A 57671-nucleotide genomic window follows, 5' to 3' on the forward strand; every position below is an offset into this window, starting at 1 on the left:
CCTTGAGAGTCCTGAAGGAACGTTGAAGACTACGACGTTGATAGGTCGGGTGTGTAAGCGCAGCGATGCGTTGAGCTAACCGATACTAATGAACCGTGAGGCTTAACCTTACAACGCCGAAGATGTTTTGGCGATGAGAGAAGATTTTCAGCTGATACAGATTAACAGAATTTGCCTGGCGGCTTTAGCGCGGTGGTCCCACCTGACCCCATGCCGAACTCAGAAGTGAAACGCCGTAGCGCCGATGGTAGTGTGGGGTCTCCCCATGTGAGAGTAGGGAACTGCCAGGCATCAATCAGGAAGAACCCCGTACCGAAAGGTGCGGGGTTTTTTGCTTTGCGCGCGAGGAAACATGCCGTGGGGCGTTTAAGCCCGATCGGCCCAGCGACATCGATAAGCCCGGTAACCACAAACCGCCGTAAACTAATCCCCATCCCTCTGTATATACGGTAAACTATCCCGGTTTTTGCATCAGGATAGCGTCTATGAACCACTCCCTTAAGCCCTGGAATACCTTTGGTATTCAGCGGAATGCTAATGAAATTGTACGTGCCGAAAATGCCCAACAACTGCTGGATGCATGGCAAAACGCAACAGAAAACGGTGAACCTGTACTGATTCTGGGCGAAGGAAGTAATGTCCTGTTTCTTGAGGATTTTGCGGGAACCGCGATCGTTAACCGCATCATGGGAATTGACGTTAAAGAGAGTGCCGAGAGCTGGCATCTGCACGTCGGTGCCGGGGAAAACTGGCACCAGCTGGTGCAGTACACCCTCGAAAAAGGGATGCCCGGCCTGGAAAATCTTGCCCTGATACCGGGCTGTGCCGGGTCCTCACCTATTCAGAATATCGGCGCCTATGGCATTGAACTTAAACATGTTTGTGAATATGTCGACTGCATCGAGCTGGCGACAGGCGAGGCTAAACGTCTGAGCGCCGAACAGTGCCGTTTTGGCTATCGTGACAGCATTTTCAAACATGAATATCAGGATCGCTACGTCATTGTGGCCGTCGGTCTGCGCCTCGCGAAAGCCTGGAAACCTGTCCTTACCTACGGTGATTTAACCCGTCTTGACCCGGCAACGGTGACGGCAAAACAGGTATTCGACTCCGTGTGCCACATGCGCATGACCAAACTTCCTGATCCGAAAGTGAACGGAAATGCGGGTAGTTTCTTCAAAAACCCGGTGATTTGCGGCGAAACGGCAAAAGCCTTCCTCGCGGGCTGGCCGACGGCGCCGCATTATCCGCAGGCCGATGGCAGCGTGAAGCTGGCGGCAGGCTGGCTTATCGATCAATGCGAGCTAAAGGGCACCTCTCTGGGCGGCGCAGCCGTTCATCGCCAGCAGGCGCTGGTGCTGATTAACCAGGGCAATGCGACCGGCAGCGATGTCGTGCAGCTGGCTCACCTTGTACGCCAGCGCGTGGGCGAGAAGTTCAACGTCTGGCTCGAACCGGAAGTCCGCTTCATTGGTCGCGCCGGAGAAGTGAATGCCGTGGAGGCTATTGCGTGAAGGATAATACTATCCCGTTAACCCTGATTGGCATTCTTGCCGACGGCGAGTTCCATTCCGGTGAACAGCTCGGCGAGCAGCTGGGCATGAGCCGCGCGGCTATCAATAAGCACATTCAAACCCTGCGCGACTGGGGCGTTGATGTCTTTACGGTGCCGGGCAAGGGTTACAGCCTGCCGGAGCCGATTCAGCTACTCAATGAAGACCTGATCCGCAGCCAGATTGAGCAGGGGAAGGTTGCCGTTCTGCCGGTGATCGATTCGACTAACCAGTACCTGCTGGATCGCCTCGGCGAGCTGAAGTCGGGCGATGCCTGCGTGGCTGAATACCAGCAGGCCGGGCGCGGCCGTCGCGGGCGCAAGTGGTTCTCTCCCTTTGGCGCTAACCTGTATCTCTCGATGTACTGGCGTCTTGAGCAAGGCCCGGCTGCCGCCATCGGGCTAAGCCTGGTTATTGGGATTGTGATGGCAGAAGTGCTGCACGACCTGGGGGCCGATAAAGTCCGCGTGAAATGGCCGAACGACCTGTATCTCCAGGATCGCAAACTTGCCGGCATTCTGGTGGAACTTACCGGTAAAACCGGCGATGCGGCGCAGATCGTGATTGGCGCGGGCGTGAACATGGTGATGCGTAACGTGCAGGCGGACGTGGTTAACCAGGCATGGACCAATTTGCAGGAAGCGGGGATCACCATCGATCGTAACACCCTTGCCGTTCGGATGATCAAAGAGCTACGCAGCTCCCTGACCCTGTTTGAACAGGAGGGGCTGGCGCCGTTCCTCTCCCGCTGGGAAAAGCTGGATAACTTTATCAACCGTCCGGTTAAACTGCTGATTGGCGAGAAGGAGATCTTCGGTATTTCTCGCGGGATCGACGCGCAGGGCGCTTTACTGCTGGAGCAGGACGGCGTTATCAAGCCGTGGGTGGGCGGTGAAATATCGCTACGCAGCGCGGAATAAAATCAGGGAGCCATCGGCTCCCTTTTTTCTACCTACCCAGCGAAGCGCCAGGCCGCCGCAGGTGCGCGACGACGATAGATTAATCCCTCTCCCCAAAGGGAGAGGGAATCGCGCTTACTGCGGGTATGGCACCCAATCCCCGCCGTTCAGGCGCACGTACGGTTTATTCTGGTACTGGATCACCACCGCGTTGGCGTTCTCCGATACCTCTGCCGTCTGCGGCAGACCGCTGGTGAGCTGGTTCCAGTTCACGCTATCTTCCACAAACAGCTTGCCGTCGACCGCGCGGGCAACCAGTTCGGAAATCGCCAGATAGCTGCTTGGCTGGGTGATTTCAATAGGTGCGCCCTGGTGCGGTGCCTTCATGCCGAAGAACTTAATCCCCGCAGGCACGTTGGTAATTGACGGGCTTGGGATATCGCGCAGGCCAGACACCTGCATTCTGTCGCCCTTCAGCGCGCCGCCGTGTTCAGGCACAACCACCACCATCACTTTACGGCCCGATTTTTCCAGTTCGGTGAAGAACGCGTCCAGCTCGTCGAACAGCTTCTGCGCGCGAACCTTGTAATCCGCCGTTTTGCTGACGCCCGGGAAGTGGTTACCGTCGTGCAGCGGCAGGGTGTTGTAGAACGTCGCGCTGCGGCTGTTTTCGCCCTCTTTACTGACCGTTTGCAGCCAGCGCTGGAGCACGGCGGTGTCGTCATAAACCGGCGAACCGTCAAAGCCCAGCAACGACACCGGCAGGCCGGTCTGATCCATCAGCGGCGCCTGCATTCCCCCCTCCTGACGCACTTCTTTAAGGAAGTTACCGAACTGGCCGTTGTGGCCCATCATCAGGTGCTGGGTAAAGCCGAGTTTGGACAGGTTATCAAACAGATAGCACTGGTTGCCCGCTGGCTGATACAGGTTTTTATGCGACGGCTGGCCGCAGCTTGCGCGCAGCAGGCGGATAGCCGCCGGGCCGCTGTAGGAGGTTGCCGAGTTGAAATCTTTAAACTGGATATCGAAGTGCGACCACAGCGGATGGGACATTAGCCCGGCTGCGTCCACGTCGGCCCAGGAGAGCGAACAGATGTTGATCACCAGCAGCTCGAACGGCTGTGCATCCGCAGGCAGCGCGTCCGGGAATTTGGTCTGACGCTTGTCTTCTGCGGTATAGAAGCTGGAAAGCCAGGCGTTCAGGTTGGTGGACGTCGGCGGCGCGGTCTGGGTTGGAATATCGCCTACGACCGGGTTATCTCCCGCGGTGGTCACGGTGGTTGCCGCCGAGCCGCCGGTGGTGGTAACCGTCGTCGTTGGTTGCCCCGCTGGCCACAGCGAGAAGCTCGGGCCTGCCAGCGTCAGCACGTTAAGCCAGACCAGAATCGCCACCACGAATACCGTCACGCGGATCCACTGCGACAGGAACAGCCAGGCGATCAGCAGCACAAACACCGCGCCGATCATCTGCCAGTTAATGAAGCGCTCGGTCAGATCGAGAATGTAGTCAGAGCTAAAGCCCGCCACCTGCGAGCCCTGGCTCATGATGCTTTCCGGGCCGGGCAGCCAGGTGTCGTGCCAGAACAGGCCAAAACCAATCGGGATGGCAATCCAGTGGCGCAGGCGGTGCAGCCTGAGGTTCGGGATTGGCATCAGCAGGAAGGCCATAAACACCAGGTTCAGCAGCGGATGGAAGTTCAGGTAGCCCGCCCACAGCAGGCCAAACTTCACCAGAAAATAGAAGTTCCAGCCGGAAAGGCCGCGCCAGTACTGCCACAGCGGCGACGGCGCCGAAGAGGTATAGGTAGAATTAGTCATGTTTTCGGTTTGCCTTGGCGTGTGAAGCGCGAGTCAGTGTTCCGGCTGGTTTAACGTAGCGAGGTTTAATAAACAGTATTCTGGCGGTATCGCGAATGCGGCGCAGCGAATGGCGCGCATAGTAGCCGAGCGGGAAGAAAATAAGCGCACAGAGTACGACCAGTTGAATGATGTCGCTGATATTCATGATGGCGCGCGCTCCTCAGTCTCACGCAGCAGGCGAAGTGGTTCGGGAACGCGACGCCAGACGTGTCCGTCATGCTTAGCATTGAGAATCGGTTTAACGTCGGCGGTTATCGGCAGCGGTTTGACCCACTGTTCCGGCGCCAGAGTTCTCATTTGCACCAGTTCAGCGCTAATCAGATTGTCCTCAAACCAAATCATACGGTTAGAGAAAATATCCCCTGTTGGCAGCGGGAAAATATGGTTCAGGGCGGTGTCGAGATCGTTGACCCGACAGAACGATAAAAACAGTACCAGGCGGTTATCGCCGATGGTCATGATATCCCCGGTGCGGTTCGGACGGCACAGGGTCAGCGCCTGCTCGACGCGGATACCCGGCACCGGGCGCAGCGCCACCATCACCCCTTTGCCGTCTGCCGGCAGCAGGGTGTTGCTCATCATGTTGCCCACGGCGTCGCAGAAGGTGTCCCACTTCTGATAGCCGCGCAGCTTCATTGGCTGGGTCATGGAGAGCAGCGTGGAGATATCCTCCGGGACGTGGCGGCTGAACTGCTGGCCCTGAATGCTTTCGATGAGCGTCAGGCAGCGGGACAGCGGGGCGTTCCACGGCACCACCATGTTGGCACCGCAGCCCAGCAGCAGACGTTCGTCCGTTGCGCGCAGGCTGGTGTTGTTTTCGCGCACCACGATTTTCAGCGCGCTGCCGCGCTGGCGGCGCAGGGTGTGAATCTGTCTGGCGAGGGCTTCGATTTGGTTATTTTGCATCAGCGAAAACACAATCGTTGCGGCCTGAGTTGTTCGCGCTTCATTAAAGACGGCTTCGTTGGTATCAAACAGCGACCAGTTTTCAGAGAGGGCGGGGGCACCTTCCAGTACCGCAATATGGCTGAGAATGCGCTTTTCATCGTTACGCGGCTGCACCACGGCTTCTTCTTGCTGCGCGAGATGCCATTCCCCGTCGATATGTTTAAGGGTCAGCTGCTGTCGCGCGCTCACCCCTTTTTCATTAAACCAAAAGGCAATATCGTAGAGATAGCTGTCAGTTTGATCGTGGATACTTGCCAGACCGAAAAGAGAACGATATTCAGTCATTAAAAGGGAGAACAACTTATCATTATTAGTACAAGGGTTAATAACCAGAACGGTACAATTTTGATTTTTTGCCCATTTATTGATTTTTTGCAGCCAATGCAGGAGTTTCTCATTTGATATATTTTGCAGGGCGTTATTTGAGCATTTAAGAATCACTAAATAGTTATCAGGATCAATAGTGCACTGAATATCGCGGGGCAAAAAGTATAGACCATCTGCTTCGGTCGTCATGGAAAATAATCGCACGGACTGTGGACCACCTTCCTCGGCAAGTCTGATGATTTTTTTCGGTTCCTGGCCCATGGTCACGACAGCAACGCGAGCATCCTTTGTCTGCGCGGCAATCGTCTGATTTACCAGGGTAACGGCGTCTTTGTCGCGATCCGTGTTAATCCACCAGACTCCCCCGACTGGCATGTGGCGCAATTCGTCCCATAATGACTGGATGCCAATTGAAAATATGGAGTCCACGGTGTCCCTCTTTTCATCTAATTTATCTGTATCTCAGTTTACTAGCGAAAGCGTAGAAATAAACCTAACATTGAAATTAAAGAACATCAGATTTAGCATGTAAACGAAAATTCTCAAGGCAGGATGCCTCGCTACATCTGGTCGTATGATTTTAGTCAAATGGATGAGATAAAAATGCATAATAATGAACCCGGAACCCCCGTCGACTCGAGTCTGGGATACACATTCCAAAACGATTTCCTGGCATTAACTCAGGCATTTTCATTGCCTGAAATAGATTACACCGATATTTCCCAGCGGGAACAGTTGGCGGCGGCTATTAAACGCTGGCCATTATTGGCTGAATTTGCTCAACAACAATAAGGAAGCCATTGATGGCCATACTTGGATTACAGGGCGTCCGTGGTGGAGTCGGTACGACATCCGTTACCGCGGCGCTGGCGTGGTCATTGCAGCTATTAGGTGAATCGGTGCTGGTCATTGATGCCTGTCCCGACAATTTGTTGCGCATGTCATTCAACGTTGATTTCACCCGCCAGGAAGGCTGGGCGCGCGCGATGCTCGACGGCAAAGAGTGGCAGGATGCCGGTCTGCGCTATACCTCCCAGCTCGATCTCCTGCCTTTTGGTCAACTGACTCCCGACGAACACGAAAACTACTATAAGAATCAGCAGTCGCTGGAGCCGTTCACCGCTGCGCTGAAACGTCTGCAGGAAGAGGGCCACTACCAGTGGATTTTGCTCGACCTGCCGCACACTCTTGACCCGCTTACTCGCCAGCTCATTTCACAATGCGATCATATCCTGTCCATTGTGAACGTGGACGCGAACTGCCACATCCGTCTGCACCAGCAGGCGTTGCCCGCACGGGCGCATATTCTGATTAACGATTTACGTATCGGCAGCCAGATTCAGGACGATCTCTATCAGGTCTGGCTGCAAAGCCAGCGCCGTCTGCTGCCGATGGTTATCCATCGCGATGAAGGCATGGCGGAGTGTCTGGCCTCCAAGCAGCCGCTCGGTGAATACCGCAGCGATTCCCTGGCGGCGGAAGAGATCCTCACGCTGGCAAACTGGTGTCTGCTGCACTTTGCCAAAGGGGCGGAGTCAGCCGGGAGTCCTGTATGAGCCGTTTGTCCACCTGGTTACTTATCCCTCCGGTGAGCGCGCGCTTAAGCGAGCGCTACCGGAACTACCGTCGGCACGGCGCATCGGTGCCAGGCGCGGCGCTGGGCTGCTTCTGGACGATCCTGGCCTGGATGTTTATTCCCCTCGAACACCCCCGCTGGCAGGGCATTCGCGCCCGACAGCACGAACTCTACCCGCACATCAACCCTGACCGCCCGCGGCCTTTAGATCCCGCCCGCTATGCGCTTCAGGCCATCTGGCTGGTGGCTACGTCCGGGCAGCAGGAGAGAAAGACGCCGCGCTGGCGCAGCTTCGACCGGGCGCAGAACCTGCGTGAACGCTACCATCAGTGGCTGGACAGGCTGCCCGACCGGGTTGGCGACAAAACCAGCCATCTCGATAACCACAAAGAACTCGGACACCTGCATCCGGGTTTGCGCCGTTTTATCCTCGGCGTCATCGTGGTGTTCTCCCTGATTCTGGCGCTGGTGTGTATCACTCAGCCCTTTAACCCGCTGGCGCAGTTCACCTTCCTGATCCTGCTGTGGGGCGTTGCCCTGCTGGTGCGCCGAATTCCGGGGCGCTTCTCGGCGCTGATGCTGATTGTGCTGTCGCTCACCGTATCCTGCCGCTACATCTGGTGGCGCTACACCTCGACCCTGAACTGGGACGACCCGGTGAGCCTGGTGTGCGGCCTGATCCTGCTGTTCGCCGAAACCTACGCGTGGATTGTGCTGGTGCTGGGCTACTTCCAGGTGATCTGGCCGCTCAACCGCCAGCCGGTTCCGCTGCCAAAAGACACCAACCAGTGGCCGTCCGTGGATCTGTTTGTACCGACGTATAACGAAGACCTGAGCGTGGTGAAAAACACCATCTACGCCGCGCTGGGTATCGACTGGCCGAAAGACAAGCTCAAAATCTGGATCCTCGACGACGGCGGTCGCGAAGAGTTCCGCCAGTTTGCCGACCAGGTCGGCGTGGAGTACATCGCCCGTACCACCCACGAACATGCGAAAGCGGGGAACATCAACAACGCGCTGAAGTATGCCAAAGGGGAGTTTGTCTCCATCTTTGACTGCGACCACGTGCCGACGCGCTCGTTCCTGCAAATGACGATGGGCTGGTTCCTGAAGGAGAAAGAGCTGGCGATGATGCAGACGCCGCACCACTTCTTCTCGCCGGACCCGTTTGAACGTAACCTTGGCCGTTTCCGCAAAACCCCTAACGAAGGCACGCTGTTCTACGGCCTGGTGCAGGACGGGAACGACATGTGGGACGCCACCTTCTTCTGCGGCTCCTGTGCGGTTATCCGCCGCGGCCCGCTGGATGAGATTGGCGGCATCGCCGTGGAAACGGTGACCGAAGATGCCCATACCTCGCTGCGCTTGCACCGTCGCGGCTACACCTCGGCCTACATGCGTATTCCGCAGGCGGCGGGTCTGGCGACCGAGTCCCTGTCGGCGCACATCGGCCAGCGTATTCGCTGGGCGCGCGGCATGGTGCAGATCTTCCGTCTGGATAACCCGCTGGCGGGCAAAGGGCTCAAGCTGGCGCAGCGGCTGTGCTACGTTAACGCCATGTTCCACTTCCTGTCCGGTATTCCGCGGCTCATCTTCCTGACCGCGCCGCTGGCGTTCCTGCTGCTTCACGCCTACATCATCTACGCCCCGGCGCTGATGATTGCGCTGTTCGTTCTGCCGCACATGATCCACGCCAGCCTGACGAACTCGAAGATTCAGGGGAAATACCGCCACTCGTTCTGGAGTGAAATCTACGAAACGGTGCTGGCCTGGTATATCGCCCCGCCAACGATGGTGGCGCTGATTAACCCGCATAAGGGCAAATTTAACGTCACCGCGAAGGGTGGGCTGGTGGAGGAGGAGTACGTCGACTGGGTGATTTCCCGTCCGTATATCTTCCTGGTGCTGCTCAATATCGTGGGGGTCATCGCCGGGATCTGGCGCTACTACTACGGCCCGGAAAACGAAATTCTGACCGTGTTTGTGAGTATGGCGTGGGTGTTCTACAACCTGATTATCCTCGGCGGTGCGGTCGCGGTTTCGGTCGAGAGCAAGCAGGTGCGTCGCGCGCATCGCGTTGAGATCAGTATGCCCGCGGCGATTGCCCGCGAGGACGGACATCTCTTCTCCTGCACCGTGCACGACTTCTCTGACGGCGGTCTGGGTATCAAGATCAACGGCCAGGCGAAGGTGCTGGAAGGTCAGAAGGTTAACCTGCTGCTTAAACGCGGCCAGCAGGAGTACGTCTTCCCGACGCAGGTTGTGCGCGTGCTGGGCAACGAAGTGGGTTTACAGCTCATGCCGCTTTCCAAAAAGCAGCATATCGATTTTGTGCAGTGTACGTTTGCCCGCGCGGATACGTGGGCTCTCTGGCAGGACAGCTTCCCGGAAGATAAACCTCTGGAAAGCCTGCTGGATATTCTTAAGCTGGGGTTCCGTGGCTATCGTCACCTTGCAGAATTTGCCCCGTCGTCTGTGAAATTAATTTTCCGGTCACTTACCTCGCTGGTTTCCTGGGTCGTGTCGTTTATTCCACGCCGACCAGAGCGGGACGAGGCGAAGCAATCGGACCCGGTTATGGCTCAACAATGATGATAACGCGATGAAAACTAAACTTTCCTGGTTATGTGCAGTGGCAATGGGGATGAGTGCGCTTCCCTCAATGATGGCGAATGCGGCTCCTGAAGCGCCTGCAACCACGGCTGCGCCGGTGGCGCAAGAGACCGATCCGGCCGTCACCGCGCCCGAAAACGTTGTGCCTGAGCAGCCGGCGGGCGCCGACACGCAGGTGATTGGGAGCGTTCTGCCGGGCGTTCCGGGTGCCAACGCCCCGGTGGTGACCGACAACGCCCCGTCCAGGGACGTGAAGCTGACCTTTGCGCAGATTGCGCCGCCGCCGGGCAGCATGGTGCTGCGCGGCATCAACCCTAACGGTGGCGTTGAGTTCGGAATGCGCAGCGACGAAGTGGTGTCGAAGGCGGTGCTGAACCTCGAATACACGCCGTCGCCATCCCTGCTGCCGGTGCAGTCCCAGCTGAAGGTGTATCTCAATGACGAGCTGATGGACGTCCTGCCGGTCACCAAAGAGCAGCTCGGCAAAAAGACGCTGGCGCAGGTGCCTATCAACCCGCTGTTTATCACCGACTTTAACCGCGTGCGCCTGGAGTTCGTGGGCCACTATCGCGATGTCTGTGAAAACCCGGCCAGCAGCACCCTGTGGATGGACGTTGGGCGCAATACCTCGCTGCAAATGACCTACCAGTCGCTGGCGCTGAAAAACGATCTCTCGGCCTTCCCGGTGCCGTTCTTCGACCCGCGCGATAACCGCAAATTGACGCTGCCAATGGTGTTTGCGTCTTCCCCGGATATCACCCAACAGCTGGCGGCGACCATTGTGGCCTCGTGGTTTGGCTCGCGCGCCGCCTGGCGTGGTCAGAGCTTCCCGGTCATGTACGACACGCTGCCGGATCGCAACGCCATCGTCTTTGCGACCAACGATAAACGCCCGTCGTTCCTGCGCGACCACCCGGCGGTGAAAGCCCCGACCGTGGAGATCATGAGCCACCCGGACAACCCTTACGTGAAGCTGCTGGTGGTGTTTGGTCGTGACGACAAAGACCTGCTGCAGGCCGCGAAAGGCATCGCGCAGGGTAACGTGCTGTTCCGTGGCAACAGCGTGATTGTCGACAACGTTAAGCCGCTGCTGGCGCGTAAACCTTACGATGCGCCGAACTGGGTACGTACCGACCGCGCGGTCACCTTCGGCGAGCTGAAAACCTATGAGGAGCAGCTTCAGTCGACGGGGCTGGAGCCTTCTCCGATCAGCCTTTCCCTGAATCTGCCGCCAGATCTGTATCTGATGCGCACCAACGGTATTGATATCAACCTCAAGTACCGTTACACCGCGCCTGCGACCAAAGACAGCTCGCGCATGGATATCAGCCTGAACAACCAGTTCCTGCAATCCTTTAGCCTGACCAGCAACCAGGAGACGAACCAGCTGATGCTGCGTCTGCCGGTGCTACAGGGCCTGCTCGACGGCAAAACCGATGTCTCTATCCCGGCGCTGAAGCTGGGCGCGGTCAACCAGCTGCGCTTCGACTTCCAGTACATGAACCCGATGCCTGGCGGCTCGGTGGATAACTGCATCACCTTCCAGCCGGTGCAGAACCACGTGGTGATCGGCGACGAATCCACCATCGACTTCTCGAAGTACTATCACTTCCTGGCGATGCCGGATCTGCGCGCCTTTGCGAACGCCAGCTTCCCGTTCAGCCGCATGGCGGATCTTTCGCAGTCAATCGTGGTGATGCCGAAATCCCCGACCGAAGCGCAGGTGACAACGCTGCTGGATACCCTGGCGTCCGTTGGCGCGCAGACGGGCCTGCCGGCCATCAACGTCACGCTGACCGATGACGGCAGCCAGATCCAGAACAAAGACGCCGACATCATGGTGATCGGCAACATCCCGGACAAGCTGAAAGACGACAAGCGCGTGGATTTGCTGGTGCAGGCCGCGCAGTCGTGGGTTAACACCCCGATGCGTCAGACCGAGTTCCCAAGCATCATGCCGGATATCAACGATCGTCAGGCCAGCGTCCAGACCACGGTAACCTCCAGTGGCCCGATGGCGGCGGTGGTGGGCTTCCAGTCGCCGTATAACGATCAGCGCAGCGTCATCGCGCTGCTGGCAGACAGCCCGCGCGGCTATGAGCTGCTGAACAACGCGATGAACGACAGCGGTAAACGCGCGGCGATGTTTGGCTCCGTGGCGGTGATCCGCGAGTCCGGCGTGAACAGCCTGCGCGTGGGCGACGTTTACTACGTCGGCCATCTGCCGTGGTTCGAACGCCTGTGGTATGCGCTGTCGAACCATCCGGTTCTGCTCGCTATCCTGGCGGCGGTGAGCGTTGTGCTGCTGGCATGGGTACTGTGGCGTCTGCTGCGCATCATCAGCCGTCGTCGTCTTAATCCGGATCATGAGTAAGCGGTGATGAAAGCCTTTCGCTGGTGTGTTTTAGCAGCGCTGATGCTGGCGGCAACGAACCTTCGTGCCGCCTGTACCTGGCCTGCCTGGGAGCAGTTTAAACAGGACTATATCAGCGAAGGCGGGCGGGTCATTGACCCGAGCGACACGCGCAAAATTACGACCTCCGAAGGACAGAGCTACGGCCTGTTCTTCGCGCTGGCCGCGAACGACCGCAAGGCGTTCGATCAGCTGCTCGGCTGGACGCGCGACAACCTCGCCGAGGGCGATTTGAGCGCGCGTCTGCCCGCGTGGCTGTGGGGTCAAAAGGACAAAGAGACCTGGGCGGTTATCGATGAGAACTCGGCGTCGGATGCCGATATCTGGATAGCCTGGTCGCTGCTCGAAGCGGGGCGTCTGTGGCAAAACCCGGACTACACCCGCACGGGCAAAGCGCTGTTAAGCCGCATTGCCAGCGAAGAGGTGGTGAAAGTCCCGGGGCTGGGCTCCATGCTGCTGCCGGGTAAAGTCGGCTTCGCGGAAGAGAACACCTGGCGCTTTAACCCCAGCTATCTGCCGCCGCAGCTGGCGAGCTATTTCACCCGCTTCGGCGCCCCCTGGAGCACCCTGCGCGAAACCAACCTGCGCCTGCTGCTGGAAACCGCGCCGAAGGGCTTTTCCCCGAACTGGGTGCAGTACCAGAAAAACAAAGGCTGGCTGCTTAAGCAGGATACGGCCCTGACGGGCAGCTACGATGCCATTCGCGTCTATCTCTGGGTCGGGATGATGAACGATAACGATCCGCAGAAAGCCCGGCTGCTGGCGCGCTTTAAGCCCATGGCGGCGACGACGGCAAAAGAGGGGCTGCCGCCCGAGAAAGTCGATGTGGCGACCGGGAAACGCACCGGGAATGGCCCGGTCGGTTTTTCGGCGGCCATGCTGCCCTTTCTCCAGAAGCGTGACGCCCAGGCCGTTCAGCGCCAGCGCGTTACCGACAATTTTCCCGATAACAACGCCTATTACAGCTACGTGTTGACCCTCTTTGGACAAGGCTGGGATCAGCACCGTTTTCGCTTCACCGAAAAAGGTGAATTAATACCGGATTGGGGCCAGGAATGCGTAAGTTCACACTAAATCTACTCAGTTTATCGCTTGGTCTGGCCCTGATGCCGCTGGCGCAGGCTGCCAATTCCCCTCAGCAACAGCAGCTGCTGGAGCAGGTTCGCCTGGGCGAATCGACCCAGCGTGAAGATTTGGTTCGCCAGTCGCTCTACCGCCTGGAGCTTATCGATCCGAACAACCCGGACGTGATTGCCGCGCGTTTTCGCTATCTGCTGCGTCAGGGTGATACCGGCGGCGCGCAAAAAGAGCTGGAGAGACTGAAGGGCATCGCCCCAGGCTCGAGCATTTATCAGTCATCCCGCAACACCATGCTGCTTTCCACCCCGGACGGCCGCCAGGCACTCCAGCAGGCGCGCCTGTTAGCCACCACCGGGCATACGCAGGAGGCGATTGCCGCCTACGACAAACTCTTTGCCGGGAACCCGCCGAGCGGCGATCTGGCCACCGAGTACTGGAACGCGGTGGCGAAAGATCCGGCGCGGCGCAATAGCGCCATTAGCCAGCTGAAAAAGATTAACGCCAGCAGCCCCGGCAACGTGCAGCTGCAGGCCTCCCTGGCGCAGCTTCTGTTCCAGAACGGACGCCAGGACGAAGGGTTTGCGGTTTTGCAGCAGATGGCGAAATCCAATAATGGCCGTAACCAGGCGTCTGATATGTGGTATCAGCAGATCAAAGACCAGCCTGTCAGCAGCGCCAGCGTCACCGCGCTGCAAAAATACCTGAGCGTGTTCAGCGACGGCGATAGCGTCACCGCCGCCCGCTCGCAGCTCGACGCCCAGCAAAAGCAGCTCGCCGACCCGACGTTCCGCGCGAAAGCCGAAGGCTTAGCGGCGGTCGATGCCGGGCAGGGCAGTAAAGCCGTCACCGAGCTGCAAAAAGCGGTCAGCGCAAACCATGCCGACAGTGAGGCGGTGGGGGCACTCGGCCAGGCCTATTCACAAAAAGGCGATCGCGCCCGCGCGGTGGCCCAGTTCGAAAAAGCGATCGCCCTCGATCCCCAGAGCGACAACCGCGGCAAATGGGACAGCCTGCTGAAGGTGAACCGCTACTGGCTGCTGATCCAGCAGGGTGATGCCGCCCTGAAAGCCAATAACACGGCGCAGGCGGAACGCTACTACCAGCAGGCGCGCAATACCGATAGCACCGACAGCTACGCGGTGCTGGGGCTGGGGGATGCGGCGGCGGCGCGTAAAGATAACGACGCCGCAGAGCGCTACTATCGCCAGGCTTTACGGATGGACAGCGGCAACAGCAACGCCGTGCGCGGGCTGGCGAATATCTATCGCGACCAGTCGCCGGAGAAAGCGTCGCAGTTTATCCAGTCGCTCTCCGCCAGCCAGCGCCGCAGCATTGACGATATTGAGCGCAGCCTGACCAACGAACAGCTTTCGCAGCAGGCGGAGCAGCTGGAAAACGAGGGCAAATATGCCCAGGCCGCTGAAATTCAGCGTCGCCGTCTGGCGCTTTCGCCGGGGGACGTGTGGATCACCTATCGCCTCTCGCGGGATCTCTACAGCGCCGGGCAGCGAAGCCAGGCCGACACCTTAATGCGCCAGCTGGCGATCCAGAAGCCTGCCGATCCGGATCAGGTTTACGCCAGCGGGCTTTATCTTTCGGGCAACGATCAGGATCGCGCCGCGCTGGCGCACCTGAACACCCTGCCGCGCGATAAGTGGAACGGCAATATTCAGGAGCTGGCCGATCGTCTGCAAAGCAACCAGGTGCTGGAAACGGCAAACCGTCTGCGGGACAGCGGCAAGGAGCAGGAGGCGGAAAACCTGCTGCGCCAGCAGCCCGCCTCAACGCGTATCGACTTAACGCTGGCAGACTGGGCGCAGCAGCGTGGCGATCGCGCCGGTGCGGCGGCGGCCTACAATGCCGTGCTGCAGCGCGAGCCGCAAAACGACGATGCGCTGCTCGGCCTGACCGAAGTCTATATTTCTGAGGGCAACAAAGACGCGGCGCGTGCCACCCTGGCGAAACTGCCGCCTGAGCAGGCCGGACAGCCGCAGTCGCTCAACCTGCAGCGCCGGGTTGCGATGGCGCAGGCGGGGCTTGGGGACACGGCTGCCGCAAACCAGACGTTCAGCAAGCTTATTCCGCAGGCCAAATCCCAGCCGCCGTCAATGGAAAATGCGCTGGTGCTGCGCGACGCCGCGCGCTTCCAGGCGCAGAGCGGCCAGCCTCAGCAGGCGCTCGACACCTACAAAGATGCGATGGTGTCTTCCGGCATTACCAAAACGCGCCCGACGGACAACGACAGCTTTACCCGCCTGACGCGTAACGATGAAAGCGACGACTGGCTCAAGCGCGGCGTGCGCAGCGACGCGGGCGATCTGTATCGTCAGCAGGATCTGAACGTCACCCTGCAGCACGACTACTGGGGCTCGAGCGGTACGGGCGGGTATTCCGACCTGAAAGCCCATACCACCATGCTGCAGGTGGATGCGCCGCTCTCCGACGGACGGATGTTCTTCCGCAGCGATCTCGTGAATATGGACGCCGGAAACTTTGCCACCACGGACGCGAAGTACGATCCGAAGTGGGGCACCTGTGCGGCAACGCCTTGTCACGGCAACACCAACCAGACCGCCAACGGCGCAAGCGTGGCGGTGGGCTGGCAGAATAAAACCTGGGAGATGGACATCGGCACCACGCCGATGGGCTTCGACGTGGTCGACGTGGTGGGCGGCCTGAGCTACAGCAACGATCTTGGCCCGATTGGCTATACCGTAAACGCCCATCGCCGTCCGATCTCCAGCTCGCTGCTGGCCTTTGCCGGACAGCGTGATTCCAACACCGACACCACCTGGGGCGGCGTGCGCGCCACCGGCGGCGGGGTGAGCCTGAGCTACGATAAGGGCGAGGCGAACGGCATCTGGTCGAGCCTGAACGCCGACACCCTGACCGGGAAAAACGTCGAGGACAACTGGCGCGTCCGCTGGATGACCGGCTATTACTACAAGCTCATTAACGAAAACAACGAGCGCCTGACGGTGGGCGTCAGCAATATGGTGTGGCATTACGACAAAGACCTGAGCGGCTATACCCTCGGTCAGGGCGGTTACTACAGCCCACAGGAGTATGTCTCCTTCGCGCTGCCGGTGACCTGGCGTAAACGCACCGAAAACTGGTCGTGGGAGCTGGGCGGGTCGGTTTCGTGGTCGCACTCGAAAACCAAAGACGGGATGCGCTATCCGCTGCAGGGGCTTATCCCGGAGAACCAGAAAGATGCTGAGGGTAACGACATGTACACCGATAAAGGCGAGCCGGAAACCGGCAGCAGCTCATCGGGGACCGGTTATACCGCCAGAGCCATCGTCGAGCGCCGCGTGACCTCCAACTGGTTCGTGGGTCTGGGCGTCGATATTCAGCAGGCGAAGGATTATACCCCGAGCCACGCGCTGATTTATGTGCGCTATTCTGCCGCAGGCTGGCAGGGCGACATGGATCTGCCGCCGCAGCCGCTCATACCGTACGCCGACTGGTAATCAGATTTACCTTATTCGGTTTGTAAGTCTCTCTAAAAATTGCAGCAATCGGGTATACTCAGGCGCACCAGGTTTACACCCTGGTGCGCACTGCGCTTTAAGTTTTGTGGAGAGTCATTTTGCGTGTCAGCCGTTCTTTAACTATCAAACAGATGACGGTGGTGTCCGCCGTCACCATGCTGTTTGTATTCCTGTTCTGCGTCATTTTGCTGTTTCATTCCGTACAGCAGAATCGCTATAACACGGCCTCGCAACTCGAAAGTATTGCCCGTGCGGTACGCGAGCCGCTCTCGGCCTCTATCCTGAAAGGGGATATTCCCGAGGCGGAAACCATATTAAAACGCATCCAGCCCGCCGGGATTGTCAGCCGTGCGGACGTGGTGCTGCCTAACCAGTTCCAGGCCCTGCGCATGAGCTTTATCCCCGAACGCCCGGTTCCGGTGATGATCATGCGCATGTTTGAACTCCCGGTGCAGATTTCGCTGCCGATTTACTCCCTTGAACGCCCGGCAAACCCGCAGCCGCTCGCCTATCTGGTGCTGCAGGCCGACTCATATCGCATGTATAAGTTTGTGATGAGCTGGGTTGTGACGTTAGTAACTACTTACTTACTTTTGACGCTGATCCTGAGCGTGGCGCTCACCTGGTCGATCAATCGGCTGATTGTCCATCCGCTGCGCCGCATCGCCCGCGAGCTGAACAACCTCTCCCCGCAGGAGCAGGTCGGGCACCAGCTTGAGGTGCCGCGGCTGCACCAGGACGACGAAATTGGGATGCTGGTGCGCAGCTATAACTTCAACCAGCAGCGTATCTCGCGCCAGCAGGACGAGCTCAACAGCAACGCTACCCGCTTCCCGGTGTCCGATCTGCCCAACAAAGCCTTCCTGATGGCGATGCTGGAGCAAACCGTCGCCCGCCAGCAGACGACCGCGCTGATGGTGATTGCCTGTGAAACCTTACAGGACACGGCGGGCGTGCTGAAAGAGAGCCAGCGCGAAGTGCTGCTGCTCACGCTGGTGGAAAAGGTCAAATCCGTCCTCGCGCCGCGCATGGTGCTGACCCAGGTCAGCGGCTACGACCTGGTGGTTATCGCCCACGGCGTGAAAGAGCCGTGGCACGCTATTACGTTAGGTCAGCAAGTACTCACTGTCATTAACGAGCGGTTGCCGATTCAGGGCATCCAGCTGCGTCCAAGCGCCAGCATCGGTATCGCCATGTTCTACGGCGACCTCACCGCCGAGCAGCTCTACCGCCGCGCGTTCTCCGCCGCCTTTACGGCGCGTCGGAAGGGGAAAAACCAGATCCAGTTCTTCGACCCGGAGCAGATGGAAAAGGCGCAGCGGCGCCTGACCGAAGAGAGCGATATTCTTACCGCGCTGGACAACCGCCAGTTCGCCATCTGGCTTCAGCCGCAGGTCAACCTGCTGACGGGCGAGGTGAATAGCGCCGAAGCGCTGCTGCGCATGCAGCAGCCGGACGGCTCCTGGGAGCTGCCCGAAGGGTTAATTGAACGTATTGAATCCTGTGGCCTGATGGTGACCGTCGGTTACTGGGTGCTGGAAGAGTCCTGCCGCCAGCTTGCGGCGTGGCAGGAGCGCGGCGTGACGCTGCCGCTGTCGGTGAATTTATCCGCCCTGCAGCTTATGCATCCGAACATGGTTTCGGAGATGCTGGAGCTGATCAACCGCTACCGCATCAAGCCGGATACGCTGATTCTGGAAGTCACCGAGAGCCGCCGTATTGACGACCCTAACGAAGCGGTCGCAATCCTCAAGCCCCTGCGCAACGCGGGTATTCGCATCGCGCTGGACGATTTTGGCATGGGCTACGCCGGGCTGCGCCAGCTCCAGCACATGAAAACGCTCCCGGTGGACGTGCTGAAAATCGACAAAACCTTCGTGGACGGGCTGCCGGATGACAGCAGCATGGTCGAGGCGATTATCCAGATGGCGCGCAGCCTGAATCTTCAGGTCATTGCCGAAGGTATCGAAACCGAAGCCCAGCGCGACTGGCTGGCGGCGGCGGGCGTGGAAAAAGGCCAGGGCTTCCTGTTTGCCCGCGCCGTGCCGTCCGACGTCTTTGAGCAACGCTATCTGACGGGCGAAAGCCATACCGCAAAAGTGTAACTTTGTTGCTGGCTTGTGCGAGCCAGCTCAAAGTTCTTAACATTTGTGTTTCAAATTTGAGCCGGGTTTATTTCTGTCCTGTTATGTGGGTGTTATTTTAAAGCCGCAGGTTAACCATAACCTTATAAAGCCTGTGGTTTTTCACTTCAAGGACACCCTATGAAAACCTCACTCTTCAAAAGCCTTTACTTCCAGGTCCTGACAGCCATCGCAATCGGTATTTTGCTTGGTCACTACTACCCGGAAATAGGCGCGCAAATGAAACCGCTTGGCGATGCCTTCGTTAAGCTCATCAAAATGATTATCGCGCCAATCATCTTCTGTACCGTTGTCACCGGTATCGCGGGCATGGAAAGCATGAAGGCGGTCGGACGCACCGGGGCAGTCGCGCTGCTCTATTTCGAAGTGGTCAGTACTATTGCGCTGATCATCGGCCTGATCATTGTGAACGTCGTGCAGCCCGGTGCGGGCATGAACGTTGACCCGGCTACGCTTGATGCGAAGGCGGTGGCGGTCTATGCCGAGCAGGCAAAAGACCAGGGCGTGGTCGCCTTCCTGCTGGACGTCATCCCCGGCAGCGTGATTGGCGCGTTCGCCAGCGGCAACATCCTGCAGGTGCTGCTGTTTGCCGTGCTGTTTGGCTTTGCCCTGCACCGTCTGGGCAGCAAAGGCCAGCTTATCTTCAACGTGATTGAGAGCTTCTCGCAGGTCATCTTCGGCATCATCAATATGATCATGCGTCTGGCCCCGATTGGCGCGTTCGGCGCAATGGCCTTTACCATCGGCAAGTACGGCGTGGGTACGCTGGTGCAGCTTGGGCAGCTGATTATCTGCTTCTATATCACCTGTATTCTGTTCGTGGTGGTGGTGCTGGGGTCGATTGCGCGCGCGGCGGGTTTCAGCATCTTCAAGTTTATTCGCTATATCCGCGAAGAGCTGCTGATCGTTCTGGGGACGTCGTCTTCTGAATCCGCGCTGCCGCGTATGCTCGATAAAATGGAAAAACTGGGCTGCCGCAAGTCGGTGGTGGGGCTGGTGATCCCGACGGGCTACTCGTTTAACCTCGACGGCACCTCGATATACCTGACGATGGCGGCGGTGTTTATCGCCCAGGCGACCAACAGCCATATGGATATCTTCCATCAGATCACCCTGCTGGTGGTGTTGTTGCTTTCCTCGAAAGGGGCGGCAGGCGTAACGGGCAGCGGATTTATCGTGCTGGCGGCCACCATTTCGGCGGTAGGTCACCTGCCGGTTGCCGGGCTGGCGCTGATCCTCGGTATCGATCGCTTTATGTCTGAAGCGCGCGCCTTAACCAACCTGGTGGGCAACGGCGTGGCGACCGTTGTGGTCGCGAAATGGGTGAAAGAGCTGGATCATAAAAAGCTCGACGACACCTTAAATAACCGCAATTCAGATACTAAGACCCACGGACTTTCCTCTTAATATTGTCACAAATGCCCGCATTCCCTTGTCGGAGTGCGGGCTCCTGCGCATAATAACTGTTCGTACCTGTCATAATTCGACAAGATTTTTTTTGGGTATATTTCATTTCCGTCCGTGACGTTTTGCAGAACACGCGGTCTAATCGGAGTGTTTTCATCGTCATCTTTTGGAGTGCTCCGCGTCGGGAGACACTCGTTTAACCAGGAATGTTGATCAGGGGTTCACATGCAGGGCACAAAAATTCGACTCTTAACCGGCGGTTTGCTGATGATGGCAGCAGCCAGTTATGTGCAGGCAGATGCGCTCCAGCCAGACCCGGCATGGCAACAAGGGACTCTGGCAAATGGTTTTCAGTGGCAGGTTTTAGCCACCCCGCAGCGTCCAAGCGACCGTATCGAAATCCGTCTGTCTGTGAATACAGGCTCCCTCGCTGAAAGCACCCAGCAGACCGGTTTAAGCCATTTTATTCCTCGACTGGCGCTCACCCAGAGCGGCAGTTTGCAAGCCGTGCAGGTGCGTTCTCTCTGGCAGCAGGCCATTGATCCGAAACGCCCGCTGCCGCCAGCGGTAGTCTCTTACGACTACACCATGTTTAACCTGAGCCTGCCGAACAACCGTAACGATCTCCTTAAAGAAGCGCTGACCTATCTGTCAGACGCCACGGGCAAACTCTCCATCACTCCGGAAACGGTGAACTATGCGCTGAGCAACAGCGACATGGTGGCGACCTGGCCTGTTGATACCAAAGAAGGCTGGTGGCGTTATCGCCTGAAAGGCTCCACGCTGCTAGGCCACGACCCCGCCGAGCCGCTGAAGCAGCCCGTCGATGCCGAGCAGGTGAAATCCTTCTACCAGAAATGGTACACCCCGGACGCCATGACCCTGATTGTGGTTGGCAACGTGGACAGCCGGGCGATTGTCGAGCAGATCAACAAAGCCTTTGGCGACCTGAAAGGCAAACGTGAAACGCCTGCGCCTGTACCTACGCTTTCTCCGCTGCGCGCCGAGCCGGTCAGCATTATGACCGATACAGTGCGTCAGGATCGGCTCTCCATGATGTGGGACACCCCGTGGCAGCCTATCCGCGAGTCCGCTGCGCTGCTGCGCTACTGGCGTGCCGATCTTGCCCGCGAAGCGCTGTTCTGGCACGTGCAGCAGTCCCTGAGCAAAAACAACACCAAGGATATTGGCCTCGGCTTTGACTGCCGGGTGCTGTTCCAGCGCGCGCAGTGCGCCATCAACGTTGAATCCCCGGGCGATAAGCTGAATGCGAACCTGGGTCTGGTGGCAAAAGAGCTGGCTAAGGTGCGTAAAGAGGGCCTCGGTGAAGAGGAGTTCAACGCGCTGGTAGGGCAGAAAAAACTCGAGCTGCAAAAGCTGTTCGCGACCTACGCCCGTGCCGATACCGATATCCTGATTAGCCAGCGCATTCGTTCGCTGCAAAACCAGGTGGTGGATATCGCGCCGGAGCAGTACCAGAAGCTGCGTCAGGACTTCCTGAACGGCCTGACGGTGGAGATGCTGAATCAGGATCTGCGCCAGCAGCTGTCGCAGGATATGGCGCTGGTGCTGCTACAGCCGAAGGGCGAGCCGGAATATGACATGAAAGAGCTTCAGGCAACCTGGAGCGGGATTATGGCACCGGCATCGCAGGCTGCTCAGCCTGTCGCGGCAGATGATTTACATACGGATGCGACGGATATTCCGCAGGGGCAGTAGCCCCACATATCACCCTCGCGTATGGGCTAATGGATGACCCCCTCTCCTCTTAGGGGAGAGGGCTGGGGTGAGGGGAACATACGGCTTCAGAGGTTGTTCCGTTCACTTCACGTTCTCTGCTTCTCTGTGACCACAATACTTGTGAACGTGTCAGGGCGGCTCAATCGCCGCCGCCCTGACCACCCGGGCTCCCGGCAAGAAAATCGTCGCTTCGCGGATTGTTCGTCCCATCCATGGGACTCACCCCTTCGGGGCCAGCGCAAGCGCTGTCCAAAATTGCTCCCGGCAATTTTGTCCTCAGCGTTTGCTCCAGGCTTATCGGGGGCGGGCGGATGAAACGTCCCTGTAAACCCGCCCTCGCCGCGCATCCATGCGCGTCGCCCCGGCCTTCCGTAAACGCTTCGGCGATTTTCAGCCGGACAGGATGTCGCTGTAATTTCTTTATTTCTCTGACAAAACGCTGTCGCTTCAAAAGATTAAATTACTGAGCATCCCTCTCCCCAGAGGGGAGAGGGAAGTGCTTAAACCGGCATTGCCTCACGCGGAATAATCGCCCCGCGATACTGAATCACCGTACTTGCCGTAAGGTGCCCACGCTGTGCCGCCGCTTCCGGCGTACCGCCGGTCAGGCGAACCGCCAGATAACCCGCGCTAAACGAATCACCCGCCGCCGTGGTATCAATCACCTTCTCTTTAGCTAATTTCACCGCCGGAACTTCAACCAGCGCTTCGCCTGCGATGGCCACCAGGCAAGAGTCCGCGCCGCGCTTAATCACTACTTCGCTCACGCCTGCGGCCTGAGTGCGGGCAATCACCTCATCAACCGGTTTTTCACCCCACAGGGCGTCTTCGTCGTCGAGGGTTAAGAAAGCGATATCGGTGCATTGCAGCATCTGCTGGTAAACCTGCTGCGTCTCTTCACGGCTGGCCCACAGGCGCGGACGATAGTTGTTATCGAAAATCACTTTGCCGCCGTTGGCGCGGCATTCGCGCAGCAGGGACAGCAGCTTCTCGCGGCTGGACGGGCTGAGGATCGCCAGGCTAATGCCGCTCAGATAGAGATAATCAAAGGTCGCCAGCTCTTCGCAGATGGCGGCAGCGGCGTCGCTTTCCAGCCAGAATTTCGCGGCGGCTTCGTTGCGCCAGTAGTAGAAGGTGCGTTCGCCGGTGCTGTCGGTTTCGATGTAGTACAGGCCCGGCAGGCGGTTTTCCATTCGCTGGATCAGGGACGTTTCTACATGTTCACTTTGCCAGGATTCCAGCATTTGCTGGCTAAAACTGTCCGTACCCAGTGCGGTAACGTAGTTCACGGCGAGCGCGTCGGGAGAAACCTGACGGGCAATGTAAACCGAAGTGTTCAACGTGTCGCCACCAAAGCCGCGGCTGACTTCCGCGCCTTTTTGTGACAGCTCAATCATGCATTCGCCAATCACGGCAATTTTTTTAGACATAGTCGTGAACCTGAACAGATAAATTAGCGGTAGTGTGCGCTGTGTGGATTATGTGGTCAACTATATTAAAACGACGTTCCATTATTTTATTTGAGCCAGAGCGTGTTCCTGGCAATTTCTGTCATCTTAATTTCATTTTCCCCGCGAACTGGACATAAAGTTCTCAATTGTCGAGCCGATAACCCATTGACGAGTCCAGAAAGGCTTTCCCATACAACAGGACATCTGAAATGAAGTCAGAGCAGGTTATCCAGCGGCTAAGCACCACGCCTGAGGCAAGTATTGAGAGCTTGCAGGAGCATCGCTACTGGCTGCAATGTGAGCGCGCTTATACCTATCAACCGATCTACCGCACCGACGGCCGGCTGATGGCGATTGAGATCTTAACGGTGGTTACGCACCCGTCGAATCCTTCCCAGCGGATCGCGCCGGATCGCTATTTTGCGGAAGTCTCCGTTCGCCAGCGCATCGACGTGCTGGAAGAGCAGCTGACGATGCTGTCGACAAAGCAGGATTTCTTCGCGCAGCACAACATTCTGGCCTCGGTGAACGTGGACGGCCCGACCCTGATGGCGCTGCGCCAGAACGCGCCGCTGCAGGCGCTGATCGCCACGCTGCCCTGGATGCGCTTCGAGCTGGTGGAGCATGTCCGCCTGCCGCAGGATTCGTCTTTCGCCTCGATGTGCGAGTTTGGCCCGCTGTGGCTGGACGACTTCGGCACGGGCATGGCGAACTTCTCCGCCCTGAGCGAAGTGCGCTATGACTACATCAAAGTGGCGCGCGACCTGTTTATTATGCTGCGCCAGACCCCGGAAGGGCGAAACCTGTTCACCCTGCTGCTGCAGCTGATGAACCGCTATTGCCAGGGCGTCATTGTCGAAGGCGTTGAAACGCTGGAAGAGTGGCGCGACGTGCAAAACTCCCCGGCAGCGGCGGCGCAAGGCTATTTCCTCTCTCGTCCGGTGCCGATGGATACCCTGGAAAACGTTATTATCTCATTGTAATAAAAGCTGTTTCCCATAATGGTGCGTAGCCCATACGCACTATTACCGGACACAGCCGCCCCCGCTTGCCCGAGCCATGAACTATATTCATGAAAGGAAAGGCCATTGGAAAGGGGAAAACAATGTCGAAAACGACCAGGATCGTCACCTGGGTACTTGGGATTTTCTTGTTGCTGATTGTGGTGGCAATCATCATTATCGCTACGTTCGACTGGAATCGTCTAAAACCGACCATCAATCAGAAAGTCTCAACCGAACTGAATCGACCCTTCGCCATACGCGGCGATCTGGGCGTCGTCTGGGAACGTCAGAAAGAGGAAACCGGCTGGCGAAGCTGGGTGCCCTGGCCGCACGTTCATGCAGACGATATTGTTCTCGGCAATCCGCCGGATATCCCTGAAGTCACGATGGTGCATCTGCCGCGCGTTGAAGCCACGCTGGCGCCGCTCGCGCTGCTCACCAAGACTGTCTATCTGCCGTGGATCAAACTCCAGCAGCCCGATGCGCGCCTGATTCGGCTGTCGGAAAAGAACAACAACTGGACGTTTAACCTCGCCAGCAGCGGGGATAAAGATCCCAACGCACAGCCGTCGTCCTGGTCATTCCGTCTGGATAACATTCTGTTCGATCGCGGGCGGATCGCCATCGACGACAAGGTGAGCAAGGCGGACGTGGAGATCCTGGTCGATCCGCTGGGCAAGCCGCTGCCGTTTAGCGAAGTCACCGGCAGCAAGGAAAAAGGCGACGGCGCCAAAGCGGGCGATTACGTCTTCGGCCTGACGGCAAAAGGGCGCTACAACGGGCAGCCGCTGACCGGTAAGGGCAAAATCGGCGGGATGCTGGCCCTGCGCAGCGAAGGCACGCCGTTCCCGGTGCAGGCGGATTTCCGCTCCGGAAACACCCGCGTGGCGTTTGTGGGCACGGTCAACGACCCGATGAATATGGGCGGCGTCGACTTGCGCCTGAAGTTCGCCGGGGATTCCCTGGGCGCGCTGTACGAGCTGACGGGCGTGCTGCTGCCGGATACGCCGCCGTTTGAAACCGACGGTCACCTGGTGGCGAAAATCGATACCGAAAAAGCCTCGGTCTTTGATTACCGCGATTTTAATGGCCGGATTGGCGACAGCGATATTCACGGCAGCCTGACCTACACCACCGGCAAGCCGCGTCCGAAGCTGGAAGGGGACGTGGAATCCCGCCAGCTGCGTCTGGCCGACCTGGGGCCGCTGATCGGCGTAGACTCCGGGAAAGGCACCAAATCCAAAGAGGTGAAAAAAGACACTCAGCCTGCGGGTAAAGTCCTGCCTTACGACCGCTTCGAAACCGACAAGTGGGACGTGATGGATGCCGACGTGCGCTTTAAGGGGCGCAAAATCGAGCACGGCAGCACGCTGCCGATTAGCGACCTCTCAACCCATATCATCCTCAAAAATGCCGACCTGCGCCTGAAGCCGCTGAAGTTTGGCCTGGCTGGCGGGACAATCTCGTCGAATATTCACCTTGAAGGCGACAAAAAGCCGATGCAGGGAAGCGCGGATATTCAGGCGCGCAGGCTGAAGCTGAAAGAGCTGATGCCGAACGTCGAGCTGATGCAGAAAACCCTCGGTGAGATGAACGGCGATGCGGACATTCGCGGGGTGGGTAACTCCGTGGCAGCACTGCTCGGCAGCAGCAACGGCAACCTGAAGCTGCTGATGAACGACGGGCTGATCAGCCGCAACCTGATGGAGATCCTCGGCCTTAACGTCGGTAACTTCATCATCGGGCAGATCTTCGGTGACGACGAGGTGCGGGTGAACTGCGCGGCGGCGAATCTGGATCTGGTTAACGGCGTGGCGCGTCCGCAGATCTTTGCCTTCGACACCGAGAACGCGGTGATCAACGTGACCGGGACGGCGAGCATGGCCTCGGAGCAGCTGGATTTGACCATCGATCCTGAGAGCAAGGGGATACGCATCATTACCCTGCGCTCGCCGCTGTACGTGCGCGGGACGTTCAAAAATCCGCAGGCGGGCGTGAAGGCCGGGCCGCTGATTGCCCGCGGTGCCGTTGCGGCCGCGCTGGCGACGCTGGTCACCCCGGCAGCGGCGCTGCTGGCGTTGATCTCTCCGTCAGAAGGGGATGCGAATCAGTGCCGGAATATTTTGTCGCAGATGAAGAAGTAAGGTGCGGTCGCTTATACCCTTGCCCGTGGGCTGAGAGATCCCCGGAAAATAATGTTCGCACATAATAATCCCCTCTCCCTTTGGGAGAGGGTCAGGGTGAGGGGGGACATACGGCTCTGGCGGTCATTCCGTTCACCTCACGTTATCTGCTTCTCTGTAACCACACTACCTGTGAACGTGTCAGGGCGGCTCAGTCGCCACCGCCCTGACAACCCGGGCTCCCGGCAAGAAAATCGTCGCTTCGCGATGACCCTCAGCGCTTGCTCCAGGCTAATCGGGGACGGGCGGATGTAACGTCCCTGTAAAGCCGCCCTCGCCGCGCATCCATGCGCGTCGACCCGGCCTTCCGTAAACGCTTCGGCGATTTTCAGCCGGACCAGGGGGGCGCTGTAACGTATTTATTTTTATGAAAAAAACTGTCGCTTCGAGAGCTCAATATTACCGGGGATCCCTCTCCCTGTGGGAGAGGGTCAGGGTGAGGGCATCAGGCCGCAGTGAATTACAAATTCTGGTGCTTCGTTTCGTGGGTCAGCAGCAGCGCGATCAGCGTCAGCGCCGCCATGGCCGCCAGGTACACGCCTACGTAGAACAGACCGTAGTTCGCCTGGAGCCAGGTGGCGATGTACGGCGCCACGGACGCGCCCAGAATCGACGACACGTTATAGGAGAACGACGCCCCGGTATAACGCACTTCGGTCGGGAACAGCTCAGGCAGCAGCGCACCCATCGGGCCGAAGGTCAACCCCATCAGGCTCAGGCCAATCAGCAGATACGCCATCACCAGCGCCGGGCTGCCCGAGCCTAACAGCGGCGGGAAGACGAAAAGCGCGAACAGAATAATCAGCGACGTAATCACGATCATGCTGGAGCGACGGCCAAACTTATCGGCCAGCAGGCCGGCAATCGGCACCATTACGCCAAAACCAATGACCGCCATCATCAGCATCCACAGCACTTCGTTACGCGGCAGACCCAGGCCAACCGGCGCGGCGGCGGTACTGAAGGTCATCGAGTAAACGGTCATGATGTAGAACAGCGTATAGGTTGCCAGCATGATGAACGTGCCCAGCACGGTCACGCGGACGTGTTTGGTCAGCAGCGTACCCAGCGGGATTTTGACCTGTTTTTTCGCGGCGGCGACTTTGGCAAACACCGGGGTTTCGTGCAGCGACACGCGCACGTACAGACCAATCAGCACCAGCACCGCAGAGAAGACAAACGGAATACGCCAGCCCCAGCTCATGAACTGCTCGTCGGTTAACAGCCAGGAGAGCAGCAGGAAGGTGCCGTTCGCGAAGAAGAAGCCGATAGGCGCGCCGAGCTGCGGGAAGGAGCCGTAAAGCGCACGTTTGCGCGCGGGGGCGTTCTCGGTCGCCAGCAGCGCCGCGCCGCCCCATTCACCGCCCAGACCCAGACCCTGACCAAAGCGAGCCAGCGCCAGCAGTATCGGGGCCAGAATGCCGATGGTTTCGTAGGTCGGCAGCAGGCCGATCGCCACGGTAGAAATCCCCATCGTCAGCAGCGACGCGACCAGCGTCACTTTACGCCCTACGCGGTCGCCGAAGTGACCGAATACCGCAGAGCCGATTGGACGGGCGACGAAGGCGATAGCAAAGGTGGCCAGAGACTGTAGCGTGGCCGCCGTCGGGTCACCCTGCGGGAAGAAGATGTGCGGGAAAACAATCACCGCGGCCGTGGCGTAAATATAAAAGTCGAAGAACTCAATGGCGGTGCCGATCAGCGATGCGACGACAACTTTATTGCGTGAGTTAACCGGAACGCTTTCCGGCTCTGTGTCGAGTGTTGTGGCGGTTGCTTGCATAAAATATTCTTATATTTTGACGAACGAACGGCCATATTACGCACAGCAAAAGCGACATTTCAATCTGTAACAAAGGGGCCGACTGTCGAGAAAAGCAGCAAAAAGCGGATAATTTTCAGGCCAGCCAAATACCTTCTATGAAATGCTTCACACTTTTTAAATATCAGCGAATAACACTAGTTTTCGGTTAAATAAAAGTTACGGGCTGGATTTATATTCTGAAATTATAGATCGGGCTGAATTTTTGCATTCTTATTCAGCCCGATGAATAAATCAGGAGTGGGATTTGCCCGGCATTCGCGGGTCGTCTTTGTATTCAGCGGTGGCTATCCAGGCGGCGCAGAACAGCGTCAGGCGGGCGAAGAAGTAGAAGAACGCCATCAGCCCCAGCACCGAGCCAAACGCCGCCCCGGACGGGGATTTCACCAGCGATGGCAGGGTATAGGTCATCACGATTTTGATGATCTCAAAGCCAACCGCCGCAATCAGCGTGCCGCGGATCAGCGCCTTTTTACGCGGGCGATGGCGCGGTAATCGCCAGAAGATCCAGAAGAACAGCAGGTAGTTGGCAAAAATAGAAATCGCCAGGCCGATCAGGCGCCACGCGGGTTTCAGCCATTCGATGTAGTCCAGGTACAGCGCCGAGATAATCATCTGCTGCGCGGAACCTGCGATCGAGGTGATAGAGAGCGTCACGATCAGGGCCACGAGCAGGCCAATCAGCGAGATAAAATCGCGGAAATATTTAACCCAGATTTTCTCCTGGTCCTGCGGCGTGCGTTCCCACACGTCACGCGACTGGGCGCGTATTGCCTCGCGCAGGTTGCCCATCCAGTTTATGCCGGAATAGAGCGCAACCAGCAGGCCGACTATCCCCACGGTGGTACGCTGCTGAACGGCGGTGTTGATGGTGCTTTTGAGCGTCGTCGCCAGCGTCGGATCGCTGACGTTGTTGAGGATTTTAGTAAAGATGTCCTGCAACAGCGTGGGATGTGAGGCCAAAACAAAACCCGCCGCGGCAAACGAAACCATCAGGATCGGGATCATCGACAGGAAGGAAAAGTAGGTGATAGCGGCACCAAACTGATTTCCCAGACGGTCGTTAAAGCGCTCGGCGGCGCGGATCAGGTGCGCAATCATCGGGCGCCGCTGGATTTTATTCGCCGTGCTGGTGACGGTTTCCAGCGCTTTGTTGGCTTTGCCCGGCGCTTTTTCCGCTTCAGGCTCGGTGTCCATCTTTCTGATGGGATCGTACTCTAAATGTTGGGTGGGGCGTTGCGAGTTATTTTCCGGCGTCACGCGCATTTTCCTTTTCGTTGAGCTGGATGTTACTGAAGTATAGCCTGCGGCTAGTCCACGTAAGCTTTTGTCAGATTTGTTAACCACTCCATGAAGAGATGCACCCGGCGGGAGAGGTTACGGCGATGGGGATAAATCAGCGAAACGGGCATTGGCTCCGCGCGGTACTGCGGCAGGATCTCCAGCAGCTTTTTCGCCCGCAGCGAGTCACGCACGCCCACGCGCGGCACCTGGATAATGCCCAGCCCGGCAATGCACGCCGCGTGATAGGTTTCGGTGCTGTTGACGGTGAGAACGCCGCCGGTCTTGATCCACTGGGTTGTGCTGCCGTTGTAATACTCGAACCCCTGCGGGCGCGAGCCCAGGCTTGCGGCGTAGTGAATTACCGCGTGTGAGCCTAAATCTTCCAGGCTGTCAGGGTAGCCGAAACGCTCCAGATAATCCGGGCTGGCGCAGTTGATCACCGACAGCTTGCCGAGCGGGCGGGCGATCAGCCCGGAATCCTTCAGCGTGCCGACGCGCACTACGCAGTCGAAGCCTTCGCGAATCACGTCGACCAGCCGGTCGCTGCTGCTCAGCTCCAGTTCAATGCCGGGATACTGCTGCAAAAATGCCGGGAGCTGAGGGATGACTAAATTTCGCGCGACGCCGACGGGCATATCCACCCGCAGTTTTCCGCTGATGCTGGAGGGGTCGAGCTGGAACATGCCGTCCAGTTCGTCGAGGTTAGTGAGCAGATCTTTGGCGCGTTCGTAATAGACCATGCCGTCCTGCGTGAGGCTGACGCGGCGGGTGGTGCGGTGCAATAGCTGCGTGCCGAGCATATTTTCCAGCGCCTGAATCTGCCGCGAAACGCTCCCCTTCGGCAGCCCCAGGGTGTCCGCGGCGCGGGAAAAACTTTCCAGCTCCGCGACGCGGAGGAAAAGCTGCATTGCGTGAATTTTATCCATAGATAAAGCTCATTGTTGTTCAAAGTGAAACAGTGAAGCGCTTTTCACTGTCTTTATTGTTTTTCTATCACCTAATAAGCTCTTTCTCAATCTCCATAACAGCCGAAACGAGGTTTCTTATGTCTGAACGTATTGCTTTAGTGACTGGCGGTAGCCGCGGCCTGGGTAAAAATGCGGTTTTGAAGCTGGCGGATGCCGGCACGGGAATCATTCTGACGTATAACAGCAGCGAGCAAGAAGCGCTGGAAGTGGTGCGGGAAATTGAAGCGAAAGGGATGAAAGCGGCAGCATTGCAGCTGAATGTCGGCAATATTGCCAGCTTCGAGGCGTTTGCTCAGCACGTGCAGGCGGTGCTTAAAAACATCTGGCAGCGTGATACCTTCGATTATTTATTGAACAATGCCGGAACGGGTTTATATGCGCCTTACGCCGAAACGACCGAAGCCCAGTTCGATGAAGCGCTGAACGTCCATTTCAAAGGCCCGTTCTTCCTGACGCAGCGCCTGCTGCCGCTGATTGCCGACGGCGGGCGGATCCTGAACGTCTCCAGCGGCCTGGCGCGCTTTGCACAGGCGGGCTCCAGCACCTACGCCTCCATGAAAGGGGCCATGGAAGTGCTGACGCGCTATCAGGCGAAAGAGCTTGGGGCGCGCGGGATTTCCGTCAACATCATCGCGCCGGGTGCGATTGAAACCGATTTTGGCGGCGGCCGCGTGCGCGACAACGCGGAACTTAACCGCATGCTGGCCTCCCAGACGGCGCTGGGCCGCGTGGGGCTGCCGGATGACATCGGCAACGCCATTGCCGCGTTGCTGAGCGATAACCTGGGCTGGATGAACGCGCAGCGCATTGAAGTTTCAGGCGGCATGTTCCTGTAATCCCCGTCAAAGCCCTCTGTTCCCCTCATCCTGACCCTCTCCCCGCAGGGAGAGGGGACGGTTTGTGAGGACAGGGGTTATCCGTTCCCCTGTTAAGGCTTTCCTTAAAATGGTTGTGTCAAAATCTGGCGAAATTTAATGAAGCCAGGCAATTTGTAACGCTTCCCGTCCTTGGGTTTTTTCTCTAATAGACCCTCTGTAGAATCCCCCACGCGAATTTTTGCGTCCTTATTATCCATCCATGGTGATATTTCGTGGCAGAGGGTTTTCAAAGAGGAAAAAAGTAATGCGAGTAATCATGTTTGACAGACAGTCGATATTTATTCATGGGGCGATAAATAGTCTGCAGGTTTTAATTCCGGGAATAAATATATCAGGGACGAGTCAGACTGATGAACTGTGGGCGCTGTTAGCTGAATCTCCGGCCTCCATTGTCATGATCGACGGCGGCGTTATTCAGAATGACGGTATGGCGCTGCTGGAAGAGATGTTAATGCGTTTCCCGGCGCTGCGCCTGGTGGTCGTTCTGAATAAAAAAGAGCCGCGCTGGGTTGAGCAACTCATGCAGTGCAACGTGATGGCGATTATCCCCCGCAACGCGCGGCCAGAGCGCTTCTCGGCGGTACTGGAATCCGTCGCCAGGGGGATGGTTTGTTTTCCCCGTGAATGGGTCGCACACGCAAGCCCCTCCCCCCAGGAGCTCTCTTCCCTGAGCGAGCGCCAGCTTGATGTGCTGAAGCTGCTGGCCGCTGGAGAGTCGAACAAAGGCATCAGCCGGGCGTTGAATATCAGCACCGGAACGGTGAAAGCGCACCTCGAAGCGCTTTTTCGTCGGCTTGATGTGAAAAACCGTACCCAGGCAGCGATGCTCTATACCCGGGCGGCATAATCGGCAATTCCAGCGTTGAAAAGCGCGCATTCGGCCTGGCGCTGCGCCGCCAGGCTTTCTATTTTTTTGCCGTTGAGCGTCAGCGCATTGCGCCACAGCGACGTCGCCTCCGCGTAGCGTCCCTGCGCCACTTCCTGAAGGATGCCGGTTTTCAGGCATCCTGAAGCGCCGCAGCTGAATATTAACGAGACGAGCGCATCGTGTTTTTCCTGCGGGAGCGCGGTGGGGATTATTTTTCGTAAAAACGCTTCACATTGAAAAATATCGTCATGCAATAACCGTTCGGCCTGCGCGCTAGTTATTATTCTGGGTGATATATCTGGCTGACTTATAATATGGCCGAATCCAATAACCCATAAACCGCTTTCATCGCGATATTTCTCAAGAGAAAGTCCCTGGAAATATTTAATCAACGCAATACCCGTCGGCGATATCTTTAGCAAAGGGCCTGTCATAGTCGTTTCCTCTTTGAGGCGCTACTGTAGAGGAAACGAGGGGGCAGACATATCCGCCAAATGGCCCCTTATGCGCCTTTTCGGGTCTGAAACTCGTGTTTCAATAAGCCAAACAGCCAGTCGTTTTGCCAGCGTCCCGCCAGGAAGTAACTTTCCCGCAGCTCCCCCTCCAGGGTGAACCCGGCTTTTTCCAGCAGCGCCCGCGAAGCGACATTCCCCGCGGTGACGGTGGCGGTCATCCGGCGAATTCCGCCGTCGCCAAACGCGTACGCCAAAAGCGCCTGCAGCGACTCAAAGCCATAGCCTTTGCCCTGGGCTGAGGGCGCAAACAGAAACCCCACTTCGGCACAGTCCTCTTCCCGGTGAATATACCCGGTGACCCCCAGCGGCGTCCGGCTGGCGCTGTCCCGCACGACCAGGCACAGCCAGTGTGGGCTGCCCGGCAGCCACGGCGCCAGACGGGAATCAAAGGCCTCGCGGATCGCCTCAGCCGGGCGGTTCTGCGCAACGAAGCGCATAACGTCAGGATCTTGCTGTAATGCAAGGAAAAAGCGCCAGTCAGACTCGTGCAAAGGCGAGCATGTCAGACGCGCGGTAGTGAAGGCTGGCATTAAGATTCTCCTGAGGCTTTTAAAATGATTGTAGAGCTGTCACTTTATTTCAGCGGAAACTCGGTTATGTTTATAACCGCGTATAAATAAAAAGAAAATTGGCCCCTGCACGGTCAGCCTTAACGTTTTCGTTGTCTTTGTCCTTAAAGGAAAACAATGACTCTCAGCACATCACATCATATCCGTGAGCAGTTCGAACACTGTCTGGCGGTGATCCGTCAGGCCTCTGTTGAAATTTTACTGCTCCTGAATGTACATGTTTCCGAAGGAAAAGACCCTCGCTGGTTCCTGGAACAGCTGGACAGCGCCCGCTTAGGCCTGGGCGGGTGGGCGGCCATCGGCAAGCAGCTCAATCTGAACGATGCTGAAATGTCGGATTTCACCTTGCAGTTGCGCCTGCTCCAGCAGCGGGTTCCGCAGTACGAAAGCGGGCAGGATGTGAGTGAAAACCAGCTGATTGCCGCCATGCGCTTCGTCACCACCCTGGAGCACGTTCGCTTGCAGCAGCCGCTGTTAACCTACAGCACCGAGCTTTCGCCCGGCAACGAGCTCCAGCAGCAGCAGGCGCATAAGCAGGTGCGCGCCATTGAGCTGATGCTTAAAGGGCTGATCCAGCAGGCCTGGCCCGATCCGGTTCGCCTGAATAATCACCTGAAAACGCTGTTTAACCCCGATCGCGTCCGGCGCTGGCTAAAGCTTGGGGAAATCAACGACGTGCTGAGCGGCATGATGTTCAGCGAGCTGGCGCAGATGGTGGTGGATAAAAAAGAGTTCAGCCGCTATTACGCGTCGCTGTTCAGCGATCCGATGATGCTGACGCTGATGGTTGAGCCGCGTAAAACCCTGCAAACCTTCCTCGATGATATCCGCCAGATCCGCAACAGTATCACCGTGCAGCAGCGTTTAAGCTCGGCGCAGATCCTGCTGCTGGATAACTACTATTCGCAAATCACCCGCCCCGTTCAGCGGGCCTTTGAAGAGGGGCGAACGCGCGTTAACCCGACGGGGCTGATGTCGGTGGATGCCGGCGAGCTGCACGCCTTCTGGGAAAAGGCGCAGCAAATGGACCGGGTGACCGGGGGCGATCTGTTCGAGGTGCGCGACACCATCGAGAAGCCAACCCAGCGCGCGCCGCGCACGCCCGAGCAGCGCGAGCAGCTGATTTCCGGCGTGCTGTGGGGGGCGGTGGGCGTGATGGTGATTGCGATCGTGGCGGGCGGATTCTGGCTCGTCACCAGCGGTAAGCCGCAGCCCGCGCAGGTTAAAGCCGCAGAGCCGGTGGAGGTTCAGGAAATGCGGGAAACCCCCTCATCGCGTGAAACCTTAACCCGCATGGGCGTGACCTGGGATGAAAACAACTTCCGTTCGGCCATCAACCGCAACGACACGCGGGTGGCGCTGCTGTTCCTGCAGGGCGGGATGGACTGGAAGCTTTCGTGGATGGAAGAGGCGATGTCGGCGGGCTATGACGACGTGCTGGAGCTGATGCTGCGCTATCAGCCTCAGATGGTGGAGCAAAAGCCGTGCCGTCGGTTCATCAATACCCTCAGCCACGCGATGTCGAACGGAGAATCGCTCACGTCGCTGCGTAAGCAGTATTTGCAGGCGTTCTGTACCGTTCCGGCGGTGGTGAAACGACAGCAGCACGATGCGGATATGGCGAAGCGCCGCGCGCTGGCGCAGCCGGATGCCGACACCAAAAAATGGCAGGCGATCCAGAGCGCGATTTACGAGGTCATTAAGTAGCTTTTTTCTCTCCGGGAGCCTGGGCGGGGGAAGCCCCCCTGACCCGCTCCCCAACGACAGAGCCTTACGGCTCCCCGTACAGCCCAATCAGGCGCCGTACTACGCCGTTCGTCCAGCCGAACCCGTCCTGTAGCGGGTATTCCCCGCCGCCGCCTTCGCGCGGGGTGCTGCTGGCGATGTGGTACTTCTCGATAAGCTTGTGGTGCGTCTTGTAAAAATGGTTCACCGTTTGCAGCCAGCTCCAGGCGATTTCATCCCCCAGCGAGTCATTGCCGTACTGTTTGAACCCCTGGATCGCCATCCACTGCAGCGGCGCCCAGCCGTTTGGCCTGTCCCACTGCTCGCCGGTCTCGTATTCGGTAGCAAGAATACCGCCCGGCGTAAGCAGGCGGGCTTTTACCGCATCGGACAGGCGTTCAGCCTGCTCGTGGGTCGCCATGCCGACGTACAGCGGCACGATGCTGGCGGCGGAAAACAGCGCCATCTCCTCGCGTCGCCAGTCGTAGTCGCGGTAGCAGCCGCTCTCGTCATCCCACAGGTAGCGGTTCACCGCCGCGCGGCGATCGCTGGCCTTCTGACGGAACAGCTCGGCCGTCTCTTTATCCCCCTTCGACGCCGAAATGTTGGCGATGGCGCTCTCCAGCTTGAACAGGAACGCGTTCAGATCGATGGGGATAAACTGCGTCGTGCGGATGCTGGCAAGCCGCGACGGGTCGCGCAGCCAGCGGGACGAGTAATCCCAGCCGGAGGCCGCTCCGGCGCGCAGGTCGCGGTACACTTCGTTCGGCGGACGCCCCGAGTGGCGGGCCGTTTCAACGTCCTCAATCCAGGATTCGTCGCGCGGCGTGTCGCGGTCGTCCCAGTAGCGGTTAAGCAGGGAGCCGTCCGGCATTCGCACCGCGCTGCGGTAGGCCTGATTCAGCAGCAGCGACTCCGCGCCGTCCATCCAGAAGGCGTACTCCATTTTCAGGTGATCCAGATAGCGCTTCGCGCCGCGCACGCCATCCTCCTCAAACAGCTCCACCATCAGGGCAAACACCGGCGGCTGGGAGCGGCTGAGATAGTAGGTGCGGTTGCCGTTCGGGATATGACCGTAGCGCTCAATCAGCCAGGCGAAGTTGTCCGCCATGCACTTCAGCAGGTCGTCACGACCGCTCTCCGCCAGCCCCAGCATTGAGAAATAGGAGTCCCAGTAGTAGGTTTCGCTGAAGCGCCCGCCGGGGACGATATACGCCTGCGGCAGCGCCAGCAGGGACGACCAGGGAATATGATCCTGCGGCTCGCGGGTCAGAACCGGCCACAGGTTATCGATGTGCTCTTTCAGGGACAGGCCGGGGTCAGAGACATACTCTTTGCTGTAGTCTTCCGGCATCCAGAAGTGGTTCTCCACAAAGCGCGCCAGGTCGAAGTCGCGGTGGCGACGCACTTTACGGTAGCGGATCAGGATATCGAGCGGATCCATCTTCGGCGCGCAGTCGGGGAAGGTTTTGCTATCCGCAAACAGCCGCGTCGACTGGACGTGCTCGAACAGCTCAAGGTAACGGTCGGCGGGCGTCAGGGCGTCTGATGCGGGCAGCCCTTCGATCATTTCGGGCTCCGGCTCCGCCTCAATCATTTCATCCAGTTTCAACTCGCAGGGATCGGTTTCGTAGCAAAGTTCTTCCTCAATCCCGAACTCGACAACGTCTGCAGGGTGTAGTTTCTGGTTGAACATAATGATAAGCGCCTCCGGTTGTTTGTTCACTTTTGACAGGTTTTTCCGGGTGTCTATTAAGCGTAGACATTCGCTTCGGTGTCTGGGGAGGGAAACGTGCGGTTGATCACGCTTTTAAAGACCTCGATTTTTCAGGGAATGCTTTTATTTTATTGATAATAAACGGGAAAGCGTTTTTTCGGGCGAATGCCAATCTTCACGATTTCAGAGTATTCGTTTTGCAACGATTTATGTATGTTAACAACGGCCTCCGGGAAAGAGGCCGTTTTGACGCTGGCGTCACTGGCCCTGTTTTAAGCGCCTGCTGATGGGCTCAAATTCCTCGGTGGAATGACGCTTGAGCGTATCGGGCGCGTTATCGTCGATGGCCTTCCAGTAGGACCAGGGCACCGGCTTTTTCCCCAGCTCGTAGTCCATCGCGTCCCAGGCGTCCTCACGAAACGAGTAAAACGCCCAGTGGGCGCTGTGCCTGTCGAGAACCGTCAGCACGTCGTTAAGCCACTGCTTACAGCCCGGCAGCGTGCGAACGCAGCCAAACTCGCCAGCGACAATCCGGTTCGCCGGAACGCCGTGCTGCTTTGCCCAGGCAAACGGGGCGTCCATCCAGTCAGCCACCGCTGCCGCATCCCATTTCACCTTTTTCCCGCCGAAGGTCACTGTCCCAGGGTACTCAAACGGCACCTTGCGACGGGCATTCGGCGCGCTGGTGAAGTCATAGGGTTCGTACATATGGAAGCTGTACAGCACGCGCGGGTCGTTCAGCGGGGAAGCCCAGCCGGAAAATCCGCGCGCAGAGCCGTACCAGCCGCCGTCGACCATGATCGGCGTTGTGGCATCCACCTCGCGGATGGCGGCGATGATCTGATTGTAGAGCGCGGGCAGGTTTCGCGCGGTATTCGCCTGCTGCTGATACCAGGCCTTAAGCGCCTGCGGTGAGGCCTGCTCGCTGATGTTGCCCCGCTTTTCAGGTGCCGGCTCATTAATCAGGTTCCAGGCCGCGATACCCGGCTCGTCTTTCAGCGCCAGCGCCAAATCACGCCAGAAATGGGCGGCCTCCTGCCAGTATTTTTTGTCCTGCCAGAGGCGGTCATCAAACTGGTTATTGTTGTTTTGCGACCAGCGCATTCCGGGCAGGGAGAGCGGGGCGATAACCACCTTCAGCCCGGCGGCGTGGGCTTTTCTGATGGTGGCTTTCAGCGTGGCGAGATCGGCCGCCTCCAGCCCGCGGTAGCCGTCGGCATTGCCGAGCAGAAAGTCCCGGTCGGCCGGCTTCCATTTATCGTAAGAGAGGCGAACCCAGGTCGCGCCGTAGCCGCGCAGGGCGTCGAAATAGTCCTGCTCGGGCGGCAGGCGGTTAAAGCTATTCCCTCCGTGACGGGGCGTGTCCCAGAAGGCGATGTCGCCGGAGGCAGAAGAGGTAAAAGAACATACAAGAAGGGCCAGTCCGATAATCGCTTTCATCTCAATCCCTGTTGGCGCGCTGAGCGTTTAATATTCAGGATTATGATGAATTGTTGTTTTTAAATTATCGAGCCATATAAAAAAACTGGCCTGTTTAGGCCAGTTTTTTGTGACGCTTTCCTGAAAAAAGCGATTAACGCATGGTGACAAACTCTTCCGCCGCGGTCGGGTGGATCGCCACGGTGTTGTCGAAGTCTTTCTTGGTTGCGCCCATTTTCAGCGCCACCGCAAAGCCCTGGAGGATCTCATCCATGCCAAAGCCGATGCCATGGATACCGACAATTTTCTCTTCCGGGCCAACGCACACCAGCTTCATGCGGCACGGCTGACGGTGTGAGGTGACGGCGGTGTACATCGCGGTAAACGCGGATTTGTACACTTTCACCTGGTCGTCGCCGTACTGCTCGCGCGCCTGCGGCTCGGTCAAACCGACGGTACCGATTGGCGGATGGCTAAAGACCACTGTCGGGATGTTGCTGTAGTCCAGATGCTCGTCCGGCTTGTTGTTAAACAGGCGTTCGGACAGACGACGACCCGCCGCAACCGCCACCGGCGTCAGCTCAACGGCACCGGTGTTATCGCCCACGGCGTAAATGCCCGGCACGCTGGTGTTCTGGAACTTATCAACAACGATGTAGCCTTTATCGTTGGTTTTCACGCCCGTGACGGCCAGGTTGAAGTTGTCGTTCGCCGGCTCGCGACCAATCGCCCAGATCAGGCAATCCACGGTCTGGCTACGGCCATCTTCCAGCTCCAGAGTCAGGCTGCCGTCGGCGTTTTTCACCACGGCTTTAGGCACCGCGTTGGTGTGCAGGGTTGGCCCCTCGGCGTTCATCACTTCCACCAGGGTGTCGACGATCAGCGGGTCGAAGCTGCGCAGCGGCGCGTGCTTGCGCACGAACAGGTGCGTTTCGGAACCCAGACCGTTAATCACGCCCGCCAGCTCCACGGCGATGTAGCCCGCGCCGACTACGGCAACGCGTTTTGGCAGGGCAGGCAGCTCGAAGAAGCCGTCGGAGTCGATCCCGTACTCCACGCCCGGGATATCCGGATGGGATGGACGGCCGCCGGTGGCGATCAGGATATGATCGGCGGTGATCGTTTCACCGTTCACTTCGATCGTTTTTGCATCCACGAAACGGGCGAAACCGCGGATCACATCGACGTTGTTCTTGCCCAGCACGTTGTCGTACGAGGTGTGAATACGGTCGATATAGGCGGTACGGCTGGCGATCAGCTTGTCCCAGTCAAAGTTATTGATAGTAGTGTCGAAGCCATAGTCCGGGCCATACATATGAATCGCTTCGCGGATCTGCGCGGCGTGCCACATCACTTTTTTCGGTACACAACCCACGTTCACGCAGGTGCCGCCCAGCGCTTTGGCTTCAATCAGCGCACACTTCTGGCCGTACATGGCTGCGCGGTTGATAGAGGCGATGCCGCCGCTGCCGCCACCGATTGCGATGTAGTCATAATGCTTAGTCATAGCTTTTATCCTTAATCGTGAATTGCCGCGATTGTATACCTGAAATCAATTGGTTCCATCAATGGCTGCGATTACTCAGGCACGATCCAGTTGACCGTTGCGTGACCTGTACCCGCAGGCACCAGGGTTTTGTGTAACCACGGAAGAACGCTGTTCATCTGCGCTTCGAGCTTCCACGGCGGGTTGATCACAATCATGCCGGACGCGGTCATGCCGCGCTGGTCGCTGTCCGGACGCACGGCCAGCTCAATCTGGAGGATCTTGCGAATGCCGGTGGCTTCCAGGTCTTTGATCATGCGCTTAATTTGCGCGCGCAGCACCACCGGATACCACAGGGCATAGGTGCCGGTAGCAAAGCGCTTGTAGCCTTCGCTGATGCCCGTCACCACCGCCTGATAGTCGGTTTTGATTTCGTAAGGCGGGTCGATCAGCACCAGGCCGCGACGGGAAACCGGCGGCAGCTTGGCTTTCAGCTGCTGATAGCCGTCGGCTTTGTCCACGCGGGCGCGGCTGTCTTTCTGAAACTCAGAGCGCAGCAGCGGGAAGTCGCTCGGGTGCAGCTCGGTCAGCTGAAGGCTGTCCTGCTCGCGCAGAAGCTGGCGGGCAATCAGCGGCGAGCCTGGGTAGTAGCGCAGCTGGCCGTTGCGGTTGAAATGATTCACCACACCGATGTATGGCTCCAGCTCGGCCGGCAGGTCGTCCTGCTGCCAGATGCGGGCGATACCTTCGAGATATTCCCCGGTACGCTCGGCGTGCTCGCCGCTCAGCTGATAACGGCCCGCGCCAGCGTGCGTGTCCAGATAAAGGAAAGGCTTATCTTTCTCTTTGAGCGCTTCGATAATCAGGCTCTGAACGGTGTGTTTAAGGACGTCGGCGTGGTTGCCTGCGTGGAAGCTGTGGCGATAACTGAGCATGGGTGATGATATTCCGCTGAAATGACGATTTGCCACAGTTTACAGCAGATCGGCAAAGATTACCCGCAGGCCCGGCAAGCGCAGCGCCAGAGGGCGTTTTTCGACAACCCCCGGCATTGAAATCCTCTACACTTAACCCCATTACACAACAATATGCACAGCGCCGGATGCGCGCTTCATTCATCTTCTTCAACAGGACAGCGCTTATGACCAATCCATTACTGACGCCTTTTTCGCTACCGCCGTTTTCTAAAATCCTCCCTGAGCATGTGGTTCCGGCCGTTACGCAGTCGCTGGACAACTGCCGCGCGGCGGTAGAAAGCGTGGTTGCGCAGGGTGCGCCGTACACCTGGGAAAACCTGTGTCAGAAGCTTGCCGAAGTGGATGACGTGCTTGGACGTATTTTCTCCCCGGTGAGCCACCTGAATTCGGTGAAAAACAGCCCGGAACTGCGCGAAGCCTACGAGCAAACCCTGCCGCTGCTCTCCGAGTACAGCACCTGGGTGGGTCAGCACGAAGGTCTGTATCAGGCCTACCGCGACCTGCGCGACGGCGATCATTTTGCCTCCCTGAACACCGCGCAGAAAAAATCGGTCGAAAACGCCCTGCGTGACTTTGAGCTGTCCGGGATCGGCCTGCCAAAAGAGAAACAGACCCGCTACGGCGAAATCGCGGCGCGCCTGTCCGAGCTGGGCAACCAGTACAGCAACAACGTGCTCGACGCCACCATGGGCTGGTCGAAGCTGATTACCGACGAAAGCGAGCTGGCCGGGATGCCGGAAAGCGCGCTGGCGGCAGCTAAAGCCCAGGCGGAAGCGAAAGAGCAGGAAGGCTTCCTGCTGACCCTGGATATCCCGAGCTATCTGCCGGTGATGACCTACTGCGACAACCAGGCCCTGCGCGAAGAGATGTATCGCGCCTACAGCACCCGCGCCTCCGATCAGGGGCCGAATGCCGGTAAATGGGACAACAGCCCGGTGATGGCGGAAATCCTCGCCCTGCGTCACGAGCTGGCACAGCTGCTGGGCTTCGACAGCTACGCCGACAAATCTCTCGCCACCAAAATGGCGGAAAACCCGCAGCAGGTGCTCGACTTCCTGACCGATCTGGCGAAACGCGCCCGTCCGCAGGGTGAGAAAGAGCTGGCCCAGCTGCGCGCCTTCGCCAAAGCGGAGTTCGGCGTCGACGAACTGCAGCCGTGGGATATCGCCTACTACAGCGAAAAACAGAAGCAGCACCTCTACAGCATCAGCGACGAGCAGCTGCGCCCGTACTTCCCGGAAAATAAAGCCGTTAACGGCCTGTTCGAAGTGGTGAAACGCATTTACGGCATCACCGCGAAAGAGCGTACCGATATCGACGTCTGGCATCCGGACGTGCGCTTCTTCGAGCTTTATGACGAGAAAAACGAGCTGCGCGGCAGCTTCTATCTCGATCTCTACGCCCGTGAAAACAAGCGCGGCGGGGCGTGGATGGACGACTGCGTGGGCCAGATGCGTAAAGCCGATGGCTCTCTGCAAAAACCGGTCGCCTATCTGACCTGTAACTTCAACCGTCCGGTGAGCGGCAAGCCTGCGCTCTTTACCCATGACGAAGTGATCACCCTGTTCCACGAGTTCGGCCACGGTCTGCACCACATGCTGACCCGTATCGAAACCGCAGGCGTTGCCGGTATCAGCGGTGTGCCGTGGGATGCGGTCGAGCTGCCGAGCCAGTTTATGGAAAACTGGTGCTGGGAGCCGGAGGCGCTGGCGTTTATCTCCGGCCACTTTGAGACCGGCGAACCGCTGCCGAAGGCGCTGCTGGATAAAATGCTGGCGGCGAAGAACTACCAGGCGGCGATGTTTATCCTGCGCCAGCTGGAGTTCGGCCTGTTCGACTTCCGTCTGCACGCGGAGTTCAGCCCGGAGCAGGGGGCGAAAGTCCTCGAAACCCTGGCAGAGATTAAAAAGCAGGTTGCCGTTATCCCGGGCCCAACCTGGGGCCGTTTCCCGCACGCGTTCAGCCACATCTTTGCGGGCGGTTACGCGGCGGGCTACTACAGCTACCTGTGGGCCGACGTGCTGGCAGCGGATGCGTTCTCTCGCTTCGAAGAAGAGGGGATTTTCAACCGCGAAACCGGCCAGTCGTTCCTCGATAACATCCTGACCCGCGGCGGTTCTGAAGAGCCGATGGTGCTGTTCAAACGCTTCCGCGGTCGCGAGCCGCAGCTGGACGCGATGCTGGAGCATTACGGGATTAAAGGCTGATTCTGCGTGAAGATCTGCTTAGTAGATGAAACAGGCGCCGGGGACGGCGCCTTATCTGTTTTAGCTGCCCGCTGGGGGCTGGAGCACGACGACGAGAACCTGATGGCGCTGGTGATGACGCCTGAGCATCTGGAGCTGCGCAAGCGCGACGAACCGAAGCTTGGCGGCATTTTTGTCGACTTCGTGGGCGGCGCGATGGCGCACCGCCGCAAGTTTGGCGGGGGCCGCGGCGAGGCGGTGGCCAAAGCGGTCGGCATTAAGGGCAGCTATTTGCCGGACGTGGTAGACGCTACCGCAGGGCTGGGGCGCGATGCCTTCGTGCTGGCCTCGGTGGGCTGTCGCGTGCGGATGCTGGAGCGTAATCCGGTGGTCGCGGCGCTGCTCGACGACGGGCTAACGCGCGGTTACGCAGACCCGGAAATCGGGCCGTGGCTGCAGGAACGATTGCAGCTTATTCACGCCTCCAGCCTGACGGCGCTGACGGATATCACGCCGCGCCCGCAGGTGGTGTATCTCGACCCGATGTTCCCGCATAAGCAGAAAAGCGCGCTGGTGAAGAAAGAGATGCGTGTGTTTCAGTCGCTGGTGGGGCCGGATTTGGATGCCGATGGCCTGCTGGAGCCTGCCCGTCAGCTCGCGACGAAGCGGGTGGTGGTGAAGCGCCCGGACTACGCGCCGCCGCTGGCGGACGTTGCCACAACGAACGCGGTGACGACCAAAGGGCATCGGTTTGATATTTATACCCCCTCACCCCAACCCCTCTCCCCATAGGGGCGAGGGGCTCGATCGTTCCCTCTCCCCTATGGGGAGAGGGTTAGGGTGAGGGGTAAGGTTTTTACCTTACTTACTCGTCTTCTTCGTCACGCAGCGGAACAATCAGCATATCCACGTGAACGGTGTTGATCAGCTGACGCGCTGAGGACATCAGCTTGCTCCAGAAATCCTGGTGATGACCGCAAACCACCAGGTCCATATCGTATTTCTTAATGGCATCAACCAGCACCTGACCCAGGTCGCCGCTGCCGCTTAAGGTTTCGGTGATAGGGTAGCCCGCGTTGGTGGACAGTTCGCTCAGCGCATGGTGAGTCTCTTCGGAGATACGTTTCTGCATATCGCCCAGATTGACATCGATCAGACCGGTGTAGAGATCGGAGTAGTTCACATCAACGTGAATCAACGAAACTTTTGCGTTGTACGGACGCGCCATGGATACCGCTTTATCAACCAGCACTTTGCTCTCCGGGGAGAGGTCAACCGCGATGAGAATGTGTTTGTAAGCCATAGTGTTACTCCTTCCTTAAGTTATCGATGACTAAAAGGGAAAGCCGTCGTCTGATGCTTTCATTACGGCCCAGTTGAACAAATTTTTCAAGCTTTGGTGTTGATAACGATTAACCATGTGGCAAAAAAATTAACTGATCTCCTACACTATTTAATGAGCCGGTCGGATATTAAAATGTGACCCCGATCGACTTTTGAGTCATTCTTCACTGATCTGTCTGTCAGGGCATTGGGGTGCGGTAGTCCCGAAGCGTTGCTTCGTGGGCGGACGCCGGGGAGGAAGTATGATTAGCACCGTCGCATTGTTTTGGGCGTTATGTGTGGTTTGCATAGTGAATATGGCGCGCTACTTCTCATCGTTACGTGCGCTGTTAGTGGTACTTCGTGGTTGCGATCCGTTGCTTTATCAGTATGTGGACGGTGGAGGTTTCTTCACCTCGCATGGACAGCCCAGCAAGCAGATGCGGCTGGTGGGGTATATCTACTACCAACGCTACCGCGACCATCATGATGACGAGTTTATTCGTCGCTGCGAGCGCCTGCGTCGTCAGTTCATTTTGACCAGCGCCCTGTGTGGTCTGGTTGTGGTGAGTATGATTGCATTGATGATTTGGCACTGAGCATAAAAAAAAGCGGGTCAGTTTCCTGACCCGCTTTTTTGTCGCCTTCTTCTGATTAAATCAGCTTCAGCGAAATCCAGTACAGACCGCCAGACAGCAGGATGGACGCCGGGAGGGTGAACACCCAGGCCATCAGGATGTTGGTTACGGTTTTGCGTTGCAGACCGCCACCGTCAACAATCATGGTACCTGCCACGGAAGAGGAGAGAACGTGGGTAGTCGACACTGGCATACCCGTGTAGCTCGCCAGACCGATTGAAACGGCTGCCGTCATCTGCGCGGACATACCCTGCGCATACGTCATGCCTTTCTTACCGATCTTCTCACCGATGGTGGTCGCCACGCGACGCCAGCCAATCATCGTACCGATACCCAGAGCCAGTGCGACAGCCATGATGATCCAGATTGGCGCGTACTCAATGGTGTTGAGCATATCGCCTTTCAGTTTCTTCAGCAGACGCTGGTCGTCAGCATTCACTTCTGGCTGCTTCGCGACTTTATCCGTCACGTCAGAGATGCAAAGCATAATGCGACGCAGCTGACCGCGCTGTTCTACGGACAGTTTGTCGTAGCTCTCGATGTCGCCCAGCATGTTCTTCGCACGTTCCAGCGCGTTGATCGCATTCGCCGGGTGGCAATGGAACTCGCCTGGTGCCGTGGTGGCGCCCGCTTCCGGAGAAGGGATCAGCTGGTCTACGCCGGTCGCTTTTTTCAGCAGCGCAGGGTGCTGCTGGAAATAGACTTCAACGTTGTTCACGGCATCACGGGTACGGGTGATCTCATAGCCGGAGGCGTTCATGTTGATCACGAACCCAGCCGGAGCCACGCCAATCAGAACCAGCATCACCAGACCAATGCCTTTCTGACCGTCGTTTGCGCCATGAGAGAAGGCCACGCCGATAGCGGAAATGATCAGGGCAATACGCGTCCAGAAAGGTGGCTTTTTCTTGCCGTCTTTCTTCTCACGCTCTGCCGGCGTCAGGTGAATACGGGCGCGTTTTTTGGTTCCGCTCCAGTAACGACGCAGGATGAAGATTAATCCCCCTGCGACCACCAGACCCACGATAGGGGAGATGATCAGTGAGCCGAAAATACCAATGACTTTCGGGATATTAAGCGCATCAACAACGGACGTACCGGTCATCAGGGCGTTGGTTAACCCGATACCGATAATTGCGCCGATGAGCGTGTGAGAACTGGATGCAGGCAGGCCGAAATACCAGGTACCGAGGTTCCAGATAATTGCAGCAAGCAGCATTGAGAACACCATAGCAAGGCCATGGCCAGAACTAACGTTAAGAAGCAGATCTGTTGGCAGCATATGCACGATGGCATACGCAACGCTCAGTCCGCCCAGGAGGACACCAAAAAAGTTAAATACCGCCGCCATAACAACCGCAACCTGCGATCGCATTGCGCGAGTGTAAATAACCGTTGCTACTGCGTTCGCAGTGTCGTGGAAGCCGTTGATAGCTTCGTAAAACAATACAAATGCCAGAGCAAGCAAGAGTAAAAGCCCGGTATGTAAATCCAGGCCGGCAAACAAATGTAGCATAGGACGTTACGCCATTTTGAGGACATGAACGCGGCGCATTATCCAGGACAAATGCGCAACGGGCAAAGTGAAATATAGACTTTTTTTGACATACCACCTTATTTGGGAATTGTGCCTGAATGTTTATTCTTTAGATTTCAATGAAATGGCTTTGTAATATCTTTTTACGCTGGTGTGACCACAGAGGAAACTTTACAATCCGCGCAGTTTACGAAGAGGATTTTGATGTGGAAAGGTTTGATGCCGTTGTGATTGGCGCCGGTGCGGCGGGTATGTTTTGTGCGGCAATGGCCGGACAGGCGGGTCGCCGTGTGCTGCTGCTGGATAATGGTAAAAAACCGGGACGCAAGATCCTCATGTCTGGCGGGGGTCGCTGCAACTTTACTAACCTGTATGTCGAACCCGCGGCGTATTTGAGTCAAAACCGTCATTTTTGCAAATCTGCTCTCGCGCGCTACACCCAGTGGGACTTTATCGATCTGGTCGGTAAGCACGGTATCGCCTGGCATGAGAAAACGCTGGGGCAGCTGTTCTGCGACGACTCCGCGCAGCAGATTGTCGATATGCTGGTGGCCGAGTGCGAAAAAGGCGGCGTGACGATGCGCCTGCGCACCGAGGTGCTGGACGTGGCCCGCGACGAGCAGGGCTACACCTTGCAGCTGAATGGTGAAACGGTCAGCGCGGATAATCTGGTGATTGCCAGCGGCGGCCTGTCGATGCCGGGCCTGGGCGCCTCGCCGTTCGGCTACAAGATTGCCGAGCAGTTTGGCCTGAAGGTGCTGCCAACCCGCGCGGGACTGGTGCCCTTTACCCTGCATAAACCGCTGCTCGAGCAGCTCCAGACGCTCTCCGGCGTGTCTGTTCCGTCCGTCATTACCGCCGAAGACGGCACCGTGTTCCGCGAAAACCTGCTCTTTACCCACCGCGGCCTCTCCGGCCCGGCGGTGCTGCAGATTTCAAGCTACTGGCAGCCCGGCGAGTTTGTGACGGTCAATCTGGTGCCCGATTGCGATCTGGACAGCTTCCTGAACGAGCAACGCACCGCGCACCCGAATCAAAGCCTGAAAAATACGCTGGCAATGCAGCTGCCGAAGCGTCTGGTGGAGTGTCTGCAGGCCTTAGGGCAAGTGCCGGATGTTTCCCTCAAGCAGCTTAACAGCCGCGAACAGCAGACGCTGGTGGATACCCTGACCCACTGGCGCGTTCAGCCCAACGGCACCGAAGGCTACCGCACCGCAGAGGTGACGCTCGGCGGCGTGGATACCGACGAGCTCTCTTCGCGCACGATGGAAGCGCGTAACGTGCCCGGGCTTTACTTTATCGGTGAAGTGATGGACGTCACCGGCTGGCTTGGCGGCTATAACTTCCAGTGGGCCTGGGCAAGCGCGTGGGCGTGCGCGCAGGCGCTGGCGGAAAAGAACGTTTAATATTGATATTTTTAGAGTGCTGCGTCCTGTAAGAGGCCACTCTTTTTTCTATTACTGGTTTTCACCAGTCTGCATGGTTTCTGTGTTTTGCCTCTAAAAAAGGGTGTTGTATGTCTGCTGCTCATCTCGGTTTCCCGACTGAAACCGTTGTTGTCTTCGTGGTGATGGCCGTGGGGGCGATGTTTATCGACCTCTTTATGCACCGTCACGATAAACCTATCTCGCTGAAAAGCGCCGCGATGTGGTCCGTGTTCTGGGTCATGATGGCGATGGCGTTCGCCGGGTTCCTGTATGTGCATCATGGTGCGGAGATGGCGAGCCTGTTCCTCACCGGCTATGCGCTGGAAGAGGTGCTCTCCGTCGATAACCTGTTTGTGATGATGGCGATTTTCGCCTGGTTCGGCGTGCCGGATAAGTATCGTCACCGCGTGCTCTACTGGGGCGTGCTGGGGGCGATTGTGTTCCGCGGCATTTTCGTTGCCATCGGCACCAGCCTGCTGAGCCTGGGGCCATACGTGGAGGTGATCTTCGCGCTGGTCGTTGGCTGGACGGCGGTGATGATGCTTAAGCGTGACGAAGAGAGTGACGAAGTCGAAGATTACTCCGGCCACCTGGCCTATCGTCTGGTGAAGCGCTTTTATCCCGTGTGGCCAAAAATCAGCAGCAACGCCTTTATTCTGACCCAGAAAGAGGTGGATGCGGAGCTGGAAAAGCCGGAAAACCAGGACGTGATGGTAGGACGGGTGAAGAAAGCGAAGCGCTACGCCACGCCGCTGCTGCTCTGCGTGGCGGTGGTGGAGCTGTCCGACGTGATGTTTGCGTTCGACTCGGTGCCGGCCATTATCGCCGTGAGCCGCGAACCGCTGATCATCTACAGCGCGATGATGTTCGCCATTCTCGGTCTGCGTACCCTCTACTTCGTGCTCGAAGCGTTAAAACAGTATCTGGTGCATCTGGAAAAAGCCGTTGTGCTGCTGCTGTTCTTCGTGGCGTTCAAGCTTGGGCTGAATGCAACGGATCATTTCTGGCATCACGGCTACAGCATTGGCGCCACCGCGAGCCTGTTTGTGGTGCTGGGCGTGCTGGCGCTGGGGATTATTGCGAGCGTGATGTTCCCTGGGAAACGCGAGGCCTGATACCTCGCTTTTCTCCCTCTCCCTGTGGGAGAGGGCACCAGAGCGCACCTAACCCTTAATCGGTGAGTTCCGACGCGCGCGCGGTGGATGGAAGTGCCGCCAGTGCGGGTCTTGCGCCGCCGCCAGCAGTTCGTGGTCGCCACGGGTGTCGCCCCAGGCGCGCAGGTGGTAGTCGTTCAGATCGCCATACACCTTCTCCAGGCGGGCAACCTTCTGCGCACAGCGGCAGTTATGTCCGGTGATGCGGCCGGTCAGCTTGCCGTCTTTCACTTCCAGCTGCGTACCAATCAGCTTGATCCCGAGCTTGTCGGCCCACGGCTGCAATACCAGCGCCGGAGAGGCGGAGCAAATCGTCACCTCTGCGCCGGAATTGACCTCTGCGGCAACCGCCATAATCCCCGCCGGGCGCATCAGCTTCGTCCAGTACTTCTCGCAAAACGCTTCCGCCTGCTGGCGCAGCCAGCGTTCGTCGACGCCCGTCAGGAAGGTTTTAATCAGCACTTCTTTCAGTTCATCGCGCGTCAGCTTGCGGCGCACGCAGTGAAGCGTCGGCAGCGCCATGCGCACCAGACGGCCCGCGAAGTAGCGTTTGCCAAAGGCAAAGCGCAGGAAGGGGATAAAACTGTCGTGGTGGGTCAAGGTTCCATCAAAATCAAAGACGGAAAGCACCGTCGATTTTGCTACGGCCTCGTCGGCAATCATATTGGTCATAAATACGTCTTAGCTGAAATACACATTCTGCTCATTAGTTTACCTGCTTTAGCACTTCAGTCCTTATACATGTGCACATTTTTATCGATCTTGCGACCCGGGGCGTCAGTCCAATTTTGGCCTCGATAAAAGTTGGGTGAAAAGTGAGCTGTCTATATTATCACCGCATTGAAAGACGCTTCGGGGGATATTCGCCCCCCACAGGTAAGGAAAAACTCACTCACTGCTTTTAATTGGTTATGACGTTCAGACTTCTTATTTCAGTACTCTCGTTTAGCTTTGCCTCGTTTTCTGCCTTTAGTTTTCAACTGCCCGCGTCGATGCTGTCAATGCATAACGACCTGTCGCTTTCCCCGGCGAAGACGGCGCTCGAACATCAGGAGTCAGGTCCGCTGCGCTCGCGCATTCTCGACCAGTATCAGAAATGGAAAGGCACCCACTATCAGTGGGGCGGCACCACCCATCGCGGCGTGGATTGCTCGGCGCTGATGCAGCATCTGTTCAGCGATGCCGCGCACCTTGACCTGCCGCGCACCACGGGCGAGCAGATCCACCGCGGCGTGCAGGTGGCGCAATATCGCCTCAAGGCCGGGGATTTGGTCTTCTTCCAGACCGGGCCGAACCGCCGACACGTTGGGGTGTATATTGGCGACAGCCAGTTTATTCACGCCTCGACCAGCCAGGGCGTCACCGTGTCCACGCTGGCCGATAGCTACTGGCAATCGCACTTTATTACCGCCCGCCGGGTCGCGGGCAGTGCGGCCTAGATAATGTCGTCTACCACGCCACCGTCGACGCGCAGGGCGGCGCCAGAGGTGGCGGAGGCCTGGTTCGAGCAGACGTAGACCACCATGTTGGCGACCTCTTCAACCGTGGCGGCGCGCTGGATAACCGAGCTTGGGCGATTCGCCATCACGAACTCTTTCGCCAGCTGCTCCAGGGATTTGCCGGTTTTTTCGATCTCGTCTTTCATCATCTCGGCGAAACCGTCCGACATCGTCGGCCCCGGCAGCACGCTGTTGACCGTCACGCCGCTTCCGGCCACGAATTTAGCCAGGCCGCGCGCCAGCGAGAGCTGGGCGGTTTTGGTCACGCCGTAGTGGATCATGTCCGCCGGGATGTTGCAGGCGGATTCGGACGAGATAAATACCACGCGACCCCAGCCTTTTTGCACCATGCCCGGCAGCAGGGCGCGCGACAGGCGCACGCCGGACATCACGTTGGTTTGCCAGTAGCGCTCCCAGGTCTCGTCGTCGGTGGCGTAAAAGTCCTGCGGGCCATAAATCCCGGCGTTATTCACCAGAATATCGACGTTCGCCGCCACCTTAAGCAGCGCGTCCACGCCCTCCTGCGAGCTGAGATCGGCAATGGCGGCGCGTACCTGCACGCCCGGCACCACCTGCTGTAGCTGCTGGATGCCTTTGTTCACCGACTCGGTGCTGCGCCCGTTGATAATCACCTCTGCGCCGCTCTCCGCCAGCCCTCTGGCAATGGCGAAACCAATGCCGCCGGTTGAGGCGGTGACCAGCGCAACTTTCCCCGTAAAATCGATTTTCACTGTTCGCTCCTTGTCGTTTTCTACGTTCAGACCTTAAAGCGTAGCAGGTGCGGGTTACGGCTCCTGACGAAAAAGGTGCAAAAGCGTCTCGACCTGTTCGTCCAGCGGGGTGAGGGCGCGTTTTACGATCAGATGCAGCGGCGTGGCGCGCCGGGCCCCGTGGCTCAGCGCCAGAGTTTTCAGCACGCCCTGTTCCAGCTGCGGTTGAATACGTTCTTCCGGCAGCCAGCCGTAGCCCACCTGATACATCACCGCCTCGATCGCGGCATCGATGGTGGAAAACGTCCACGACTCGCCGCCTGTGCGGGCGGCCTGCTGGTTATCGGCAATCTGGATCAGCGGCCACGGGCGCAGCATCTCGTCGTTTAGCGGCGCAGGAAGCGCAAACAGCGGATGGTCGCGATGGGCAACCGCGACAAAATCAATGTTCATCAGCCATTCGCCCAGCCCGGTGATGTCCTGACGGCGGGTGAGCACCATCACGTCGGCTTCAGCGTTGACGATCTCCGAACTGGCATTTTCCAGCACTTCGGTGAGCCGTACCTGCGTTTGCGGGTACATATGCTGGAACTGGCGCAAAATGGCGAACAGGCGACGGCGGGGAAAGATGCTGTCCACCACCAGATCCAGCCGCGTGCGCGTCCCGTTGCGCAGCGTCGCGGCCCGGGTTTCGACATAGGAGAACGCCTTGAGCAGCGGTTTGACCTGGCTCAGCAGCAGCTCCCCGGCGGGCGTTAATACCGCCCGGCGGCCCTCCGGCACCAGCAGCGGGACGCCCAGCCGCTCCTGCAATAGCGACAGGTTATAGCTGACCGAAGACTGGCTGCGGTGCGTCTCTTCCGCCGCTTTGGCAAAACTGCCCAGCTCGACTACCTTTTCCAGCAGTGACCATTGCTCCAGCGTTGTTTTGTGCATGACTCATCTAAATTTTGAATTAATTTGATTCAAACATAGCGTTATTCATTCATTTTTTGAAGGGGTACGATCAGCTCATCAAAACAAAGGAGACAAATTATGAACACATTCGACAAACATGATTTAAGTGGTTTTGTGGGTAAACACCTGGTCTACACCTACGATAACGGCTGGAACTACGAAATTTACGTCAAAAACGACACCACCCTGGACTACCGTATTCACAGCGGCCTCGTGGCCAACCGTTGGGTAAAAGATCAGCACGCTTACATCGTGAGAGTGGGCGAGAGCATCTATAAAATCTCCTGGACTGAACCGACCGGTACCGACGTTAGCCTGATTGCGAACCTGGGCGACAAACTGTTCCACGGAACCATCTTCTTCCCACGCTGGGTGATGAATAATCCGGAAAAAACCGTTTGTTTCCAGAACGACCACATTCCGCTGATGAACGCCTATCGCGATGCGGGCCCGGCTTATCCGACCGAAGTGATTGATGAATTCGCAACCATTACCTTTGTGCGGGACTGCGGTGCGAACAATGACGAAGTGATTGCCTGTGCCGCCAGCGAGCTTCCTGAAAACTTTCCAGAAAATTTAAAATAAGCGCGACAATTAACTAAAAAGAAAAGTTCCCGGGCCATTTTGATTTTTAATTAAAATGCCCGGGATTTTTTTATTTGTTGTCGTTCCGTTTAGAAAAACATTCTTACTAAGTTGACTGGAATCACATATTAAATAATTCACATTGATTTAACTCTTTGAATGTAAATGTTATTTAATTTATCGATGATGATTTTTCATAATGTCTTAATTTTTCCCTAAGAAATGAACGCTACCTTGAGATGAGTTTATGGTTCGTTGAAATAAATGATCCGGCATTTGTTTAATATTTAAATCTGCCTCCCACATCTCAAGGAAATTAATAATGAGTGATTTTCTGCCTTTTTCGCGACCGTCGATGGGCGCTGAGGAAATTGCGGCGCTTCAGGACGTTCTGATGTCGGGCTGGATCACCACGGGGCCTAAAAATCAGCAGCTTGAAGAGGCGTTTTGCACCCTGACGGGCAACCGTCACGCGATTGCGGTTTGCTCCGCCACCGCCGGGATGCACGTCACGCTGATGGCGATGGGTATTGGCCCCGGTGATGAAGTGATCACTCCGTCGTTAACCTGGGTGTCAACGCTCAACATGATCGTGCTGCTGGGCGCGACCCCGGTGATGATCGATGTCGATAAAGACACTTTGATGGCGACGCCGGAGGCGATCGAAGCCGCAATTACGCCGCGCACCAAAGCGATTATCCCCGTCCATTACGCGGGTGCGCCTGCGGATATCGACGCCATCCGCGCCGTTGGCGAACGTCACGGCATTCCGGTTATTGAAGACGCCGCCCACGCGGCAGGCACCTATTACAAGGATCGCCACGTTGGCTCGCAGGGCACGGCGATTTTCTCCTTCCACGCCATCAAGAACATGACCTGCGCCGAAGGCGGGCTGGTCGTCACCGACGACGAACAGCTGGCACAGCGCATCCGTAGCCTGAAGTTCCACGGGCTGGGCGTCGATGCCTATGACCGTCAAACCCACGGCCGCGCGCCGCAGGCGGAAGTGATTACCCCTGGCTACAAATACAACCTCGCGGATATCAACGCCGCGTTGGCGCTGGTGCAGCTCGGTAAATTGCCCGAGGCCAACGCGCGCCGCCGCGACATCGCCGACCGCTATTTGCATGAGCTTGCCGACACGCCGTTCCAGCCGCTGCGCATTCCCGAGTGGTCCCACGTTCACGCCTGGCACCTGTTTATCATCCGCGTGGATGAAGCCCGTTGCGGCATCTCCCGCGACAACCTCATGGCTGCATTAAAAGAGAAGGGCATTGGCACCGGCCTGCACTTCCGCGCGGCACACACGCAAAAATACTACCGCGAGCGTTTTCCTGATGTATCGCTCCCGAATTCTGAATGGAACAGCGCGCGTATTTGTTCACTCCCTCTTTTCCCGGACATGACCCATGACGACACAACCCGCGTCATTACCGCACTCCATCAGCTTGCAGGAAATTGATATGTTCAGCGCACCGCCTGTACAAAAAGTTTCCGTGGTGATCCCCGTTTATAACGAGCAGGAGAGCCTGCCCGAACTGATCCGCCGCACCACCGCCGCCTGTGAAACCCTGGGCAAGGCGTATGAAATTCTGCTGGTGGACGATGGCAGTAGCGATGATTCCGCGCTGATGCTCACCGACGCCGCGCAGGCGGAAGGCAGCCACGTTGTGGCGGTGCTGCTCAACCGTAACTACGGGCAGCACTCGGCCATCATGGCCGGCTTTAGCCACGTCACCGGGGATTTGATCATCACCCTGGACGCCGACCTGCAAAACCCGCCGGAAGAGATCCCGCGCCTGGTGGCAAAGGCCGACGAAGGCTACGACGTGGTGGGCACGGTTCGCCAGAACCGTCAGGACAGCCTGTTCCGCAAGCTGGCGTCACGCACCATTAACCGTCTTATTCAGCGCACCACCGGTAAAGCGATGGGCGACTACGGCTGCATGCTGCGCGCCTATCGCCGCCACATTATCGACGCCATGCTGCACTGCCACGAGCGCAGCACCTTTATTCCGATCCTGGCCAACACCTTCGCCCGTAAAGCCACGGAGATCCCGGTGCTGCACGCCGAGCGCGAGCACGGGGAATCGAAGTACAGCTTTATGCGCCTGATCAACCTGATGTATGACCTGGTCACCTGCCTGACCACCACGCCGCTGCGCCTGCTGAGCGTCTTCGGCAGCATCATCGCCGTGGCCGGGTTTGCGCTTTCCGTTTTGCTTATCGTCCTGCGTCTGGTCTTTGGCCCGCAGTGGGCGGCGGAAGGGGTCTTCATGCTGTTTGCCGTGCTGTTCATGTTCATCGGCGCCCAGTTTATCGGGATGGGCCTGCTCGGTGAGTACATAGGCCGAATCTATAACGATGTTCGCGCACGTCCGCGCTACTTTATTCAACGTGTTGTCCGTCAGGAACACAAAGCATCTCAAGAGGATATTCACCCATGAAAGCTGTTGTATTTGCCTATCACGATATGGGGTGTGCGGGCACGCTGGCCCTGCTGGACGCAGGTTATGACATCGCTGCCATCTTCACGCACCCGGACACCGCCGGGGAGAACAACTTCTTTGGTTCCGTGGCGCGCATTGCCGCCGAGCGCGGGATTCCGGTGTATGCGCCGGACGATGTGAATCACCCGCTGTGGGTTGACCGCATTCAACAGCTCGCCCCGGACGTGATTTTCTCGTTCTACTATCGCAACCTGCTGAGCGACAGCATCTTAAGCCTGGCGCCGAAAGGGGCGTTTAACCTGCACGGCTCGCTGCTGCCGGCGTACCGCGGCCGCGCGCCGCTGAACTGGGTGCTGGTCAATGGCGAAACCCAAACGGGCGTAACCCTGCACCGCATGGTGCGTCGCGCCGACGCGGGCGCCATTCTGGCGCAGCAGAGCGTGGCGATCGATGCCGATGAAACCGCCCTGCAGCTGCACCACAAGCTGGGCGAGGCGGCGAAAAACCTGCTGCGCGACGTGCTGCCTGCGATTAAGCAGGGTAACTTCACCGAAACCGCGCAGGACGAGAGCAAAGCGAGCTGCTTTGGCCGCCGCACGCCGGAAGACGGTCGTCTGGACTGGACCAAACCGGCCCGCCAGCTGCACAACCTGGTGCGCGCGGTGACCGATCCGTGGCCGGGCGCCTACAGCTTTGCGGGCGTGAGCAAATTCATCGTCTGGAAATCCCGCGTGCGCGACGACATTCCGGCGGCAAAACCGGGGACGGTCGTCTCCGTTTCTCCGCTGATCGTCAGCTGCGGCGAGCAGGCGCTGGAGATCGTGACCGGGCAAACGGACAACGGCGTGTACGTTCAGGGCGCGCAGCTGGCGCAGTCTCTGGGTCTGGTGGCGGGTGCGCTCATCACCAGCGCCCCGGTTGTGGCGGTCAAGCGCCGCACCCGCGTGCTGATCCTCGGCGTGAACGGCTTTATCGGTAACCACCTGACCGAGCGTTTGCTGAAAGACGACAACTACGAAATTTACGGTCTGGATATCGGCTCTGACGCCATCAGCCGCTTCCTCGACAACCCGCGCTTCCACTTCGTTGAGGGGGATATCAGCATCCACTCCGAATGGATCGAATACCACATTAAGAAATGCGACGTGGTGCTGCCGCTGGTCGCCATTGCCACGCCGATTGAGTACACCCGTAACCCGCTGCGCGTTTTTGAGCTGGACTTCGAAGAGAACCTGAAGATTATCCGCGACTGCGTGAAATACGATAAGCGCATCATCTTCCCGTCCACCTCTGAGGTATACGGCATGTGTACCGACAAAAACTTCGACGAAGATAACTCTAACCTGGTGGTTGGCCCGATTAACAAACAGCGCTGGATCTACTCCGTTTCCAAGCAGCTGCTTGACCGCGTGATTTGGGCCTACGGCGAGAAAGAGGGGCTGCGCTTTACCCTGTTCCGTCCGTTTAACTGGATGGGGCCGCGCCTGGATAACCTGAACGCGGCGCGTATCGGCAGCTCCCGCGCGATCACGCAGCTGATCCTCAACCTGGTGGAAGGCTCACCAATCAAGCTGATTGAAGGCGGCAAGCAAAAACGCTGCTTCACCGACATCAGCGACGGTATCGAAGCGCTGTTCCGCATCATCGAAAACAAAGACGGCCGCTGCGACGGGGAGATCGTTAACATCGGTAATCCGGACAACGAAGCGAGCATCCGCGAGCTGGCGGAAATGCTGCTGGCCAGCTTCGAGCGCCACCCGCTGCGCAGCCAGTTCCCGCCGTTTGCCGGTTTCCGCGAAGTGGAAAGCAGCAGCTATTATGGTAAGGGCTACCAGGACGTTGAGCACCGTAAGCCGAGCATTCGCAACGCGAAACGCTGCCTGAACTGGACGCCAACGGTGAAGATGGAACAGACCATCGATGAAACGCTCGACTTCTTCCTGCGTACCGTGGAGCTATCGGAACCCTCATCATGAAAAAAGTGGGCTTACGTATAGATGTCGACACCTTCAGGGGCACGCGCGACGGCGTGCCTAAGCTGCTCGAACTCCTGAGCAAGCACGATGTGCGGTCGAGCATTTTCTTCAGCGTGGGGCCAGACAACATGGGACGCCATTTATGGCGTCTGATTAAACCGGCGTTTCTGTTCAAAATGCTGCGCTCGCGCGCGGCATCGCTGTACGGCTGGGACATTCTGCTGGCCGGCACCGCCTGGCCCGGCAAACGCATCGGCGCGGGAAATGAAGCCATTATCCGCGAGGCGGCGCGTCTGCACGAGGTCGGGC

Annotated in this window: 45 protein-coding genes and 2 rRNA genes (1 of these 47 running past the window's edge); 29 read left to right on the forward strand and 18 right to left on the reverse strand. The window is 57.9% G+C overall.

The window, feature by feature from the left end:
• The 4 genes from AB6V08_RS17645 to birA form a co-directional block, all read left to right on the forward strand.
• Positions 1-110, forward strand: a 23S ribosomal RNA gene (locus AB6V08_RS17645); the annotation flags it as partial.
• 64 nt (positions 111-174) lie between these two features.
• Positions 175-290 (forward strand): 5S ribosomal RNA (gene rrf / locus AB6V08_RS17650).
• Positions 291-485: 195 nt separating this feature from the next.
• Positions 486-1514, forward strand: a complete 1029-nt coding sequence (murB, locus tag AB6V08_RS17655) for a UDP-N-acetylmuramate dehydrogenase (protein WP_368544113.1) — start codon at positions 486-488, stop codon at positions 1512-1514.
• A complete protein-coding gene (birA, locus tag AB6V08_RS17660; protein ID WP_368544114.1) occupies positions 1511-2473 on the forward strand; it encodes a bifunctional biotin--[acetyl-CoA-carboxylase] ligase/biotin operon repressor BirA in 963 nt (320 codons plus the stop codon). Before murB ends, birA begins: the two co-directional genes overlap by 4 nt.
• Before the next feature lie 114 nt (positions 2474-2587).
• On the opposite strand, the gene bcsG is transcribed toward birA, so the two are convergent.
• From bcsG to bcsE, 3 genes are read right to left on the reverse strand one after another with little or no spacing between them, the layout of a single operon-like run.
• A complete protein-coding gene (bcsG, locus tag AB6V08_RS17665) occupies positions 2588-4270 on the reverse strand; it encodes a cellulose biosynthesis protein BcsG (protein ID WP_368544115.1) in 1683 nt (560 codons plus the stop codon).
• Positions 4263-4457: a cellulose biosynthesis protein BcsF gene (bcsF, locus tag AB6V08_RS17670; protein WP_368544116.1), complete on the reverse strand. Its 195-nt coding sequence runs from the start codon at positions 4455-4457 to the stop codon at positions 4263-4265. The genes bcsG and bcsF overlap by 8 nt, the downstream gene beginning before the upstream one ends.
• Positions 4454-6016 carry a cellulose biosynthesis c-di-GMP-binding protein BcsE gene (gene bcsE, locus AB6V08_RS17675; protein ID WP_368544117.1) on the reverse strand — a complete coding sequence of 521 codons (1563 nt, stop codon included), beginning with the start codon at positions 6014-6016 and terminating at the stop codon, positions 4454-4456. Before bcsE ends, bcsF begins: the two co-directional genes overlap by 4 nt.
• 174 nt (positions 6017-6190) lie before the next feature.
• On the opposite strand from bcsE, the gene bcsR reads away from it, so the two are divergent.
• The 9 genes from bcsR (at position 6191) to AB6V08_RS17720 (ending at position 22033) form a co-directional block, all read left to right on the forward strand.
• Positions 6191-6379 (forward strand): cellulose biosynthesis protein BcsR, encoded by a 189-nt coding sequence (gene bcsR, locus AB6V08_RS17680; RefSeq protein ID WP_014072225.1) that lies wholly within the window; start codon positions 6191-6193, stop codon positions 6377-6379.
• Between the two features lie 11 nt (positions 6380-6390).
• Positions 6391-7143 (forward strand): cellulose biosynthesis protein BcsQ, encoded by a 753-nt coding sequence (bcsQ, locus tag AB6V08_RS17685; protein ID WP_368544195.1) that lies wholly within the window; start codon positions 6391-6393, stop codon positions 7141-7143.
• Positions 7140-9755 (forward strand): UDP-forming cellulose synthase catalytic subunit, encoded by a 2616-nt coding sequence (bcsA, locus tag AB6V08_RS17690; protein ID WP_368544118.1) that lies wholly within the window; start codon positions 7140-7142, stop codon positions 9753-9755. Before bcsQ ends, bcsA begins: the two co-directional genes overlap by 4 nt.
• Before the next feature lie 10 nt (positions 9756-9765).
• Positions 9766-12150, forward strand: coding sequence for a cellulose biosynthesis cyclic di-GMP-binding regulatory protein BcsB (bcsB, locus tag AB6V08_RS17695; RefSeq protein ID WP_368544119.1), 2385 nt, complete (start codon positions 9766-9768; stop codon positions 12148-12150).
• Between the two features lie 6 nt (positions 12151-12156).
• Complete coding sequence (bcsZ, locus tag AB6V08_RS17700; RefSeq protein ID WP_368544196.1) at positions 12157-13263, forward strand: cellulose synthase complex periplasmic endoglucanase BcsZ; 1107 nt, start codon at positions 12157-12159, stop codon at positions 13261-13263.
• Positions 13245-16742: a cellulose synthase complex outer membrane protein BcsC gene (gene bcsC / locus AB6V08_RS17705; RefSeq protein WP_368544120.1), complete on the forward strand. Its 3498-nt coding sequence runs from the start codon at positions 13245-13247 to the stop codon at positions 16740-16742. Before bcsZ ends, bcsC begins: the two co-directional genes overlap by 19 nt.
• Positions 16743-16861: 119 nt before the next feature.
• A complete protein-coding gene (gene hmsP, locus AB6V08_RS17710; RefSeq protein ID WP_368544121.1) occupies positions 16862-18868 on the forward strand; it encodes a biofilm formation regulator HmsP in 2007 nt (668 codons plus the stop codon).
• 159 nt (positions 18869-19027) lie between these two features.
• Positions 19028-20314 (forward strand): C4-dicarboxylate transporter DctC, encoded by a 1287-nt coding sequence (dctA, locus tag AB6V08_RS17715; RefSeq protein ID WP_368544122.1) that lies wholly within the window; start codon positions 19028-19030, stop codon positions 20312-20314.
• A gap of 225 nt (positions 20315-20539) precedes the next feature.
• Positions 20540-22033: a M16 family metallopeptidase gene (locus AB6V08_RS17720; protein ID WP_368544123.1), complete on the forward strand. Its 1494-nt coding sequence runs from the start codon at positions 20540-20542 to the stop codon at positions 22031-22033.
• Positions 22034-22554: 521 nt separating this feature from the next.
• Here AB6V08_RS17720 and AB6V08_RS17725 read toward each other — a convergent pair.
• Positions 22555-23484: a sugar kinase gene (locus AB6V08_RS17725; protein WP_368544124.1), complete on the reverse strand. Its 930-nt coding sequence runs from the start codon at positions 23482-23484 to the stop codon at positions 22555-22557.
• 230 nt (positions 23485-23714) lie between these two features.
• Between AB6V08_RS17725 and pdeH the strand changes: the two genes are divergently transcribed.
• Entirely contained in the window at positions 23715-24488 is a 774-nt protein-coding gene (gene pdeH, locus AB6V08_RS17730) for a cyclic-guanylate-specific phosphodiesterase (RefSeq protein ID WP_368544125.1), read from the forward strand.
• Positions 24489-24610: 122 nt separating this feature from the next.
• Positions 24611-26653: an AsmA family protein gene (locus tag AB6V08_RS17735; protein WP_368544126.1), complete on the forward strand. Its 2043-nt coding sequence runs from the start codon at positions 24611-24613 to the stop codon at positions 26651-26653.
• 499 nt (positions 26654-27152) lie between these two features.
• On the opposite strand, the gene AB6V08_RS17740 is transcribed toward AB6V08_RS17735, so the two are convergent.
• The 3 genes from AB6V08_RS17740 to AB6V08_RS17750 form a co-directional block, all read right to left on the reverse strand.
• A complete protein-coding gene (locus AB6V08_RS17740; RefSeq protein ID WP_368544127.1) occupies positions 27153-28475 on the reverse strand; it encodes an MFS transporter in 1323 nt (440 codons plus the stop codon).
• 273 nt (positions 28476-28748) lie between these two features.
• Positions 28749-29774 (reverse strand): inner membrane protein YhjD, encoded by a 1026-nt coding sequence (yhjD, locus tag AB6V08_RS17745; RefSeq protein WP_368544128.1) that lies wholly within the window; start codon positions 29772-29774, stop codon positions 28749-28751.
• Positions 29775-29824: 50 nt separating this feature from the next.
• The gene (locus AB6V08_RS17750) at positions 29825-30724 is read right to left on the reverse strand and encodes a LysR family transcriptional regulator (RefSeq protein ID WP_368544129.1); all 900 of its coding nucleotides are present in this window, start codon (positions 30722-30724) and stop codon (positions 29825-29827) included.
• A gap of 119 nt (positions 30725-30843) precedes the next feature.
• On the opposite strand from AB6V08_RS17750, the gene AB6V08_RS17755 reads away from it, so the two are divergent.
• Together AB6V08_RS17755 and AB6V08_RS17760 are read left to right on the forward strand one after the other, a co-directional pair.
• Positions 30844-31602, forward strand: coding sequence for an SDR family NAD(P)-dependent oxidoreductase (locus tag AB6V08_RS17755; protein WP_368544130.1), 759 nt, complete (start codon positions 30844-30846; stop codon positions 31600-31602).
• A gap of 286 nt (positions 31603-31888) precedes the next feature.
• The gene (locus AB6V08_RS17760; protein WP_368544131.1) at positions 31889-32491 is read left to right on the forward strand and encodes a response regulator transcription factor; all 603 of its coding nucleotides are present in this window, start codon (positions 31889-31891) and stop codon (positions 32489-32491) included.
• Here the strand turns inward: AB6V08_RS17760 and AB6V08_RS17765 are convergent.
• Both AB6V08_RS17765 and AB6V08_RS17770 read right to left on the reverse strand, forming a co-directional pair.
• Positions 32473-32946, reverse strand: a complete 474-nt coding sequence (locus AB6V08_RS17765; protein ID WP_368544132.1) for a lysozyme — start codon at positions 32944-32946, stop codon at positions 32473-32475. The two genes, AB6V08_RS17760 and AB6V08_RS17765, sit on opposite strands and share 19 nt — an antisense overlap.
• Positions 32947-33014: 68 nt before the next feature.
• Entirely contained in the window at positions 33015-33557 is a 543-nt protein-coding gene (locus AB6V08_RS17770) for a GNAT family N-acetyltransferase (RefSeq protein WP_368544133.1), read from the reverse strand.
• Between the two features lie 156 nt (positions 33558-33713).
• Here AB6V08_RS17770 and AB6V08_RS17775 point away from each other — a divergent pair, with 156 nt between their 5' ends.
• Positions 33714-35303 (forward strand): STY4199 family HEPN domain-containing protein, encoded by a 1590-nt coding sequence (locus tag AB6V08_RS17775; RefSeq protein ID WP_368544134.1) that lies wholly within the window; start codon positions 33714-33716, stop codon positions 35301-35303.
• 64 nt (positions 35304-35367) lie between these two features.
• Here AB6V08_RS17775 and AB6V08_RS17780 read toward each other — a convergent pair whose 3' ends face one another.
• The 4 genes from AB6V08_RS17780 to AB6V08_RS17795 all read right to left on the reverse strand — a co-directional run bounded on the left by AB6V08_RS17780 (position 35368) and on the right by AB6V08_RS17795 (position 40878).
• On the reverse strand, positions 35368-37017 hold the full coding sequence (locus AB6V08_RS17780; RefSeq protein WP_368544135.1) for an alpha,alpha-trehalase: 1650 nt from the start codon (positions 37015-37017) through the stop codon (positions 35368-35370).
• Between the two features lie 279 nt (positions 37018-37296).
• A complete protein-coding gene (locus AB6V08_RS17785; protein ID WP_368544136.1) occupies positions 37297-38478 on the reverse strand; it encodes a glycoside hydrolase family 5 protein in 1182 nt (393 codons plus the stop codon).
• Between the two features lie 133 nt (positions 38479-38611).
• On the reverse strand, positions 38612-39964 hold the full coding sequence (gene gorA / locus AB6V08_RS17790) for a glutathione-disulfide reductase (protein ID WP_368544137.1): 1353 nt from the start codon (positions 39962-39964) through the stop codon (positions 38612-38614).
• 71 nt (positions 39965-40035) lie between these two features.
• Complete coding sequence (locus AB6V08_RS17795) at positions 40036-40878, reverse strand: 23S rRNA (adenine(2030)-N(6))-methyltransferase RlmJ (protein ID WP_368544138.1); 843 nt, start codon at positions 40876-40878, stop codon at positions 40036-40038.
• A gap of 206 nt (positions 40879-41084) precedes the next feature.
• Between AB6V08_RS17795 and prlC the strand changes: the two genes are divergently transcribed.
• Positions 41085-43127: an oligopeptidase A gene (gene prlC / locus AB6V08_RS17800; protein WP_368544139.1), complete on the forward strand. Its 2043-nt coding sequence runs from the start codon at positions 41085-41087 to the stop codon at positions 43125-43127.
• A 6-nt stretch (positions 43128-43133) separates the two neighbouring features.
• Complete coding sequence (rsmJ, locus tag AB6V08_RS17805; RefSeq protein ID WP_368544140.1) at positions 43134-43898, forward strand: 16S rRNA (guanine(1516)-N(2))-methyltransferase RsmJ; 765 nt, start codon at positions 43134-43136, stop codon at positions 43896-43898.
• Positions 43899-43971: 73 nt separating this feature from the next.
• Here rsmJ and uspA read toward each other — a convergent pair whose 3' ends face one another.
• Positions 43972-44409 carry a universal stress protein UspA gene (gene uspA, locus AB6V08_RS17810; RefSeq protein ID WP_003861223.1) on the reverse strand — a complete coding sequence of 146 codons (438 nt, stop codon included), beginning with the start codon at positions 44407-44409 and terminating at the stop codon, positions 43972-43974.
• A gap of 283 nt (positions 44410-44692) precedes the next feature.
• Between uspA and uspB the strand changes: the two genes are divergently transcribed.
• The gene (gene uspB, locus AB6V08_RS17815; RefSeq protein WP_102890054.1) at positions 44693-45028 is read left to right on the forward strand and encodes a universal stress protein UspB; all 336 of its coding nucleotides are present in this window, start codon (positions 44693-44695) and stop codon (positions 45026-45028) included.
• A gap of 55 nt (positions 45029-45083) precedes the next feature.
• On the opposite strand, the gene pitA is transcribed toward uspB, so the two are convergent.
• Complete coding sequence (gene pitA / locus AB6V08_RS17820) at positions 45084-46583, reverse strand: inorganic phosphate transporter PitA (protein WP_368544141.1); 1500 nt, start codon at positions 46581-46583, stop codon at positions 45084-45086.
• Between the two features lie 227 nt (positions 46584-46810).
• On the opposite strand from pitA, the gene AB6V08_RS17825 reads away from it, so the two are divergent.
• Together AB6V08_RS17825 and AB6V08_RS17830 are read left to right on the forward strand one after the other, a co-directional pair.
• A complete protein-coding gene (locus AB6V08_RS17825) occupies positions 46811-48010 on the forward strand; it encodes an NAD(P)/FAD-dependent oxidoreductase (RefSeq protein WP_368544142.1) in 1200 nt (399 codons plus the stop codon).
• A gap of 110 nt (positions 48011-48120) precedes the next feature.
• Positions 48121-49146, forward strand: coding sequence for a TerC/Alx family metal homeostasis membrane protein (locus AB6V08_RS17830; protein WP_368544143.1), 1026 nt, complete (start codon positions 48121-48123; stop codon positions 49144-49146).
• A 48-nt stretch (positions 49147-49194) separates the two neighbouring features.
• Here the strand turns inward: AB6V08_RS17830 and AB6V08_RS17835 are convergent, their stop codons facing one another.
• Complete coding sequence (locus AB6V08_RS17835) at positions 49195-49857, reverse strand: HAD family hydrolase (RefSeq protein WP_368544144.1); 663 nt, start codon at positions 49855-49857, stop codon at positions 49195-49197.
• Positions 49858-50096: 239 nt separating this feature from the next.
• Here AB6V08_RS17835 and AB6V08_RS17840 point away from each other — a divergent pair, with 239 nt between their 5' ends.
• The gene (locus tag AB6V08_RS17840; RefSeq protein WP_368544145.1) at positions 50097-50624 is read left to right on the forward strand and encodes an NlpC/P60 family protein; all 528 of its coding nucleotides are present in this window, start codon (positions 50097-50099) and stop codon (positions 50622-50624) included.
• Here AB6V08_RS17840 and AB6V08_RS17845 read toward each other — a convergent pair.
• Together AB6V08_RS17845 and AB6V08_RS17850 are read right to left on the reverse strand one after the other, a co-directional pair.
• Positions 50621-51415 carry an SDR family NAD(P)-dependent oxidoreductase gene (locus tag AB6V08_RS17845; RefSeq protein ID WP_368544146.1) on the reverse strand — a complete coding sequence of 265 codons (795 nt, stop codon included), beginning with the start codon at positions 51413-51415 and terminating at the stop codon, positions 50621-50623. The two genes, AB6V08_RS17840 and AB6V08_RS17845, sit on opposite strands and share 4 nt — an antisense overlap.
• 54 nt (positions 51416-51469) lie before the next feature.
• Positions 51470-52330, reverse strand: a complete 861-nt coding sequence (locus AB6V08_RS17850) for a LysR family transcriptional regulator (protein WP_368544147.1) — start codon at positions 52328-52330, stop codon at positions 51470-51472.
• Between the two features lie 99 nt (positions 52331-52429).
• Here AB6V08_RS17850 and AB6V08_RS17855 point away from each other — a divergent pair, with 99 nt between their 5' ends.
• The 5 genes from AB6V08_RS17855 to arnD all read left to right on the forward strand — a co-directional run.
• Positions 52430-52936: a phenolic acid decarboxylase gene (locus tag AB6V08_RS17855; RefSeq protein WP_368544148.1), complete on the forward strand. Its 507-nt coding sequence runs from the start codon at positions 52430-52432 to the stop codon at positions 52934-52936.
• A 322-nt stretch (positions 52937-53258) separates the two neighbouring features.
• Positions 53259-54398: a UDP-4-amino-4-deoxy-L-arabinose aminotransferase gene (arnB, locus tag AB6V08_RS17860; RefSeq protein WP_368544149.1), complete on the forward strand. Its 1140-nt coding sequence runs from the start codon at positions 53259-53261 to the stop codon at positions 54396-54398.
• Between the two features lies 1 nt (position 54399).
• Entirely contained in the window at positions 54400-55383 is a 984-nt protein-coding gene (arnC, locus tag AB6V08_RS17865) for an undecaprenyl-phosphate 4-deoxy-4-formamido-L-arabinose transferase (RefSeq protein WP_368544197.1), read from the forward strand.
• Positions 55380-57362 carry a bifunctional UDP-4-amino-4-deoxy-L-arabinose formyltransferase/UDP-glucuronic acid oxidase ArnA gene (gene arnA / locus AB6V08_RS17870; protein WP_368544150.1) on the forward strand — a complete coding sequence of 661 codons (1983 nt, stop codon included), beginning with the start codon at positions 55380-55382 and terminating at the stop codon, positions 57360-57362. The genes arnC and arnA overlap by 4 nt, the downstream gene beginning before the upstream one ends.
• Positions 57359-57671 carry the beginning of a 4-deoxy-4-formamido-L-arabinose-phosphoundecaprenol deformylase gene (gene arnD / locus AB6V08_RS17875; protein WP_368544151.1) on the forward strand. Its footprint extends 590 nt past the window's final position, so only the first 313 of its 903 coding nucleotides appear in the window; it begins with the start codon at positions 57359-57361; the stop codon falls past the right edge of the window. Before arnA ends, arnD begins: the two co-directional genes overlap by 4 nt.

This window comes from Enterobacter soli (assembly GCF_964208575.1).
GTDB classification, from domain to species: domain Bacteria; phylum Pseudomonadota; class Gammaproteobacteria; order Enterobacterales; family Enterobacteriaceae; genus Enterobacter; species Enterobacter soli_A.

Excerpts from the sequence above, each read along its gene's own strand:
- AB6V08_RS17755 (WP_368544130.1), top strand. The coding sequence starts at position 30,844 with ATGTCTGAACGTATTGCTTTAGTGACTGGCGGTAGCCGCGGCCTGGGT.
- bcsC (WP_368544120.1), top strand. The coding sequence starts at position 13,245 with ATGCGTAAGTTCACACTAAATCTACTCAGTTTATCGCTTGGTCTGGCC.
- murB (WP_368544113.1), top strand. The coding sequence starts at position 486 with ATGAACCACTCCCTTAAGCCCTGGAATACCTTTGGTATTCAGCGGAAT.
- AB6V08_RS17840 (WP_368544145.1), top strand. The coding sequence starts at position 50,097 with ATGACGTTCAGACTTCTTATTTCAGTACTCTCGTTTAGCTTTGCCTCG.
- bcsF (WP_368544116.1), bottom strand. The coding sequence starts at position 4,457 with ATGAATATCAGCGACATCATTCAACTGGTCGTACTCTGTGCGCTTATT.
- uspA (WP_003861223.1), bottom strand. The coding sequence starts at position 44,409 with ATGGCTTACAAACACATTCTCATCGCGGTTGACCTCTCCCCGGAGAGC.
- AB6V08_RS17780 (WP_368544135.1), bottom strand. The coding sequence starts at position 37,017 with ATGTTCAACCAGAAACTACACCCTGCAGACGTTGTCGAGTTCGGGATT.
- AB6V08_RS17850 (WP_368544147.1), bottom strand. The coding sequence starts at position 52,330 with ATGCACAAAACAACGCTGGAGCAATGGTCACTGCTGGAAAAGGTAGTC.
- bcsR (WP_014072225.1), top strand. The coding sequence starts at position 6,191 with ATGCATAATAATGAACCCGGAACCCCCGTCGACTCGAGTCTGGGATAC.
- AB6V08_RS17770 (WP_368544133.1), bottom strand. The coding sequence starts at position 33,557 with ATGCCAGCCTTCACTACCGCGCGTCTGACATGCTCGCCTTTGCACGAG.
- pitA (WP_368544141.1), bottom strand. The coding sequence starts at position 46,583 with ATGCTACATTTGTTTGCCGGCCTGGATTTACATACCGGGCTTTTACTC.
- AB6V08_RS17835 (WP_368544144.1), bottom strand. The coding sequence starts at position 49,857 with ATGACCAATATGATTGCCGACGAGGCCGTAGCAAAATCGACGGTGCTT.
- AB6V08_RS17775 (WP_368544134.1), top strand. The coding sequence starts at position 33,714 with ATGACTCTCAGCACATCACATCATATCCGTGAGCAGTTCGAACACTGT.
- AB6V08_RS17725 (WP_368544124.1), bottom strand. The coding sequence starts at position 23,484 with ATGTCTAAAAAAATTGCCGTGATTGGCGAATGCATGATTGAGCTGTCA.
- AB6V08_RS17740 (WP_368544127.1), bottom strand. The coding sequence starts at position 28,475 with ATGCAAGCAACCGCCACAACACTCGACACAGAGCCGGAAAGCGTTCCG.
- pdeH (WP_368544125.1), top strand. The coding sequence starts at position 23,715 with ATGAAGTCAGAGCAGGTTATCCAGCGGCTAAGCACCACGCCTGAGGCA.
- AB6V08_RS17855 (WP_368544148.1), top strand. The coding sequence starts at position 52,430 with ATGAACACATTCGACAAACATGATTTAAGTGGTTTTGTGGGTAAACAC.
- uspB (WP_102890054.1), top strand. The coding sequence starts at position 44,693 with ATGATTAGCACCGTCGCATTGTTTTGGGCGTTATGTGTGGTTTGCATA.
- gorA (WP_368544137.1), bottom strand. The coding sequence starts at position 39,964 with ATGACTAAGCATTATGACTACATCGCAATCGGTGGCGGCAGCGGCGGC.
- prlC (WP_368544139.1), top strand. The coding sequence starts at position 41,085 with ATGACCAATCCATTACTGACGCCTTTTTCGCTACCGCCGTTTTCTAAA.
- AB6V08_RS17750 (WP_368544129.1), bottom strand. The coding sequence starts at position 30,724 with ATGGATAAAATTCACGCAATGCAGCTTTTCCTCCGCGTCGCGGAGCTG.
- AB6V08_RS17720 (WP_368544123.1), top strand. The coding sequence starts at position 20,540 with ATGCAGGGCACAAAAATTCGACTCTTAACCGGCGGTTTGCTGATGATG.
- AB6V08_RS17760 (WP_368544131.1), top strand. The coding sequence starts at position 31,889 with ATGCGAGTAATCATGTTTGACAGACAGTCGATATTTATTCATGGGGCG.
- AB6V08_RS17735 (WP_368544126.1), top strand. The coding sequence starts at position 24,611 with ATGTCGAAAACGACCAGGATCGTCACCTGGGTACTTGGGATTTTCTTG.
- bcsQ (WP_368544195.1), top strand. The coding sequence starts at position 6,391 with ATGGCCATACTTGGATTACAGGGCGTCCGTGGTGGAGTCGGTACGACA.
- dctA (WP_368544122.1), top strand. The coding sequence starts at position 19,028 with ATGAAAACCTCACTCTTCAAAAGCCTTTACTTCCAGGTCCTGACAGCC.
- bcsZ (WP_368544196.1), top strand. The coding sequence starts at position 12,157 with ATGAAAGCCTTTCGCTGGTGTGTTTTAGCAGCGCTGATGCTGGCGGCA.
- bcsB (WP_368544119.1), top strand. The coding sequence starts at position 9,766 with ATGAAAACTAAACTTTCCTGGTTATGTGCAGTGGCAATGGGGATGAGT.
- arnA (WP_368544150.1), top strand. The coding sequence starts at position 55,380 with ATGAAAGCTGTTGTATTTGCCTATCACGATATGGGGTGTGCGGGCACG.
- AB6V08_RS17785 (WP_368544136.1), bottom strand. The coding sequence starts at position 38,478 with ATGAAAGCGATTATCGGACTGGCCCTTCTTGTATGTTCTTTTACCTCT.
- AB6V08_RS17765 (WP_368544132.1), bottom strand. The coding sequence starts at position 32,946 with ATGACAGGCCCTTTGCTAAAGATATCGCCGACGGGTATTGCGTTGATT.
- AB6V08_RS17830 (WP_368544143.1), top strand. The coding sequence starts at position 48,121 with ATGTCTGCTGCTCATCTCGGTTTCCCGACTGAAACCGTTGTTGTCTTC.
- bcsA (WP_368544118.1), top strand. The coding sequence starts at position 7,140 with ATGAGCCGTTTGTCCACCTGGTTACTTATCCCTCCGGTGAGCGCGCGC.
- arnB (WP_368544149.1), top strand. The coding sequence starts at position 53,259 with ATGAGTGATTTTCTGCCTTTTTCGCGACCGTCGATGGGCGCTGAGGAA.
- AB6V08_RS17795 (WP_368544138.1), bottom strand. The coding sequence starts at position 40,878 with ATGCTCAGTTATCGCCACAGCTTCCACGCAGGCAACCACGCCGACGTC.
- bcsG (WP_368544115.1), bottom strand. The coding sequence starts at position 4,270 with ATGACTAATTCTACCTATACCTCTTCGGCGCCGTCGCCGCTGTGGCAG.
- arnC (WP_368544197.1), top strand. The coding sequence starts at position 54,400 with ATGTTCAGCGCACCGCCTGTACAAAAAGTTTCCGTGGTGATCCCCGTT.